This window comes from Flavobacterium aquatile LMG 4008 = ATCC 11947 (genome assembly GCF_000757385.1).
Classification (GTDB): domain Bacteria; phylum Bacteroidota; class Bacteroidia; order Flavobacteriales; family Flavobacteriaceae; genus Flavobacterium; species Flavobacterium aquatile.
In genome coordinates, this window is the sequence record NZ_JRHH01000001.1 from 1 (window position 1) to 57,671 (window position 57,671).

The 57,671-nt window shown below is 32.7% G+C and carries 56 protein-coding genes and 2 tRNA genes (1 of these 58 running past the window's edge); 18 read left to right on the top strand and 40 right to left on the bottom strand.

Annotation, left to right across the window (positions count from 1 at the left end):
• Positions 1-765 (top strand): PorP/SprF family type IX secretion system membrane protein (locus LG45_RS00005; RefSeq protein ID WP_035123199.1); only part of this gene is annotated, 765 nt, incomplete at its 5' end.
• A 42-nt stretch (positions 766-807) separates the two neighbouring features.
• Here LG45_RS00005 and LG45_RS00010 read toward each other — a convergent pair.
• The 10 genes from LG45_RS00010 to LG45_RS00055 form a co-directional block, all read right to left on the bottom strand.
• On the bottom strand, positions 808-1,170 hold the full coding sequence (locus LG45_RS00010; protein ID WP_035123202.1) for a nuclear transport factor 2 family protein: 363 nt from the start codon (positions 1,168-1,170) through the stop codon (positions 808-810).
• A gap of 28 nt (positions 1,171-1,198) precedes the next feature.
• Entirely contained in the window at positions 1,199-2,068 is an 870-nt protein-coding gene (locus LG45_RS00015; RefSeq protein ID WP_035123204.1) for a pseudouridine synthase, read from the bottom strand.
• A gap of 153 nt (positions 2,069-2,221) precedes the next feature.
• Positions 2,222-3,001, bottom strand: coding sequence for a glutamate racemase (gene murI / locus LG45_RS00020; RefSeq protein ID WP_035123207.1), 780 nt, complete (start codon positions 2,999-3,001; stop codon positions 2,222-2,224).
• Between the two features lie 66 nt (positions 3,002-3,067).
• Positions 3,068-3,568: an OmpH/Skp family outer membrane protein gene (locus tag LG45_RS00025; RefSeq protein ID WP_089046897.1), complete on the bottom strand. Its 501-nt coding sequence runs from the start codon at positions 3,566-3,568 to the stop codon at positions 3,068-3,070.
• Positions 3,569-3,595: 27 nt separating this feature from the next.
• Positions 3,596-4,639, bottom strand: a complete 1,044-nt coding sequence (locus tag LG45_RS00030) for an OmpH family outer membrane protein (RefSeq protein ID WP_035123209.1) — start codon at positions 4,637-4,639, stop codon at positions 3,596-3,598.
• Positions 4,640-4,671: 32 nt separating this feature from the next.
• A complete protein-coding gene (bamA, locus tag LG45_RS00035; RefSeq protein WP_035124209.1) occupies positions 4,672-7,422 on the bottom strand; it encodes an outer membrane protein assembly factor BamA in 2,751 nt (916 codons plus the stop codon).
• Complete coding sequence (locus tag LG45_RS00040) at positions 7,355-8,095, bottom strand: isoprenyl transferase (protein WP_035123211.1); 741 nt, start codon at positions 8,093-8,095, stop codon at positions 7,355-7,357. The genes bamA and LG45_RS00040 overlap by 68 nt, the downstream gene beginning before the upstream one ends.
• Before the next feature lie 3 nt (positions 8,096-8,098).
• Positions 8,099-8,779, bottom strand: a complete 681-nt coding sequence (gene porG / locus LG45_RS00045) for a type IX secretion system protein PorG (protein ID WP_035123213.1) — start codon at positions 8,777-8,779, stop codon at positions 8,099-8,101.
• Positions 8,780-8,947: 168 nt separating this feature from the next.
• Positions 8,948-9,832 carry an NAD kinase gene (locus LG45_RS00050; RefSeq protein WP_035123214.1) on the bottom strand — a complete coding sequence of 295 codons (885 nt, stop codon included), beginning with the start codon at positions 9,830-9,832 and terminating at the stop codon, positions 8,948-8,950.
• Positions 9,833-9,897: 65 nt separating this feature from the next.
• The gene (locus tag LG45_RS00055) at positions 9,898-10,557 is read right to left on the bottom strand and encodes a CBS domain-containing protein (protein ID WP_035123216.1); all 660 of its coding nucleotides are present in this window, start codon (positions 10,555-10,557) and stop codon (positions 9,898-9,900) included.
• A gap of 114 nt (positions 10,558-10,671) precedes the next feature.
• Here LG45_RS00055 and LG45_RS00060 point away from each other — a divergent pair, with 114 nt between their 5' ends.
• From LG45_RS00060 to clpX, 6 genes are all read left to right on the top strand, one after another.
• Entirely contained in the window at positions 10,672-11,385 is a 714-nt protein-coding gene (locus LG45_RS00060) for a pyridoxine 5'-phosphate synthase (RefSeq protein WP_035123218.1), read from the top strand.
• Between the two features lies 1 nt (position 11,386).
• Positions 11,387-12,148: an alpha/beta fold hydrolase gene (locus LG45_RS00065; protein ID WP_035123220.1), complete on the top strand. Its 762-nt coding sequence runs from the start codon at positions 11,387-11,389 to the stop codon at positions 12,146-12,148.
• A gap of 33 nt (positions 12,149-12,181) precedes the next feature.
• A complete protein-coding gene (locus tag LG45_RS00070) occupies positions 12,182-12,526 on the top strand; it encodes a phage holin family protein (protein ID WP_035123222.1) in 345 nt (114 codons plus the stop codon).
• An 89-nt stretch (positions 12,527-12,615) separates the two neighbouring features.
• Entirely contained in the window at positions 12,616-13,941 is a 1,326-nt protein-coding gene (locus LG45_RS00075) for a trigger factor (RefSeq protein ID WP_035123224.1), read from the top strand.
• Positions 13,942-14,284: 343 nt separating this feature from the next.
• Positions 14,285-14,941, top strand: a complete 657-nt coding sequence (gene clpP / locus LG45_RS00080; RefSeq protein ID WP_035123226.1) for an ATP-dependent Clp endopeptidase proteolytic subunit ClpP — start codon at positions 14,285-14,287, stop codon at positions 14,939-14,941.
• A 70-nt stretch (positions 14,942-15,011) separates the two neighbouring features.
• Entirely contained in the window at positions 15,012-16,244 is a 1,233-nt protein-coding gene (gene clpX / locus LG45_RS00085; protein WP_035123228.1) for an ATP-dependent Clp protease ATP-binding subunit ClpX, read from the top strand.
• Positions 16,245-16,299: 55 nt separating this feature from the next.
• Here the strand turns inward: clpX and LG45_RS00090 are convergent, their stop codons facing one another.
• From LG45_RS00090 to LG45_RS00100, 3 genes are all read right to left on the bottom strand, one after another.
• Complete coding sequence (locus LG45_RS00090) at positions 16,300-18,492, bottom strand: TonB-dependent receptor domain-containing protein (RefSeq protein WP_035123230.1); 2,193 nt, start codon at positions 18,490-18,492, stop codon at positions 16,300-16,302.
• A gap of 63 nt (positions 18,493-18,555) precedes the next feature.
• Positions 18,556-19,443 carry a DMT family transporter gene (locus LG45_RS00095; RefSeq protein ID WP_035123232.1) on the bottom strand — a complete coding sequence of 296 codons (888 nt, stop codon included), beginning with the start codon at positions 19,441-19,443 and terminating at the stop codon, positions 18,556-18,558.
• A gap of 158 nt (positions 19,444-19,601) precedes the next feature.
• Positions 19,602-21,134 carry a GH3 auxin-responsive promoter family protein gene (locus LG45_RS00100; protein ID WP_035123234.1) on the bottom strand — a complete coding sequence of 511 codons (1,533 nt, stop codon included), beginning with the start codon at positions 21,132-21,134 and terminating at the stop codon, positions 19,602-19,604.
• 100 nt (positions 21,135-21,234) lie between these two features.
• Between LG45_RS00100 and LG45_RS00105 the strand changes: the two genes are divergently transcribed.
• The gene (locus tag LG45_RS00105; RefSeq protein ID WP_035123236.1) at positions 21,235-22,029 is read left to right on the top strand and encodes a DUF2797 domain-containing protein; all 795 of its coding nucleotides are present in this window, start codon (positions 21,235-21,237) and stop codon (positions 22,027-22,029) included.
• A gap of 37 nt (positions 22,030-22,066) precedes the next feature.
• On the opposite strand, the gene LG45_RS00110 is transcribed toward LG45_RS00105, so the two are convergent.
• Positions 22,067-24,670: an AsmA family protein gene (locus LG45_RS00110; protein WP_035123238.1), complete on the bottom strand. Its 2,604-nt coding sequence runs from the start codon at positions 24,668-24,670 to the stop codon at positions 22,067-22,069.
• A gap of 202 nt (positions 24,671-24,872) precedes the next feature.
• Positions 24,873-26,639 carry a signal peptide peptidase SppA gene (sppA, locus tag LG45_RS00115; protein ID WP_035123240.1) on the bottom strand — a complete coding sequence of 589 codons (1,767 nt, stop codon included), beginning with the start codon at positions 26,637-26,639 and terminating at the stop codon, positions 24,873-24,875.
• 135 nt (positions 26,640-26,774) lie between these two features.
• Here sppA and folK point away from each other — a divergent pair, with 135 nt between their 5' ends.
• On the top strand, positions 26,775-27,908 hold the full coding sequence (gene folK, locus LG45_RS00120; protein WP_035123242.1) for a 2-amino-4-hydroxy-6-hydroxymethyldihydropteridine diphosphokinase: 1,134 nt from the start codon (positions 26,775-26,777) through the stop codon (positions 27,906-27,908).
• On the opposite strand, the gene LG45_RS00125 is transcribed toward folK, so the two are convergent.
• From LG45_RS00125 to LG45_RS00135, 3 genes are all read right to left on the bottom strand, one after another.
• Positions 27,905-29,941, bottom strand: a complete 2,037-nt coding sequence (locus LG45_RS00125) for an Ig-like domain-containing protein (RefSeq protein WP_052087423.1) — start codon at positions 29,939-29,941, stop codon at positions 27,905-27,907. The two genes, folK and LG45_RS00125, sit on opposite strands and share 4 nt — an antisense overlap.
• 2 nt (positions 29,942-29,943) lie before the next feature.
• Positions 29,944-30,480, bottom strand: a complete 537-nt coding sequence (locus LG45_RS00130; protein WP_035123244.1) for an RNA methyltransferase — start codon at positions 30,478-30,480, stop codon at positions 29,944-29,946.
• A gap of 75 nt (positions 30,481-30,555) precedes the next feature.
• Entirely contained in the window at positions 30,556-31,023 is a 468-nt protein-coding gene (locus LG45_RS00135) for a DUF1573 domain-containing protein (protein WP_035123246.1), read from the bottom strand.
• A 191-nt stretch (positions 31,024-31,214) separates the two neighbouring features.
• On the opposite strand from LG45_RS00135, the gene mutS reads away from it, so the two are divergent.
• From mutS to LG45_RS00155, 4 genes are all read left to right on the top strand, one after another.
• Entirely contained in the window at positions 31,215-33,782 is a 2,568-nt protein-coding gene (gene mutS, locus LG45_RS00140) for a DNA mismatch repair protein MutS (protein ID WP_089046898.1), read from the top strand.
• A 132-nt stretch (positions 33,783-33,914) separates the two neighbouring features.
• A tRNA-Gly gene (locus LG45_RS00145) sits at positions 33,915-33,987 on the top strand.
• Positions 33,988-34,000: 13 nt separating this feature from the next.
• Positions 34,001-34,085 (top strand) — tRNA-Leu (locus LG45_RS00150).
• A gap of 145 nt (positions 34,086-34,230) precedes the next feature.
• The gene (locus tag LG45_RS00155; protein WP_035123249.1) at positions 34,231-34,602 is read left to right on the top strand and encodes a hypothetical protein; all 372 of its coding nucleotides are present in this window, start codon (positions 34,231-34,233) and stop codon (positions 34,600-34,602) included.
• A 58-nt stretch (positions 34,603-34,660) separates the two neighbouring features.
• Here LG45_RS00155 and LG45_RS00160 read toward each other — a convergent pair whose 3' ends face one another.
• The 4 genes from LG45_RS00160 to LG45_RS00175 form a co-directional block, all read right to left on the bottom strand.
• On the bottom strand, positions 34,661-34,894 hold the full coding sequence (locus tag LG45_RS00160; RefSeq protein WP_035123251.1) for a hypothetical protein: 234 nt from the start codon (positions 34,892-34,894) through the stop codon (positions 34,661-34,663).
• Between the two features lie 156 nt (positions 34,895-35,050).
• The gene (locus LG45_RS00165) at positions 35,051-37,198 is read right to left on the bottom strand and encodes a S46 family peptidase (protein WP_035123255.1); all 2,148 of its coding nucleotides are present in this window, start codon (positions 37,196-37,198) and stop codon (positions 35,051-35,053) included.
• A gap of 34 nt (positions 37,199-37,232) precedes the next feature.
• Complete coding sequence (locus LG45_RS00170; protein WP_035123257.1) at positions 37,233-37,676, bottom strand: GNAT family N-acetyltransferase; 444 nt, start codon at positions 37,674-37,676, stop codon at positions 37,233-37,235.
• 19 nt (positions 37,677-37,695) lie between these two features.
• Positions 37,696-38,949 (bottom strand): 3-deoxy-D-manno-octulosonic acid transferase, encoded by a 1,254-nt coding sequence (locus LG45_RS00175; RefSeq protein ID WP_035123258.1) that lies wholly within the window; start codon positions 38,947-38,949, stop codon positions 37,696-37,698.
• A 333-nt stretch (positions 38,950-39,282) separates the two neighbouring features.
• Between LG45_RS00175 and LG45_RS00180 the strand changes: the two genes are divergently transcribed.
• Together LG45_RS00180 and galE are read left to right on the top strand one after the other, a co-directional pair.
• Entirely contained in the window at positions 39,283-40,413 is a 1,131-nt protein-coding gene (locus LG45_RS00180; RefSeq protein WP_035124214.1) for a DegT/DnrJ/EryC1/StrS family aminotransferase, read from the top strand.
• 77 nt (positions 40,414-40,490) lie between these two features.
• The gene (gene galE, locus LG45_RS00185) at positions 40,491-41,504 is read left to right on the top strand and encodes a UDP-glucose 4-epimerase GalE (protein WP_035123259.1); all 1,014 of its coding nucleotides are present in this window, start codon (positions 40,491-40,493) and stop codon (positions 41,502-41,504) included.
• A 59-nt stretch (positions 41,505-41,563) separates the two neighbouring features.
• Here galE and LG45_RS00190 read toward each other — a convergent pair whose 3' ends face one another.
• The 5 genes from LG45_RS00190 to fabD all read right to left on the bottom strand — a co-directional run bounded on the left by LG45_RS00190 (position 41,564) and on the right by fabD (position 44,950).
• Entirely contained in the window at positions 41,564-41,815 is a 252-nt protein-coding gene (locus tag LG45_RS00190) for a hypothetical protein (RefSeq protein WP_035123260.1), read from the bottom strand.
• A 75-nt stretch (positions 41,816-41,890) separates the two neighbouring features.
• Positions 41,891-42,568: a peptidoglycan DD-metalloendopeptidase family protein gene (locus LG45_RS00195; RefSeq protein WP_035123262.1), complete on the bottom strand. Its 678-nt coding sequence runs from the start codon at positions 42,566-42,568 to the stop codon at positions 41,891-41,893.
• Positions 42,569-42,578: 10 nt separating this feature from the next.
• Entirely contained in the window at positions 42,579-42,962 is a 384-nt protein-coding gene (locus LG45_RS00200) for a DUF3037 domain-containing protein (protein WP_035123264.1), read from the bottom strand.
• Positions 42,940-43,728 carry a HipA family kinase gene (locus LG45_RS00205; RefSeq protein WP_035123266.1) on the bottom strand — a complete coding sequence of 263 codons (789 nt, stop codon included), beginning with the start codon at positions 43,726-43,728 and terminating at the stop codon, positions 42,940-42,942. Before LG45_RS00205 ends, LG45_RS00200 begins: the two co-directional genes overlap by 23 nt.
• 349 nt (positions 43,729-44,077) lie before the next feature.
• Positions 44,078-44,950 carry an ACP S-malonyltransferase gene (fabD, locus tag LG45_RS00210; RefSeq protein WP_035123268.1) on the bottom strand — a complete coding sequence of 291 codons (873 nt, stop codon included), beginning with the start codon at positions 44,948-44,950 and terminating at the stop codon, positions 44,078-44,080.
• Positions 44,951-45,237: 287 nt separating this feature from the next.
• On the opposite strand from fabD, the gene LG45_RS00215 reads away from it, so the two are divergent.
• On the top strand, positions 45,238-46,866 hold the full coding sequence (locus tag LG45_RS00215) for a hypothetical protein (protein WP_035123270.1): 1,629 nt from the start codon (positions 45,238-45,240) through the stop codon (positions 46,864-46,866).
• A gap of 78 nt (positions 46,867-46,944) precedes the next feature.
• Here the strand turns inward: LG45_RS00215 and LG45_RS00220 are convergent, their stop codons facing one another.
• From LG45_RS00220 to LG45_RS00255, 8 genes are all read right to left on the bottom strand, one after another.
• Positions 46,945-47,472 (bottom strand): YceI family protein, encoded by a 528-nt coding sequence (locus LG45_RS00220; RefSeq protein ID WP_035123272.1) that lies wholly within the window; start codon positions 47,470-47,472, stop codon positions 46,945-46,947.
• 324 nt (positions 47,473-47,796) lie between these two features.
• A complete protein-coding gene (locus LG45_RS00225; protein ID WP_035123274.1) occupies positions 47,797-48,327 on the bottom strand; it encodes an NADPH-dependent FMN reductase in 531 nt (176 codons plus the stop codon).
• Position 48,328: 1 nt separating this feature from the next.
• Entirely contained in the window at positions 48,329-48,541 is a 213-nt protein-coding gene (locus LG45_RS00230; RefSeq protein ID WP_052087424.1) for a putative antibiotic biosynthesis monooxygenase, read from the bottom strand.
• Entirely contained in the window at positions 48,525-48,761 is a 237-nt protein-coding gene (locus tag LG45_RS00235; protein WP_035123276.1) for a (4Fe-4S)-binding protein, read from the bottom strand. The genes LG45_RS00230 and LG45_RS00235 overlap by 17 nt, the downstream gene beginning before the upstream one ends.
• Positions 48,762-48,763: 2 nt before the next feature.
• Positions 48,764-49,171, bottom strand: a complete 408-nt coding sequence (locus LG45_RS00240) for an OsmC family protein (protein ID WP_035123278.1) — start codon at positions 49,169-49,171, stop codon at positions 48,764-48,766.
• Positions 49,172-49,173: 2 nt separating this feature from the next.
• Complete coding sequence (locus LG45_RS00245; protein WP_035123280.1) at positions 49,174-49,455, bottom strand: GNAT family N-acetyltransferase; 282 nt, start codon at positions 49,453-49,455, stop codon at positions 49,174-49,176.
• Positions 49,456-49,536: 81 nt separating this feature from the next.
• Positions 49,537-50,253, bottom strand: coding sequence for a pirin family protein (locus LG45_RS00250; protein WP_035123282.1), 717 nt, complete (start codon positions 50,251-50,253; stop codon positions 49,537-49,539).
• 79 nt (positions 50,254-50,332) lie between these two features.
• On the bottom strand, positions 50,333-50,908 hold the full coding sequence (locus LG45_RS00255) for a Crp/Fnr family transcriptional regulator (protein WP_035123283.1): 576 nt from the start codon (positions 50,906-50,908) through the stop codon (positions 50,333-50,335).
• A gap of 64 nt (positions 50,909-50,972) precedes the next feature.
• On the opposite strand from LG45_RS00255, the gene LG45_RS00260 reads away from it, so the two are divergent.
• Positions 50,973-51,530, top strand: a complete 558-nt coding sequence (locus LG45_RS00260) for a sugar O-acetyltransferase (RefSeq protein WP_035123285.1) — start codon at positions 50,973-50,975, stop codon at positions 51,528-51,530.
• Positions 51,531-51,559: 29 nt separating this feature from the next.
• On the opposite strand, the gene LG45_RS00265 is transcribed toward LG45_RS00260, so the two are convergent.
• The 4 genes from LG45_RS00265 to LG45_RS00280 all read right to left on the bottom strand — a co-directional run bounded on the left by LG45_RS00265 (position 51,560) and on the right by LG45_RS00280 (position 55,599).
• On the bottom strand, positions 51,560-51,889 hold the full coding sequence (locus LG45_RS00265; protein ID WP_035123287.1) for a DUF6370 family protein: 330 nt from the start codon (positions 51,887-51,889) through the stop codon (positions 51,560-51,562).
• Positions 51,890-51,900: 11 nt separating this feature from the next.
• Positions 51,901-53,064 (bottom strand): formate-dependent phosphoribosylglycinamide formyltransferase, encoded by a 1,164-nt coding sequence (purT, locus tag LG45_RS00270; RefSeq protein ID WP_035123289.1) that lies wholly within the window; start codon positions 53,062-53,064, stop codon positions 51,901-51,903.
• Between the two features lie 175 nt (positions 53,065-53,239).
• A complete protein-coding gene (locus LG45_RS00275) occupies positions 53,240-54,427 on the bottom strand; it encodes a pyridoxal phosphate-dependent aminotransferase (RefSeq protein WP_035123291.1) in 1,188 nt (395 codons plus the stop codon).
• Between the two features lie 71 nt (positions 54,428-54,498).
• Positions 54,499-55,599 (bottom strand): fatty acid desaturase family protein, encoded by a 1,101-nt coding sequence (locus tag LG45_RS00280; protein ID WP_035123292.1) that lies wholly within the window; start codon positions 55,597-55,599, stop codon positions 54,499-54,501.
• A 108-nt stretch (positions 55,600-55,707) separates the two neighbouring features.
• Here LG45_RS00280 and rsmG point away from each other — a divergent pair, with 108 nt between their 5' ends.
• Positions 55,708-56,337, top strand: a complete 630-nt coding sequence (gene rsmG, locus LG45_RS00285) for a 16S rRNA (guanine(527)-N(7))-methyltransferase RsmG (RefSeq protein ID WP_035123294.1) — start codon at positions 55,708-55,710, stop codon at positions 56,335-56,337.
• A 62-nt stretch (positions 56,338-56,399) separates the two neighbouring features.
• Here the strand turns inward: rsmG and pruA are convergent, their stop codons facing one another.
• Positions 56,400-57,671: the 3' portion of an L-glutamate gamma-semialdehyde dehydrogenase gene (pruA, locus tag LG45_RS00290; protein ID WP_035123296.1), read on the bottom strand. The gene runs 357 nt beyond the window's last position; 1,272 of the gene's 1,629 nt are visible here — the last part of the coding sequence; its start codon lies off the right edge, out of view — the gene reads right to left on this strand; its stop codon occupies positions 56,400-56,402.

Consider the following 57,671-nt stretch of genomic DNA (forward strand, 5'->3'; position numbering starts at 1 on the left):
CGATCAGGAGCAGGAATTATTTTGATAAACGACAAGAACGGATACCATTCACAAAAAGGAGTTCGATTGACATATGCGCATCACTTGATGTTTTCAAGAGATAAAGTAGATTTAAATCAATTATCATTTGGTATAAGTGCTGGGTTTGCTCAGAGTTTGTTGGATGAAACCGATTTTTATTTAGCTAATCCAGAGTATGATCCGATTATTGATGGTACTATTGAACAAAAAGCATCTTATTTTAATGTAGATATTGGAGCTTCGTATAATTATTTAGATTTTTATGTTCATGCTACAGTAAAAAATGCATTGGCTAGCGATAGAAAATTATATACTGATAGAGAACCAGTAGATTTAAAACGTTTAATTTTAAACTCTGGATATACTTTTGGAGATGAAGAAACTATTATGTGGGAACCATCATTTATGTTTCAATACGTTAGTCAGACTAAGGAATCTTTGATTGATTTAAACGTAAAAGCATACAAGACATTAGCAACAGGAACGCTTTGGGGTGGATTATCATACAGAAGAAGTCTTGACGGTGCTCAATATATAGAAGGAAGTTCTGTTGCGGATCAAAAGCTACAATACATCACGCCAATTGTTGGGTTTAACTTTAATAATTTTATGGTTTCCTATACTTATTCTCATTTGTTAGGGAATGTAAAATTTGATACAGGAGGATTTCATCAGATCACACTTGGAATAAACTTATTCTGCAAGCAAGAGAAATATGATTGTAATTGTCCTGCGGTGAATTAAGACAATAATAAAAAAGCCTTCTGTGATAACAGAAGGCTTTTTTTATGAATGATAAACTCTTGAAGCTATAATTTTTTCTTCTTTTATTTCGAGAACTTCTGCAACTAGCATTTCGTCTTCTCCTTCAACTGTTCTTACATATTCCATAAAAACTCTATCTGGACTTGAAGTTATTGAAGTTACTTTGTAATTAAGTGTTGGCAATCTATCGAATGCTTCTTGCCACCATGTGCGTAAAGCATTTTTTCCTATTATTAATCCTTTTGTTTCTGGATGCCTTACTTTTAGCTTTGGACTAAAATGTTGTGCTTCGTCATCATATAATGATAGGAGTTTTTCTAAGTTGTGTGCGTTGAAAGCTTCAAACCAAGAATGTGCAATTGATGTGTTTTTTAAACTATCCATGGATAAAAAAACCTAAAGAGACTTTAGGTTATATATTTTTTAAATTAATTATTTCTTGTTCTGTAAGTGCGCGCCAATTTCCTCGAGGAAGATTCTTTTTGGTTAAACCTCCAAAGGCAACTCTATCTACTTTGATAACTGTATATTTGAAGTTTTCGAAAATTGCTCTAACTACTTTTACGTTTGGAGTTCTTAGTTTTATACCAATTTCATTTTTTGACTCGTTTTCGATATAGCTTACTTCATCAACAAAAAGTCTATGTCCATCTAAAGTTACACCTTTAGATATTTTTTCTAAATCTTCAAATTTTAAGTTTTTATCTAAGGTTACTTGATATATTTTAGGAGATTTTTGATTTGGCAAACTAAACTTACGGATGATATCAGTATCATTTGTGAATAATAATAAACCAGTTGTGTTTTTGTCCATTCTACCAATAGGTTGCATTCTATATGTTGTTGCGCCTTTTATTAGCTCAAGAACATTTCTGTGATCGCCATCGTCTTCATTAGAAGTTGTAAAGTTTTTAGGTTTGTTAAGTACAAAATATTCTTTCTTTTCGGGCATTAAAGTTGCACCGTCAAAGTTAACTACATCACCAGGTTTTACTTTGTAACCCATTTCTGTAACTGGAATTCCATTTACTTTTACATTACCTGATTGGATGTAAATATCGGCATCACGACGTGAACAAGCACCTGAGTTGGAGATGTATTTGTTTAAACGAATTTCATCTGACTTTATTGGTTTTGGTACGTTTGGGGAGTCTTTTTTTACTATTGGTTTTTTATTTTGAGAACGTTTTGCCATAGCAGGTTTAGGTGTTGAGCTAGTTTTTTTTCTATCTCCACTTGGTTTGCTTGTGCTTGTTCGTTTTTTATTGTTTGAATTTTCCATTACCTTAACATTTTTGCAAAGGTACTCTTTTTAACTGAATTTCAGCGCTATGGTTTGCCAAATAGCCCAGATTGAGTGGAAAGCTCCCGATTTTTATCGGGACTTGGAAGGAAAGCTGGAAAAAGGTATAGCAATTGCTCTATCGATTCGCTCCTAAAAATCTTTCTTTATAACTGTGTAATTGTCTCCTACAATTTCTGTTAAGACCTTAGGATTGGCGTTTGTGTAGAATATTTGAGAGCTTTTTTCTAATGAATTTCTAAATCCAACTTTGTTTTCAAGAATTGATTTTGTTTGGCGAGCAACGGCGTCTCCAGAGTCGATTATTTTTATATTTTGTGGGATAAGTTTTTTTATTTGTGGAATCAAATAAGGATAATGGGTGCAACCAAGTACTAGATAATCGATGTTTTGATTGATCATTGGTGTAAGATATTCTTTAAGTAATTTGGTCATTTCTGGTGAATTCATTTCGCCATTTTCAATGAGTGTTACTAGGTTGTATCCTATTTGTTCTATGATGGTTATGTCTTGAAATTTTTCTACATTTTTGTGAAAAAGTTCGCTGTTTAGTGTGCCTTTGGTGGCTAGAATTCCGATTTTTTGGGTTTGCGAATTGGTTGCTGCTGGTTTTATTGCAGGCTCAATGCCAATGAAAGGAACGTCGTATTTATCGCGTAGTTCTTTTATGGCGTTGGTTGTTGCTGTATTGCAAGCTACGACTATTAGTTTGCAGTTTTGGTTGAGTAGAAATTCGGTGTTTTTGAAGCTTAATTCTATAATTTCGTCTTTTGACTTTTGTCCGTAAGGTGCATTCTTACTATCGGCAAGATAAATGGTGTTTTCGATTGGAAGCAGTTGATGTATCTCTTTCCAGATTGATGTTCCGCCGATGCCGGAGTCGAAAAGGCCTATTGGATTATTATTTGTCATAAAGCAAATGTAAAAAAAAACTGCTCAAATTAATTGAGCAGTTTTGATATTTTGTGTTAAAAGATATTAGAAACCTAAATCTTTCTTTACGTCAGCAGTTAAGTCTGGACCATCAGCTAATAATAAATTTTCAGCATTCATGATATATTGATATCCTTTTGCTTTACCTACTTTTTGGATAGAAGTTTTGATTTTTTCCTGTAAAGGTTTCATTAATTCTGTTTCTTTCTTTTGAAGGTCGTTTTGAGCAGTTTCTTTATATTCGTTGATTCTTTTAATCATATCTTGTACTTCTGTAGTACGCGTTTGATTAACAGCTTCAGAAACGGTTGTTGATTCTGTATCGTATTTTTTAATTTTTGCTTGATACTCGTCTACTAATGTTTTGTATTCTTTATCGTAAGTTTCACTCAATTTTTTTAATTGATTTTGAGCGTCTATCATAGCAGGCATTTTAGTTAGGATTTCATAAGTATCTACGTGAGCTACTTTTGCCTGAGCATTAATAGTTTGAGCACCAAGAAATGCTATTGCAGCTATTAATAAAGTTTTAAATTGTTTCATCATTCTTAATTATTATAGTTATTAATTTTATTAGGGTTTTGGCGTTTCTGCCTCTTTATTTTTCTTTTCTTCTTCTTTAGCTAATTTAGCAGCGGCTCTATCGGCTAATGTTTTTTCTCTTTTTTCTTGAGCTGCTTTTTTTCTATCTTCAATTACTTTTTTTCTTTCTTCTAATGTTTTAGCTTTAGCCTCTGCTGCTTTAACTTTGGTTTCTTCAACTGCTGTTTTTTTATCTTCGGCAGAGGTTTCTTTATTAGAAGTTTCTTCTTTTGTTGCTTCAGTTTTTGGGTCTGTTACTGCTTTATCAGAAACTATGCCATTTTTTTTATCTTCTCTTTCTTGAAGGATTTGTTTTCTTCTAGCTTCGGCTGCATCTTTCTTTTCTTGAGCTGCTATTTTTCTATCGTCTATTATTTTTTGACGTGCAGCTTTACTTTCGTCTAATTTTTTTTGACGATCAGAAAGATTTGGATTTTCGTTGATAAAGTCTTGTTTTCTTTCGGCTTCTTCTTCTTTTGCTAGTTGTTTAGCAGTCATTTGCTCTCTTTTCTCTGCTCTAGTTATTCTTGTTACAACTTGATCACTAATGTTGTGTCTTTTGTCTGCAAATAACATTGTTAAATCGGAAGATCTATCAAAAACAAAATCGTATTTTTTTAATTCAGATATATCTTGAACTATGTTAAAAACTTGGTCTTGAATTGGTTTTACTAGTACTGCTTTTTGAGCCATCAAATCGCCATTTGGACCAAATCTTTTTTGCTGGTATTCTAATAATTCTGTTTCTAGAAACGCAATTTCGGCTTCGCGTTCTTCAAGAAGTTCTTTCGTTAAAAGTACTCTTTCAGATTTTAGAGTTTCTTTTTGGTTGGCAATATCTACCTTTTTTTCTTCTATTTCTTGCTTCCACTTTTGAGCTTTTTGCTCCAATTGGTTTTTAGCTTCGGCATAATCGGGTACTTTTTCTAGAATATACTCCATGTCTATATATCCAATTTTCACACCTCTAGTTTGTGCCACTACATTAATTGTGAAAAATGATGTAGTTAATAGTATTAAAATATATTTTCTCATAACTTGTTGTTTTAGAAATCTAAACAAATATACTAAAATTGTTGTCCAATAATAAAATGTGTTTCCCAGCCATTTTTAACTGTTGAACCTGGAATAGCATCAAATCCATGACCAAAATCTATACCAAGTAATCCAAATGCTGGCATGAATACACGTAATCCAAAACCTGCAGAACGTTGTAATTGAAAAGGATTGTAATTTTTAAAGCTGTTGAAAGATGATCCTGCTTCAAGAAAACCTAACACATAAATTGATGCTTGAGATTTCATTGTTATTGGATATCTTAACTCTAATGAGAATTTATTATAGATAATATCTCCGTCGGTACTTGATAATGATTGATTAGGATAACCTCTTAATTGAACTACTTCACGACCGTCTAATGCGAAGTTGGCAAGACCATCACCACCAACGAAGAAACGTTCAAATGGTACTAAACCTCTATCGCTATTGTAGGCACCCAAGAAACCAAATTCCCCTAATGTTCTTAATGTTAATTTCTCATATATTTGAGAAAACGATTCGGCTTTGAATTTTACTTTATAATATTCTAACCAGTTGAATTTCTTTTGGTCAACTTTTCCTCTATCTGTTGAAGCCGATTCGTAATCATCGCCTACAGTTTCGTAGATAAGATTGTTAGGTGTAGAATTCTCAGTTTCTACTAAATAATCGCCTGGTCCAGGAATTTCCCCATCAGCATTAACAACCGTTTCATACGGGAAGTTATCGCCAGTATATTGTACTTTGTATTCTTTTTTGTTTTCTAATTCGGCATAATCTACTTTGTTGAACAAAGAGTAAGGAGGTGTGAATTTGGCAGTTAAACTAAATTCTGATCCTTTTGTTGGGAAAATTGGACTATTACCTTTGTTGTTTCTTGTTATTCCAAATGTGTAAGCTAAATTTCTTGATGAACCATTCCCAAATGTAAATAATCCAGTATTATAATTATTTAAATCATAGTATTGAAAACTAATTGCATTTGATAAATAGAAATAGTTATCTGGCACTGTTAGCCTTTTTCCTAAACCAACAGAAAGTGAGGTGATGTTAAAACTTTTATCTCTATTTACACTACTTGAACTTCCAGTATACAAAAATTGTTTACTATGTGATAATGATGTTGAAAAACTTACCGGTTTTTTACCGCCAAACCATGGTTCTGAAAAAGATAAACTGTAGGTTTGAAAGAATGAACTTGCTTGTGCTCTTAAAGATACTTTTTGTCCGTCACCCATTGGGACTGGTCTGTAAGCTTCTTTTTTAAACATATTTCTAACAGAGAAATTGTTAAAAGATAGACCTAAAGTTCCGATGAAACCTCCACCACCATAACCTCCTTGAAGTTCTATTTGACTAGATCCTTTTTCTACAACTTTCCAGTCTAAATCAACTGTTCCTGCAACAGGATCGGCATTTTTTACATCTGGAGAAATTGCTTCAGGATCGAAGAAACCTAATTGTCCTAATTCTCTAATGGTAGAGATTACTTCTTCTTTGTTCCACTTTTCGCCCGGTTTTGTTCTAAGTTCTCTATAGATTACTCTATCATTTGTCTTATCATTTCCAGAAACAGTTACTCTGTTAAAGTAAGCAAGCGGACCTTCAACAACTCTAATTTCGAAGTTAATCGAATCATTTTCTGTTTTTACTTCTACCGCATTAACATTTGAAAATAAATAACCATTGTTTTGGTATAAATTGGTTATATCATCTCCATCTGGTTTAGACTTGTCTGCGATTCTTTTTTCTAATAATACTCCATTATAGGTATCACCTTTATTAATGGCTAATACACGTTTTAAGAATTGATCTGAGTATACTGTGTTTCCTAAGAATTTGATATCGCCAAAGTAGTATTTATTTCCTTCTTCAACTTTTACATTAATAGCAATCTTGTTTTTAGATTTATCTAACCATACAGAATCAGAAACAATTCTTGCATCTCTGTAACCTTGTTCTTTGTATTTATCGGCAATGGATGTTAAATCTTCTTTGTATTTTTCTTTAATAAACTTAGATGATTTAAAAATTCTAATAGGATTAACTGTCTTGGTATTTTTCATTGCTTTTCTAAGCTTTTTATCTGAAAACTTTGTATTACCTGTAAAGTCAATTTTACTGATTTTTAATTTATCACCTTTATCAATGTTTACAATCATTTTTACTTGATTGATTACTGTAGTATCATTAACGGTGTTTATAGCTACTTTAGTATTAAAATAACCATCTTTTTTGTATTTATTTTCGAAATAATTTTTTGTAGTTGTGATAAGGTTTTCGTTAACAATTTTACCCTTTGTTAAATCGCCTTCTTTAATTAAATCTTCAACTTTGTTTTTTTTAACTCCAGTAATTTTTACATCACTAAGTTTTGGTAGCTCATTGATGTTTAGCTCTAAATAGATGCTATCGCCTTTTATTTGATTTACGTAAAAATCTATTTTATTGAATAAGCCTAATTTGCCTAATTTTTTAATTGCATTACTTATTTCTTCTCCAGGAATCGTTATTTCTTGACCTTTTTCAAGACCAGCAAAGGTAACTACTGTTTGTTTATTGAAGGTGATTTTACCTGTTACATCAACATCGGCTAAAATGTATTTAGTTCCTTGATCAAAAGGCAGTCTTTCTTGTGCTTGTAGTAAAGTAACATTTCCTATAAAAAATAAGAAAAGAAATGTTTTTAAAAAATTATTTGACACTAATATATTATTTAATTTGTTCACTTGTTTTTCCGAATCTGCGTTCTCGTTTTTGATAGCTGATGATGGCTTCATATAAATCATTTTCTTTAAAATCGGGCCAAAGAACATCTGTAAAATAAAGTTCTGCATAGGCTATTTGCCATAGCAAAAAATTACTAATTCGGTGTTCGCCACTTGTTCTAATTAGTAAATCTACATCGGGTAGATTGTGCGTGTAAAGATGCTGATTTATAATTGATTCATCAATAGTATCTATCGAAATTATATTATTTTTAACTTTATCGCTAATGTTTTTAACAACATTTATTAACTCATCTCTTGAGCCATAGCTAAGTGCGAGCGTAAGCGTCATTCTATCATTACTTTTTGTTTTCTCAATTACTTCGTTTAATTCTTTTAAAATTGAACTTGGTAATTTGTCTATAGAACCGATAGAATTGAGTTGGATGTTGTTTTTTTGTAATGTTTTCAATTCACTTTTTAGGGAGTGAACAAGAAGTTTCATTAAGGTTTCTACTTCTAGTTTTGGTCGGTTCCAGTTTTCGGTAGAAAAGGCATATAATGTTAAATGGGTTATTCCTAGTTTTGCACAAGTTTCAACTGTTTCTCTAACCGATTTTGTACCGTTTTCATGACCAATAACTCTCAAGAAACCTTTTTGTTTTGCCCAACGACCATTGCCGTCCATAATAATGGCTACATGTTTAGGTAAGTTGTCTTTGTCTATTGAGTCAAGTAAGTTCATAATTTAATCTGCGCAATAACATGGTTTTTCACCAAATGTATAAGTTAATGTAAATCCGGTAAATACATACCAGTCATTACTATTTGTATTTCCAAATTTTAATGTTTGTAATCCTTCATTTTTAGGATTACTTCCATCTAAATTATCTGTAAACGTATATCTAACTCCAACTTCGGCTCCTAAAATTAAATTAGGTGTGATATTGGATTTTATGCCTACAATCATTGGTATGGCAAATGACGTTTCAGAATAATCTTCTTTTGTTTCTCCACCAACTACAAATAATTCGTTATAATTAAAAAAACTTAGTCCAGAAAAAACAAAAGGTGTAATTTTTCTGTCCATTTGGTGTAAATTGAAATCAAAAAAATTAAATTCTAGTCCAGCTGAAATTTCTGTAACTGTATTTTCAAAGTCATAATCTCTTTGTTCTCTTCCTGAAACTCCAGAATTTGTATCATCGTTAGTGATTTTTCCGCGCGTTATAGAAAATCTATAAGAATGTCTTGGACTTTTATTCCATTTATACAAGGCGCCAAAAGCAAACTCATTAGGATTGATGTAAGTAGTTTTTCCAACATCACCAACATAGTTGCTTCCGCCAAGGAAAACACCTATCTCATGAATTTGAGCGTTCAGGTTTGATAAATTTACCAATAAAACAAATAAAAATAATCTTTTCATTAATTGAAAAATAGCGTGCAAATATAACAATTATAGCTACTAATAAAACATGTTATCAGTATTTATAAAAATTAAATTTAACATAATTAAACTTTAGAATACAAATTTCATTCGGGAATGAATAGCTATCAAACGGAAAACTAAACAATGTAGTATGTAAAATGGATATTAATTTCTTTTGTCTTCACCCCAAAGTAGTTTGTTTCGTAGGGTTTTTAGGAAGGTTTCATTTGGAATTTCAACCATATTTATTTGAAAAGGAGTTTTCTTGATTGTCAATTCTGAATTATTATCTAATGTAGCAATTCTAGAATCTAAAGAAACAAGATATTGTTCTTCACGTCCAGAAACTTTTAGTTTAATTTCAGTGTCATCAGTAATAACCAAAGGTCTTGCATTTAAATTATGCGGCGCAATTGGTGTAATTACTAATGCTTTTACATCTGGAGTTAAAATTGGTCCGCCACAACTTAATGAATACCCAGTTGATCCGGTTGGTGTAGATATAATTAATCCATCTGCCCAATACGAATTTAGATATTCGCCATTTAAAGAAGTTTCAATTGTAATCATCGAAGTAGTATCTTTTCTGCTAACTGTGATTTCGTTCATCGCAAAATTGATGTCCAATAACTCTTCATTTTCTGGGGAACAAGTTAAACTTAATAAAGTTCTTTTGGACAGGAAGTATTTCTTATCAAGAACAATTTGCAAAAATGCTTCAATATCTTCTTTCTGTACTTTGGCTAAAAAACCTAATCTTCCAGCATTTATTCCTATTATTGGAATACCAGAATCTCTTACAAATGTTGCTGCTCTCAAAATGGTTCCATCACCACCAATACTTACTAAAATATCAAAACTCGAATCTAAACATTTATAACTGCTAAAAGTTTTGTATTCCTTTTTTACAATTTCATTTTCATATAATATTTTCAAGAATTTTTCTTCAATGACTAATTCAACATTATTTGCATTAAAAAAAACAAAGATGTCGCGAATAATTGGTCGTGTATCGTTTTGATAATATTGTCCGAAGATGGCTACTTTCATAAAATTTTAGATTTTAGATTTTAGATTTTGGATAAAAATTAATTTCTCAAAACCTAAATCATCATTTACATATTTAAATACTTGTCTAAATATTCAGATCGTTCTTTTAAACTGTTCAAATAATTATCTTCTTGATGTTCTGATATTATTTCGTAGTTATATCTTCTAAAGGTTTGAATAATTTCGTTCATTCCGCCAAGTGCAATTTTTAACGTGATTTGTATTTTATCAACATTGGCTTCTGAGACAAATAACCCTAATAATTTGCCATTATTGCTTTCTACAATTTGTGTAATTTGACTCATTGAATAATCAAGAATACTTTTTTCTATGATAATTATTCCGCCTTGTTCCTTTAAAAATGGTGTTTCATGAAAGAATTTTACAATATCTTCAAGTTCATAGTATCCAGTATAATTATTTTCATCGTCTAAAACCGGAACCACATTGGTATGATTTTTTGCAAAAACCTCCAAGACATCAAGCCAAATCATATTTTTTCTGGCAAAAAAACCTTCTAAAGTATATTTGTAATCAGACACTTTTTTGTCTCCGTCAAATGTTTCAATGTCATCGGCAGCAATGCATCCAATATAAATACCTTCATCAATTACAGAAAAATGGGAATAAGAAACCTCTGCAAAAAAGTCTTGAACTTCTGCAATAGTTTCTTGGCTATTTATGGCTTTGTAGTCGTTGGTTATGTAATCGTTTATATCTGTCATAATCAAAAATCTGTTATCTGTTGCAAAATAATCAAATTTTAGAACATAAATCCTTATTTTAACTTTGTATTTTTGTAATCTAAAATTTAATAATAGATTTTAAATCTAAATTCGATGACAAAATTAAGCGTAAATATTAATAAAATAGCCACATTACGAAATGCTCGTGGTGGAAATGTACCCAATTTATTGCAGGTTGCAACCGATATTCAAAAATTTGGCGGACAAGGAATCACCATTCATCCAAGACCAGACGAAAGACATATTCGCTATCAAGATGCGCGAGATTTAAAATCAATTGTTTATACCGAATTTAATATTGAAGGAAATCCGCAACATAATTTTATTGATTTGGTTCTTGAATGTAAGCCAACGCAAGTGACTTTGGTTCCCGATGCTATTGGGGCTATTACTTCTTCTGCAGGTTGGGATACAATAAAACATCAATCGTATTTGACCGAAGTAATTCAGGAATTTCAACGAAACGGAATTAGAACTTCCATATTTGTTGACCCAATTTTAGAAATGATTGAAGGTGCAAAATCCACTGGAACAGAGCGAATAGAATTGTATACCGAAGAATTTGCTCATCAATATTCATTAGGAAATGAAAACGGAATTGATTCGTACACTAAATCGGCAATTTTAGCAAACGAATTAGGATTAGGAATTAACGCTGGGCATGATTTGAGTTTGGAAAACATCAAATTTTTTAAAGAAAATATTCCAAATTTATTAGAAGTTTCAATCGGTCACGCATTAATATCAGAGGCTATTTATTTAGGATTGGATAACGTGGTTAATATGTATTTGCAAAAATTAAAATAATATGATGTTTTCAAGAATTGAAGGAACAGGAAAACCATTATTAATCATTCACGGATTTTTAGGAATGTCTGATAATTGGAAATCATACAGTTCATTATATGTTGCCGAAGGTTTTCAAGTTCACATTTTAGATTTACGAAATCACGGTAAAAGTTTTCATTCAGACGAATTTAATTATGATGTCATGTCGAATGATGTTTTCGAATATTGTAATTTTCATAATCTTGATCAAGTTTCCATTATTGGACATTCAATGGGCGGAAAAGTAGCCATGTTATTTGCAACAACGTATCCAGAAAGAGTAGCTAAATTGGTTGTTGCAGATATTGGACCGAAATATTATGCGCCTCATCATCAAGATATTTTTGCCGGATTAAATGCAATAGATTTTTCTACAAAGCCAGATAGAGCTTCGGTTGAAGAAACATTGTATCCGTTTATTCCTGATCTTGGAACGCGACAATTTATAATGAAAAACTTATATTGGATAGAACCAGGACAACTTGCTTTTCGATTTAATCTAAAAGTTTTCAATGAAAATATAGAGGTTATTGGAACGAAATTATCAGACGATGCACTTTTTGAAAATCCAACTTTGTTTATTAGAGGCGGAAATTCAAAGTATATTTTAGATTCCGATTTGCCCCAAATAGAAAATCATTTTCCTAATTATCAATTAGCAACAATACCTAATGTTGGTCATTGGCTTCATGCCGAAAATCCCAAATTATTTTTTGAAGAAACAGCACGTTTTTTGAAATAAATGGTTTAATTTTATAAATCTAAAAATAAATAAATGAAATTACTGCTGAGAATTCTTATAACTGCTGCTTTAGTAATGGTTATTTCCTATTTCATGAAAGGAGTTATTGTTGAGCAATTTACGACAGCAATAATAGTAGCCATTGTACTTGGGTTGCTGAATCTTTTTGTTAAACCTGTTTTGATATTGTTTACTTTACCGGTGACTTTCTTTACTTTAGGACTATTTCTTTTGGTTATAAATGCTATTATCATCTTGCTGTGTGATCACTTTGTTGACGGTTTTGATGTGAGTTCGTTCTGGACAGCATTGTTCTTTAGCATCATTTTATCACTTTCACAATCATTGGTTTATCAGCTTACAGGCGAAGCAAAATAATACTTTAAAAATCAACAAAATAAAATTGGTAGGGTTGCAGAAATGTTATAATTTTGCAACCCAATTTTATTATGTAAATTATTATCAAAATGGATATTAAAAGAGTTGCAATTGATGCAGTAAATGAAGTAATTGTACTTACCGTTCCTCACATGGATTACAAAGGTCAAGTAGCTAAAAGAATAAACGAAAAAATGCCATTGGCAACTGTAAAAGGTTTCCGTAAAGGTGCAGTGCCAAAAGCATTGGTCGAAAAACAATATGGTGCAGCTATAAAAGTTGAAGAAGTAAAAAAAGTAGTAGATTTAGCGCTTGAGCGTTTCCTACAATCAGAAAGAATCAACCTTCTTGGAACTCCACTTCCTAAAGTAAATCCAGATTTTTCTTGGGATGCAGAAGAATTAACATTTGAATTCGAAATTGGTTTAGTTCCTAATTTTGAAATCGATCTTGACGCAAAAAGTGATGTTGTAAAGTATCAAATCATTGCAGATGACACTATGTTAAACGCGCAAATTGCAAGAATCCAAAAACAATATGGCGCAGTAGTTTCTCAAGATGTTGTTGCAGAAGGAAATGATGTTTCTGGAATATTTGCTAACGAAGCTGCAGGAATCAATAACCGCGCAACGTTAGATTTAGAAGAACTTGCAGATCCAAAAGTAGCAAAATCATTCATCGGAAAAAAAGTTGGAGATGTAATTACATTAAAAACAGCTGGTTTATTCCATGACGTACATAAATTAATGGATTACTTAGCAGTTTCTCACGATGTTGTTCACGATTTAGACGTAGAAGTTACTTTTACAATCGACGAAGTTATCGCTCACGATCCAGCAGAGTTAAACCAAGAATTATTCGACAAACTTTTCGGACCAGGAAATGTAAATTCTGTTGAAGAGTTAAAAGCAAAAATCAAAGAAGACGCCGAAAAACATTTTGCAACTCAGTCAGAACAAAAGTTAATGGCAGACGTTCAAGATTTCTTAATCGAAAACAATAAATTCGATTTACCTAAAGAATTTTTAGTTAAATGGTTACAAACTGTAGGTGACAAAAAATTATCTCCAGAAGAAGCAGAAGTAGAGTACAATCGTTCAGAAAAAGGTTTACGTTTTCAATTAATCGAAGGTAAAGCTTTGGCTCAAAGCAATATCCAAGTAAATTTCGAAGATTTAAAAACTTTCACTTCAGCTACAATTCGTCAACAAATGGCGCAATTCGGGCAAGCGAATCCAACAGATGAAGAAGTAGAATCAATCGTAGCAAGAGTTCTTTCTAATCAAGACGAAGTAAAAAGATTGTCAGAACAAGTGGTTGCCGACAAAATGTTGAAATTATTTGTAGAAAAAGCAAATCCTTCAACTAAAGAAGTTACTTATGAGCAATTCGTTGCAGCAATGTACAACGAATAAATTTATAAAATAATTAGTATATTTGAGCGTCAGAAATGTTTATTTTTGACGCTCAATTTTTTATTAGAAGCCAATCCAGCTATACGTTGCAAGTTTTCTTGTTTCAACCCATTTTTGTAAGTCACAAAAAGAGCTTCCTTTGGTCGCTTTTTTGCAAAAACAAAAATAGCTTTTTCACAAAAAAAGATTTCCACTACTATCTGGGCTAGGACAGCAGTGATAAATCAACAGACAGTTTGTCACCTAAAATAAAAGGTACGACCTTTGCAATAAAGAAATAAAGCAAGTTTAGTTCAACAACTTTAAACTGAAAACATATAAACCTTTTAAACTACAATTTAAAATGAACTACGGAAAAGAATTTAAAAAATTCGCTACCAAAAAACATGGAGTGAATAGCATGTACTACGATAAAATTGTTGGTAGTATGACACCTTATATTATAGAAGAACGCCAATTAAATATTTCACAATTAGACGTTTTCTCTCGTTTAATGATGGATAGAATTATCTTTCTTGGAACAGGAGTAGACGATCATGTGGCTAATATCATACAAGCACAATTATTGTTTTTAGAATCTGTTGACGCTTCTAAAGATATTCAAATTTACATCAACTCTCCAGGCGGAAGCGTTTACGCAGGTTTAGGAATTTACGACACCATGCAATACATAAAACCAGACGTAGCAACAATTTGTACAGGAATGGCAGCATCAATGGGTGCCGTTTTACTTTGTGCTGGAGCTGCAGGAAAACGTTCGGCTTTACCACATTCTAGAGTAATGATTCACCAACCATCAGGCGGAGCACAAGGTGTTGCAACCGATATGGAAATCAACTTAAAAGAAATGTTGAAATTAAAAGACGAATTGTACGAAATCATCTCTAAACATTCTGGTCAAACTTTCGAGAAAGTACACAGAGATTCAGAACGTGATTATTGGATGATTGCTGACGAAGCAAAAGAATACGGAATGATTGATGAAGTTTTAAGAAGATAAATTTAAGTAATTAGTGATTAGTAAATAGTGAAGAGCTAATTACTAATCACTTTTCACTAATCACTAAAAAATGGCAAAAGAAAAATTAGAATGTTCCTTCTGCGGAAGAAAAAAACCAGAAACCAATTTATTAATTGCTGGTATTGACGCACACATTTGCGACCGCTGTATTGAACAAGCACACGGAATTATTTTAGAAGAACTAAAAACCAATTCTAATGTGAAAATTGCTACCGATTTAATTTTGCGCAAGCCAAAAGAAATCAGAGCATTTCTTGACGAATATGTTATTGGTCAAGATCAAACCAAAAAAGTAATGTCGGTTGCAGTGTACAATCACTACAAAAGATTAATGCAACAACAACACCATGAAGATGTAGAAATTGAAAAATCAAACATCATTATGGTTGGACAAACCGGAACCGGAAAAACATTAGTAGCTAAAACTATTGCACGAATGTTAGACGTTCCATTGGCTATTGTTGACGCAACAGTTTTAACAGAAGCTGGTTATGTAGGTGAAGATGTAGAAAGTATTTTAACACGATTACTTCAAGCTGCCGATTACGATGTAACCAAAGCAGAACGCGGAATAGTTTTCATAGACGAAATTGATAAAATTGCTCGTAAAAGCGATAATCCATCAATAACTCGTGATGTTTCTGGTGAAGGTGTACAACAAGCTTTACTAAAATTATTAGAAGGAACGGTTGTAAATGTTCCACCAAAAGGCGGAAGAAAACATCCAGACCAAAAATTTGTAGAAGTAAATACACAAAATATTTTATTCATCGCTGGTGGCGCTTTTGACGGAATCGAAAGAATTATTTCGAAACGTTTAAATAGAACTGCCGTTGGATATTCTACTTCTAGGAATACCGATAACATTGACAAAGACAATTTGTTGCAATACATCATCCCAAAAGACATCAAAGATTTTGGATTAATTCCAGAAATTATTGGTCGACTTCCTGTTTTGACACACATGGATCCATTAGATAAAGAAACGTTGCGTTCTATTCTAACCGAGCCTAAAAATGCTTTAATCAAACAATACGAAAAGTTGTTTTTAATGGATGATGTAAAATTCACTATTACAAATGATGCTCTAGATTACATTGTAGAAAAAGCATTAGAATACAAACTTGGAGCACGTGGATTGCGTTCTTTATGCGAAGCCATTTTAACCGATGCCATGTATGAATTACCAAGTTCTAGCGAAACAGTTTTAGAAATTGATAAAGATTATGCCGAGCATACTTTAAATAAAAATTTATTGAAACGACTAGAAATTGCTTCCTAAGTAAAACAAAAAAATCCCGAGATGATCGGGATTTTTTTATATGTAATAGTTTCGTTTATTTTCCTAAACCGCCACCGCCACTTTGAATTTTTTCAGTTTCAATAGTTGTGTTTTCGTTTTGAAGTTTTAAATTTCCAAAGTTGTACGTTAAGGATAATCTAAACGTTCTTGTGTCGTTTTTCTCAAAGAATTTAGTTTCTAAGTTAGTTGAAGAAACCAAAGCATTAATCTCATTCTGATTGAAAACATCGAATAAATGAACGCCCAACTTCAATTTTTTATCCATAAAATCTCGGTTTAATGAAATGTCAAACTGCTGAATTGGCTTTGTAATTTTATAAATTTCCCATGTTCCGCTTGGTAAAATAAAATAAGTCAAACCACTTTTAATATCCCAAGGTAACATAATTTGTGCTTGTGCAGCATAATTCCAAACCGGTTTCGGGTCGAATGAAAAATCGTAACCTTCCGTCAAATTCTTGATATAATTGATATTTAAAAAGATGTAATTCATCTTGTCAATGTTATTCATTCGCTTTTTAAATTCCTCTTTTCCTTTAAAAATATAATCCAACGGAATCGGGAAATTAGCATAAATACTCATCGTTTTAAATCGGTCAAACTGTTGGAATGTTTGCGTACTAACTAATTCTCCTGGTTCGGCATTTAAAATGAATAAATTTTGATCTTTTGCTACGGTGTAATTCGCTCCAAGCTGAATGAATTGCATAGCAGTAACTTTGAATTCATAATTATCAAAAAACGATGGATTCAATAATAAATTTCCAGTTGATGAATTATATTGGTCAAAATTAGAGCCATTCGGATCTAAAACTCCATAGTTAGGTTGTGATATTTTTCTAGAATAGGAAGCACTAATATTTACATTATCGTTCACTTCATACAAAGCACTAAAATTTGGAAATAAATTGGTGTTTTTAAAATCAATTTTAGTTGCCGTTCCTTCTACAACTCCAGTTCTGTCAACATTAAAATCTTCAAATCGCAATCCAGCCGTGAAATTAAACTTCTTTATTTTCTTTCTCAATTCAGTATAAAAAGCCAGGTTAGTTTCTTTATAATCAAAGTCAATAATATCGGTTGTAGCCGAATTCAAATTGTACATTCCAGTATTATTTACTTTAATTGTATTGAATTTTCCACCTGTACTCAACGACATCTTTAGTTTTTCAAATGGAATATTAAAGTCGTATTTCAAATAGTAATTTAAAAGTCCGAAGTCGTTTTTGAAATTGTTAAAACTAGAAACATCTTCTTCAAGAGCATTCGATTTTACATCAGGATTTCTATTGAAAACATTTGTAAAAGCAACAACATCTAACGTTCTTCCGACAGTGTCTAACTTAGTTTTGAATTGCAAACTAATTTCATGATTATTCGCTTTAGTCTTTGTAATTCCATCAGAAAAATAATCTGCAATTTCTGATCCGCTAGTTTTTGCATCAAAAACATCTCTGTCGTTTGCATAACTAGTGTTATAATTGAACAAGATATTCGACTTTTCAGATAGTTTATAATTCGTTCCTAATCGTGCATAGAAATTTCTATTGGTAGTAACTGTTAATCGTTGTTGGTCAAGGTATTTGTCTGGGTCAAATGAGGTAAAAGTTTGTCCGTTTTTCGAATTATTTTCTCTGTCAATGTAATTATAACCAATCATCGTTTGCCAACTCAGATTTTTCTCTTTTCCGTTTAATAAAATCTGCGGACTTGGCTTTTGATATTTATTGAAATTATAATTCATGTTGAAACTCGCATTGATACCTTTCATTCGCTTAGAACTTGTAACCAAATTAATTACAGAACCACTTGCATTGGCATCAAATGCTGCTCCAGGATTGTAAATTAATTCTACTTTTTCAATTGCATTGGCTGGAAGCGACGATAAATAATTTTCTAGATCACTTCCGCTTAAAGTGCTCGGCGAACCGTCGATGTAAATAGCAACACCTTTTCCGTTTAGTGATAATCCACCAGTTGGTGAAGCGATAACTCCTGGCAACTTTTTTACAGCATCGTAAGCATTTCCAGTACTTAACATTGCGTTGTCTTTAATAGAAACGGTAGTTTTGTCTGATTCTACTTTAATAAGTTGTTTCTTGGTTGTGATTTTTACTTCATCAAGAATTTCTGCTTTTTTCTTGATAGTGTCGTTTTCGGGTTTAGTTTCTTGTGCAAACATGGTATTTGCTACTAATAACGACAATGTGAAAAATAATGATTTCATTGTAATTGATTTGATTGATGATTACAAGTAAGACTTGAAACTCCAAAAAATGTTACAATGAATTTAAGATTTATTTTGCTTTTTGTAGTTTACAATAAAAACACCTCCAATAATTAAAGATGCGGCAATAATTATTCGGCTAGTAATTACTTCGTCGAGAACTAGCCATCCTAAAAATAAAGCAACTACAACATTGACATAAGCTAAAACTGAAACTTTGGTAGATGACATTTGTGTGATCAAATAACTATAAGCAACATAGCCAACAACAGAACCAAAAATAGCCAAATATATCATGGCTAAAACACTGCGTAAACTCCAGTTTGCAGTTGAAATTGTTGGTGTTAAATACAATTGGAAAAGCGTTAAAATAATTCCGGCAACAATCATTTGCAAACTTACATTCATTAACATCGTAAGCGAATTTGTGCTTCCTTTTTTGGTGATTATTGTTCCGATTGACCACATTAAAACGGCGGTTAATATTGCAAAAACACCTTGTCTGTATTCTGGATTTAATAAATCGGAAAGACTGTTTTGATAGATTAAGAAAATTCCAAACATGCCCAAAAATATTCCGATTGTAGTTTTAACGGATAGTTTTTCGTTACCTAAAATTAGATTCAAAATCAAAACAAAAAATGGCGATAATGTTGAAATTAAAGATGCTAAACCACTTGTGATGTATTTTTCGGAATACGTTGTTAATCCGTTTGCCAAAACAATCATCATGACAGCAAGAATAAATACGCGTAAAAACTGTCGAGGATTTACCGCTTCTAACTTTCGTTGAAACAATAAATAAAAGAAAATAATAAGCCCAGAAATTAGATTACGAATTCCAGCAAGTAAAAAAGGAGGAATAGTTTCAATTCCGATTCGAATGCCTAAAAATGTAGTTCCCCAAAAGAAGGCAACACAAAATAAAGCCAAGTAAAGTTTAGTTTTCAAAAAAGAGTTGAGGTATTACGAATTTCGGTGCAAAGGTAAACAACTTTCTTTTTTAATCGAAGTTTCCACACAGCGTTTTCCGTAACATTTCATTCTTTTTGGTCCACAGGAAATTATGGATAGTGAAAGAAGGAATAGGATGTCAGTTTTTCTCATTCTTAACCTTTAGAATTTACAATAATTTGCATACTTTTCAACTGTTCCAAATAATCTCGTTCATTAGACAATCTCGGAATTTTATGTTGTCCGCCCAATTTGTCTTGCTCTTTTAACCAATCATAAAATAAATTTTCACGAGCCACATTTACTTTTAATTGGTTTAATGTCATGTTGTTATAACGTTTGGCTTCATAATCAGAATTTACTGTTTGCAAAGTTTCGTCCAATACTTTCTGAAATTGAGCCATATCTTCGGGATGTTTTTTAAATTCTATCATCCATTCATGTGCACCTTTTTCTTTTCCTTTCATAAAAATAGGAGCAACGGTGTAATCTTTAACTTCGCAATTTAAAGCCGAACTAGTTTTGGCAATAGCTTGATCGGTATTTTCTACCATTAATTCTTCTCCAAATACATTGATATGATGCTTTGTTCTACCAGAAACTCTAATTCGGTGTGGTTTTAAAGAAGTGAATCGAACCGTATCACCAATCATATAACGCCATAATCCTGAGTTAGTTGTGATAACAATGGCATAATTTTTATATAATTCAACATCGGCCAATCGAATGATTTTTTGATTTGGAGTTCCAAAAGTGTCCATCGGAATGAATTCATAGAAAATTCCGTAATCCAACATCAATAATAAATCGTTAGAATAATTTAAATCTTGAATGGCAAAAAATCCTTCGGAAGCATTGTAAATTTCATAATATTTGAAATTATTATTTGGGATAATCTTTTGATATTGTTCACGATAAGGTTCGAAATTTACGCCACCATGAAAATATACTTCCAAATTGGGCCACAATTCCATCAAATTAGAATTATTGGTTTCAGTCAAAATTCGATTTAATAATACTAACATCCATGAAGGAACGCCAGCAAAACTCGTTACGTTTTCTTTCTTTGTTTCGTTGATAATCGCGGTCAATTTAGCTTCCCATTCGCTCATTAACGATACTTTGTTGCTTGGCGTACTACTGAATTCTGCCCACATTGGCATATTTTCAATCAATATTGCCGACAAATCTCCGAATGAGGTATTGTTGTTTTCATAAATTTGAGAACTTCCGCCTAGACGCAAACTTTTACCAAGAAATAGCTCCGAATTTTCGTTGTTGTTCAAATACATACACAACAAATCTTTGCTTCCTTTATAGTGACAATCTTCCAAAGCTTCGTTGCTTACTGGGATAAATTTGCTTTTAGCATTTGTAGTTCCGCTTGATTTTGCAAACCATTTTATAGGTGTATTCCAAAAAACATTTTGTGCGCCTTTTCGTGTGAGTTCAATCATTGGTTCTAGTTCTTCATACGTAGAAACAGGAACTCTTTCTGTAAATGTTTTGTAATTTTTTACTGATTCAAAATCGTATTTTTTTCCAATAACGGTTTCTTCGCAATTGCGAATTAAATTCATAAGTAACTCATCCTGAACTTCATTAGGGTATTTTAAAAAGAACTCAATCTGATGAATGCGTTGCTTTAAAACCCAGGATGCGATAGAATTTATTATTGGAAAAGGCATGATTTTGAATTGAGAATTATGAATTACGAATTACGAATTATAACTTTACGCTAAAATAGTAAAATATTTAAAATTTAATATCATAAATCTAATATTTAATATGACATACGAAGGCGTTCTCACTAAAATGCAAACCGAATATTCTAATCCAATTCAATATTACTTGGTTTTTGAAAATAGTTTTCTTCACTTAAATCAACTTTTAAATAAGTCGATGGAGATTACTTTTTTAGGTTACCAATGTTTGAATTGTGGTAAAAAAAAGAAAATATTTCGTCAAGGATTTTGTTACGATTGCTTTATGAGTAGTGCTGCAGCTGGAGATTGGATTATGAAGCCTGAGTTGTCTACTGCACATTTAGATATTGAAGACCGCGATTTAGAATACGAAAAAAGAGTACAATTGCAACCGCATATTGTGTATTTAGCCTTATCGAGCGAAGTAAAAGTTGGTGTAACCAGATTGACGCAAGTGCCAACACGTTGGATTGATCAAGGTGCCGTTCAAGCAATTCCAATTATTGAAGTTCCAAATAGGTATTTAGCAGGAATTACCGAAGTTGCCTTAAAAAACCATTTTGCTGATAAAACCAATTGGCAGAAAATGCTTAAAAACGAATATCTTCCAGTTGATTTAATAAAAGAACGAGCGAGTTTAAAATATTTAATTCCGAAGGAAGTGCAAGAATATTATCATCCTGAGAAAGACGATTTGTATGATTTGCATTTTCCAGTTTTGGAATACCCAAAGAAAGTATCCAGCTTAAATCTTGATAAATTACCTAATTTTTCGGGAAAACTTACAGGAATAAAAGGACAATATTTAATTTTTGAAGATGGAACCGTTTTTAACGTTCGAACCTTTGAAGGTTATGTAGTGAAGATAAATTTATAAAAAGAAACCCTTTCAATTGGTGAAAGGGTTTTGTTTTTTATGGAGTTGTTGTTGCAGGTTTTTCTTTTTTCTTTAGAATACCATTAAGAAAATCTTTTGCTTTTGTTTTTACTTCTTCTTTTTTTACAGGTGTTTTCGTTGTAGAAGTATCGGCTGGCTTTTTATTTTTATTAAGTAAATCGGTAAGTGCCGATGTGCCTTTTCCTATCAATTGTTCTTTTTGTTGCTTAGCCAAATTACTTACTAAAGTTGTTGTTGCGGCTTTAATATCGGTTGAAATTTTTGGTTGCGAAAAAGATCCGCCAAGGATAGCATTTATCGGAATGTTTTCCATTTTTGCTGCATTGGCTGGCGTTAATTTTGAAATCAAATTATTAATATCGCTTCCAAGATATTTCGCTGGAACATCAAATTTTAAATTGTAATTCATCAATTGATCAAATCCATGAGTTCCAGCAACGGTAACTTTCATGTCTTGGTATTTGATGTCGAATGGTTTCACATTTACTTTTCCGTCTTTAAATGAAACTGCTGCTTTCAAATCGTTCAAGTTCACTTTACTCATGTCAATAAATTTGATATTCGAACTTAAAGCACTCAATAAAGTAGAATTTTTAGCATTTACTGTAGTCGATAATAATTGGCCCAATAAATCACCAGAAATAGTTTTTAAATCGGGTGTCATTTCATTGGCATCAAGATTTCCAGATAATTTAATGGTCGAATTTAATTTTCCGTTGATGATTCCAGCTATTGGAGCAATTTTTTTCAACATGTCTAATTGCGTGAAAGTTTCAGCAATATTCACCTGGTTTAAATTCAGATTCATATTGAACTTTGGAGTTTTCTCTTTCGTAGAAACCATTCCATTAACGCCAATTTGTCCGCCAAAAATATTGGTTTTTACATTTTCTAAAGTTACTGCTTGATCTTTTACGATAAGTTTTCCAGAAACATCTTTCAACGTTAAATTGTCATATAAAACCGTATTGGCTTTTGCTGTAAGCGAACAATTTAAGAACGCCGGAATTTTCATCGCTTCCGATTTTCCTTTTGCCTCTGCTTTTGTTGGCTCTGATGTAGTCATGAAATCATCAACCGCAATTTGATTGGAATTCATATTGAAATTTCCTTTCAACTCGTGATTTCTAAAAATAAATCCGTAGAAATTTTCTAAAACTCCAGTGACACTTAAATCACTTTTTCCTGTTGTAGCTTTAAATTCTTGAAGATTTACACGACTTGGATTGAACGCAACCATTGCCGAACTAATGTTCATCGCCTTGCCGTTTTCATCAACATATTTAAAGCCAGACAAACTCATGGTTCCAGCATTATTGATTTTTTCATACTGACTTTTTTCTACCGATTCCATGTCGAATTTGGTAGTGACATCAGCTTTTAAAATTCCAGAAAGTGGTTTGTCTAATTTAATTGGATAGGCTTGCGAAAGACTTCCTAAATTGATTGTTCCTTTTAAAGCGGCGTCAACCAAAGCGTTTGTAGCCACGTTTTTGATATTTGCTTTAGCGTTAAAAACATCTTGATCGATTGAAAAAGAAAGCTTATCTAAATTAACATAAGTGTCATTCATTAAGCCAGTTTCATTGATAATTTTGGTATCAATAACAATATTTTTAACCGATTTTGGTAAATCTGGATATTGAAAAGAAGCGTTATTAGATGCAATAGCAACGTTAAATTTTGGAACTGTTGTATCGGTTAACATTCCTTTTGCAAAACCTACAACGGTAAAATCACCCGAAGTTTTCACTTTATCCAAACTACTTGAATAGGCAGAAGGAATCAATCCTAAGAAGTTTTTAAACGATGAAGTTGGGGTTTTAAATTTCAAATCATAATTCTGTCCAGCATCAACCATCTGAATAAATCCATCAAATTCTAATGGCAAATCGTTGATTTTAGCTTTGTTTTGTTTGAAAGTATATTTGCTATTTTTTAAATCAATTCCTAATATGGCGTCCAATGAAATTGCGATGTTATTCATATAATTCACCTTGTCCATCGTTAAAGATGCCTTGGTTGTAGTTTTTGTATCTAAATCTAAAACATCATTAGTAAAATCACCACTTCCTGTGTGATTGATGCTGTCTAAAACCATGTTTATTTTCGATCTCTCATCAAAATATTTGAACTTAAAATTTTCAACATCATATTCTTTAATTTTCAATGCTAATGGTTTGCTTTTTCCAGTATCAGCTTTTTTCTCTGCATTTTTCAAAGCAATGTCAAAGTTGCCAATTCCGTCTTTATTGAAAATAATATTTATTAATCCGTTTTTAGTGGAAATGGCGTCGATGTTCATCGGTTCGTCATCACTATTAAAAAGTTCCATTACCGACATTTTCAAATTTAATTCTTCTAATGCAACTAAAGTGTCACCTTCAAATGGTGCTTTATTTATGATAGATAATTTTTCTATGGAAACATTAGCGCTTGGAAAACTTTTAAACAAACTTAAATCTGCTTCAGCAAATGCGACTTTGGCGTCAACACTTTCATTTATTGATTTAGCAATTTTGGCTTTTATCTGATCTTCAAATAAATATGGAATTGCAAATGCCGAAACAATTAACAACAACAAAACGATTCCAACGATTTTTAAAATTTTTTTTACCATGATGATTTAAATTTTATTCAATTGTATGATGCAAATATCTTGCCTTGCGCATGCACATGCAACAAATTTAGTGTATTAGGATTGTTTTAATTTGTAAAATTATCATAAAATGTTTCATAATTTACCTGTTGTAGAACAACTTCTACAAAAAAAATCCGCTCAAATTGATTGAACGGATTTCTGTAACTATATTTCAAAAATTTTAATTAATTTTTAATTCATAAGCCATTCTTGCTTGAACACCTTTTTGATTGGTCATTTGTTTTATTTGTTGAAGCACTTTGTAGTTTTGCTCACCAATTTCTTCTTTAATAATAGCTTGACGTGTTTGTGATAAACCAAAATTAGCTAAAATATCTTCAAAACTTTTTTCAAATTCTGGATAATTTTGAGTTCTAAATTTAGATGTTTTTCCAAGTTTTGCAGCTTCTTTTATCGCTTCGTCCATGCCACCAATTTTATCGACTAAACCAATTTTTAAAGCATCACTTCCGCTCCAAACTCTTCCTTGACCGATTGCATCAACTTGTTCGAAAGTTAATTTTCGTCCAGCCGAAACTCGTTTTACAAATGTTGAGTAAATATGTTCAACACCTTCTTGAGCAAACGCTCTATAATTATCATCCAAAGGTAAAAACGGACTGTAACCAGAAGCGTTTTTATTAGTTCGAACTTGCTCAACATCTAGCCCAATGCGTTCTGCGGCAACTGTAAAGTTTGGTAAAATCCCGAAAACACCAATTGAACCTGTTATAGTATTTGCTTCAGCGAAAATTTTATTGGCGTTACAAGCAATGTAATATCCGCCAGATGCTGCGTAATTCCCCATGGAAACCACAACTGGTTTTGCTTTCTTAGTCAATTCAATTTCTCTCCAAATTAATTCTGATGTTAATGCGCTTCCGCCAGGAGAATCAATACGAAGAACAATCGCTTTTACATTTTTATCTTTTCGAGCTTCTTGTAAAGAACGACGCATTGCACCTTCACCAATTAAGTTTACATCGCCTTCGCCACTTCCAATTTCGCCTTGAGCATAAATAATAGCGATTTTATCTTTGGTACTATAATCTTTAGATGTTGAAGCCACTTTTTCGGCATAATCTACAATAGAAACCGATTCGTAATCGTCGTCTTTATCCACTTTTAATGCTTTTCTAATGTCATCATGATACACATCTTCGTAAGCAATTTTATCAATTAATTTTTCAGATTTTGCCATTTCTGGAGTTCGAGCCAAAAGTCCATCGGCAACTTGATTCAGTCGTTCAACCGAAACTTTTCTGCTTGAAGCAACATCGGTTATAACCGAATTCCAAACTGAAGTTAAAAGTTGCGTTGTTTGTTCTCTATTAGCATCACTCATTTTATTTTCTAAGAAAGGTTCAACGGCACTTTTGTATTTTCCGTGACGAATAACTTCCATTTTTATACCTGATTTTTCTTGCAAATCTTTGAAAAACATTAATTCGGCAGATAATCCTTTAAATTCTAATTCGCCAATTGGATTTAAGTAAATAGTATTGGCAACCGAATTTAAATAATAGTCTTTTTGCGAATAAACATCGGCATACGAATAAATAAATTTACCCGATTTTTTAAAGTCTTCTAGAGCATCGCGCAAAGCTTTCGTTTGGGCAATTCCAAGATTTGAAAAATTATTTAAAATAGAGATTCCTTTAATATCTGAATCTGACTTGGCATATTCAATGGCGTTTATAATGTCAAATAAACCATCGTGTTGGTCTTTATCATTGAAAAAAGGCATGTCTTCAAAATTAGTTTTCCCGGCATAATCGTAATTTACTTTTGATAAATCTAATTCGATGACAGAATTGCTTTTTACGGTTACTGTTTCAGAATCACCGCTTCCGGCAATGGCTCCAATTAAAATGATTCCAAAGAAAAAAATCATGCAAAAAATAAATAAACCAACGATTGTGGCTAATACATTTCCTAAAAATCTCATAATAGTATTTTTATATATAAGTAGTAAAAAGGCTTAATTTGTTACAAACCATTTGATTATTGCAAAATAAAATAGTTATCAACAGAAGTTGCAAATATACTTCAATTTTGAAATTCTTTTAGTTATTTTGCGGATATGAATAAGCAACATCAAGTCGTACTTTCTTTAGGCAGTAATCAGGGCAATCGTCTTGAAAATATTACTAATTGTATTAATCTACTACACCAAGAAGTTGCTACAATTGTCAAAGTTTCATCCTTGTACGAATCCGATTCATGGGGTTTTGATAGCGATTCGTTTTATAATTGTGCGGTTTTAATTCATACTCATAAAAACCCTCAGAAATTATTAAAGAATATTCTGAAGCTTGAGAAAAAATTAGGACGAGTTCGACATGAAAGTACTAATTATGAACCAAGAATTATTGATATCGATATTATAACATTTGATGAAGAAATAATTGATAGTGAATCGCTTATGATTCCGCACAAGCAATTACACAACCGACTTTTTGTGTTGTTGCCAATGCAAGAGATTGCATCTGAATGGGTTCATCCAATAATTCAAAAATCGGTCAGTCAATTAGTTAATCAATGTTCTGATACTGGAAAGTGTACTAAAATTTCGAACCTAGAATCTCCATTAGAAAAGATAAAATTAGATGGTTTTAATTACATCGCTATTGAAGGAAATATTGGTGCAGGAAAAACTACTTTAGTTGGTAAAATTGCTGAAGATTTTAATGCCAAAACGGTTTTAGAACGATTTGCAGATAATCCGTTTTTACCTAAATTTTATAAAGACCAAAATCGGTATGCTTTTCCTTTAGAGATGTCGTTTTTAGCGGATAGATACCAACAAATTTCAGATGATTTAGCACAATTTGACTTGTTTAAAGATTTTATAGTTGCTGATTATCATATCTTTAAGTCGTTGATATTTGCAAAAGTAACGCTTGCCGAAGACGAATATAGATTATATAAAACACTTTTTGACATTATATATAAAGAAATGCCAAAACCCGATTTGTATATTTATTTGTATCAAAATACCGAGCGATTACTTCAAAATATAAAACGTCGTGGTAGAAGTTACGAGCAAGAAATTCCTGCAGAATATTTAGATAAAATCAATAATGGGTATCTCGATTACATCAAAACTCAAAAAGATTTGAATATTTTAGTTGTAGATGTTTCTGAGAAAGATTTTCTGAAAAATCAAGAAGATTATATTCAAATTCTGGAAGAAATCAAAAATAAACTTCCTTAACGAATCATCGAAAAATGTCCTTTAATTTCGGGTTTAGTATCATCAATTTTTAAGGTAAACCAATAATCATCGGATATTAATTGTTGACCATTATGAGTTCCATCCCAAAAGAATTTAGTTGCGGTTAATTGAATAATTAATTTACCATATCGGTCAAAAACTCCAACTTTAGCATTTGGGTAATGAGTCAATCCTTTAATAATCCAATTGTCGTTAACGCCATCGCCATTTGGTGTAAAAAATAAAGGAATGGATATGATTATAAAAGATTGAGTGTCCAATCCGCAATCGTGTTTTTCTTTTACATAAGCTATGTAAAGTCCGCCTTGCTGAATGGTAAAAATATTGGAATCTTGATAGTTAATTCCGTCAACAGAATATTCAAAATCTCCAGCTTGACTCATGATTATTGTTGCCGTACTTCCTTGAACAAGAACTTCTTGGATTATTGGTTCGGCATATTCGATAATGGTAAAATTCTTTGTTTTCGAACAATTACTAGAATTAGTTACTATAACGGAATAATTATTTGAACCATTATAAACAACACTTTGAGTAGTTTCTCCAGTTGACCATAGATAAGTCATTCCGCTAATTCCCGCATTTAAAACTAAAGTATCATTTTCGCAAATTTCAATTGTTTCATCAGTTACATTTGGAATTGGATTTACAGAAACTGATACAGAAACTCTAGATGAAATACAACCATTATTATTTGCTTCAGCGTAATAAGTGGTATTTGTTGTTAAGTTTGGAGTTACAAAAGTTGATCCAGTTGCTATTGGAGTTGTTGAAGTCATTGAGTCAAACCAAGAAATTGTTCCTATTGTTGTTGATGCTGTAATTGATGCCGTGTTGCCTTCGCAAATTGGAGTAGTGGGATTAATTGTAATTGTGGGAACTTGATTTACAGTAGCAGTTACTGCTGTTCTAGTTCCTGATGTGCATCCTGCTGGAAAAGAATCTACATAATAAGTTGTTGTTGTAGTAAGTATTGGAGTTGTAAAACTTGTTCCAGTGTGAATTGGTGTTCCTCCTGATGGATTTGTGTACCAATTAATAGTTCCAATATTTGTTGTTGCCTGTAACGTCATACTTGATGAGTCACAATTTGATGCTTGCACAGTTGATGTAATAGAAGGAATTGTTATTGTTGAACTTGTGGAAATTTGTAAAACTGGATCGCCAGGTGTTCCTCCATATTCAACAATATATCCTTTTGGTTGATAGCTACCACTTGCTTCTCCAGTATTTGACAAGTCATTCCATGAGCCAAGAATTCCAACTCCAGGTGCGGTTATGTGCGCATAATCTTCATTACCTTGATTGTTGGGTTCGCTAGTATTCCAAAAAGTGTAGGAGAAATTTGTTCCAGCTTCTGGACCGCTCATCCATTTCCAAACGCCTTCTGTTTCTTCATCACTTCCACCAATCCAACCTGCGCCTGCTGCTTGTTCGCCAGATAATTGTTTTTCTTCAACGGATGTTATTGTGGCTAAGTAACCTTGCAAACCATAATACTGACTCAATTCTGCCAAAGTTTTAGCCGAAGTCCAGGTTACTCCTATATTGGAAATATATTGATAATAATGTCCATTGGATGGAAGATAATTAGCCTCACCAACAGTAATTGAAAAAGTTCGAGAACCCGATGGATTTGTTGAACTATTTGAAAATTCTACGTCCTTGATTGCTGCAATTAAAGCGGTGTAAGTTGGTTGACCAGACAATCCAAAAAGTGTTAGTTTCCCCAAAGTCGGATTCCATGAAGATGAAATTGTAGGATGAATTCCAGTTAATGCTAAAATATCTGTTCCAATACTATAACCCGATGAGATTTGAATATAAATAGCATCAATACCATTATTATCTGGATCTACAATGGTCATATCTGTAACTATTTTCATTGAAGTTTGCGGACAATATATTTGATTTCCTGTTGCGGTTAAAACTGGAGCTACATTAAAAGTTTGTGCATAAAAATGACCTTGCACTAATAATAAAACCAATAAAAGGTAATTTTTCAGTTTCATTTTTAGTTTGATTTATTCATTTTTTGAAATAAATCCCACACAACAATTCCTGCACTTACAGAAATGTTTAAGGAATGTTTTGTTCCTAATTGCGGAATTTCAATGGTTCCGTCGCATAATTTTATTGCTTCTTGCGATACGCCGTAAACTTCATTTCCAAAAACTAACGCATGCTTTTTAGAATTATTAGGTTGAAAATTATCAAGAAAAATGGCGTTTTCAACTTGTTCAATTGCATACACTAAAATATCTTCAGATTTCAAATTTTCAATAACTTCCAAGACATTTTTTTGATGCTCCCAAGTTACGGTTTCTGTGGCGCCAAGTGCAGTTTTATGAATTTCTTTGTTTGGAGGAGTTGCTGTTATTCCGCACAAGTATATTTTTTCAATTAGAAAAGCATCGGCAGTTCTAAAGACAGATCCAATGTTGTGTAAACTCCTAATATCATCCAAAATAATAATAATTGGTGTTTTATCAGATTGTTTAAAATCTTCAACAGATTTTCTCTCGAGTTCACTATTTTCTAACTTTCGCATTTTTTTTATTTTGACAAATATATTCAAAAAAAAAGCTCCCTAAAAAGAGAGCTTGTTTTTTAACGTTTGTTTTAATTAGCTTTTCACAGTTTGCGTAGCAGGAGTTTCAGCTGGTAAAACAGTACCTTTTATAGTTAAAATTTTAGAATCGCCTTGAACAGCGTTAGATTTTACAGTAACCGTTTTGTTAAATGGTTGTCCACCTCTATTAGTATCATATTTTACACCAATAACACCTTTTGCTCCTGGCATAATTGGTTCTTTAGGATAAGTTGGAACTGTACATCCACATGAACCTGAAGCACCAGTAATAATTAATGGTTTGTTTCCGTTGTTTACAAACACAAATTCTCTTTCTCCGTTAGCTTTGTGAGGAATTGTACCGTAATCGATAGTTTCACTTTCAAAAAGCATTCCTGCACCTTCTACTTTTGGAGTTGCAACTTTAGTAGTTTTAGCATTTTTCGCTTTAGATTTTGTTTGTGCGTTCATGGTTGTTGCACCAAAAACAACTAGCATAGCTAATAGTAATATTTTTTTCATTTTTATTTAATTGATTAATTATTAAACAAATTTAAACAAAAATTAAATCAAGTGTGGTAATGAAACTTAAATTTTTATTAAATGAAATGTTAATGGTAAATTTTAATATTAAATAATTAAATTCGTAAGCTAATTTTTAAATCAGAATTTCATTGTCATCAAAAGATAAAAGCCCAAAAGAAACACCGTTAATGAAGCAATACAACGAGATAAAAAGGAAATATCCCGATGCTTGTTTATTGTTTAGAGTAGGAGATTTTTATGAAACTTTTGGCGAAGATGCTGTTCGAGCGTCAAAAATTCTTGGAATTACGTTAACGAAACGTGGTGCTGGCTCTGAAACCGAAACCGCTTTGGCTGGTTTTCCGCATCATTCCATAAATACTTATTTACCTAAATTAGTGAAAGCTGGACTTCGAGTTGCAATTTGTGATCAACTTGAAGATCCTAAAATGACAAAGACAATTGTAAAACGCGGTGTGACCGAGTTGGTGACGCCTGGAGTCTCAATGAATGATGAGGTTTTGCAATCGAAATCGAATAATTTTTTAGCTTCTATTTATTTTGGAAAAAAGCAATTGGGGGTTTCTTTTCTAGACGTTTCCACTGGAGAATTTCTCACATCGCAAGGAAATGAAGAGTATATTGATAAATTACTTCAAAATTTTAGTCCGAGTGAAATTCTAATTCAAAAGAATAATCGAAATCAATTTAAGGAAAGTTTTGGAGAAGATTTTAATACTTTTTATCTTGAGGATTGGGTTTATCAGCAAGATTATGCTTTTGAAACATTGACCAATCATTTTCAAACCAATTCATTAAAAGGTTTTGGAATAGAAGAATTGCACGAAGGAATTATTTCATCGGGTGCAATTTTATATTATTTATCCGAAACACAACATAATAAAGTACAGCATATAACCAATATTCAGCGAATTGCAGAAGATGCATATGTTTGGATGGATCGATTTACAATTCGTAATTTAGAATTGTATCATAGTTATAATCCGAATGCAGTTACTTTATTGGATGTAATCGATAAAACGCTTTCGCCAATGGGTGGACGATTGTTAAAACGTTGGTTGGCGTTGCCTTTGAAGGAGGTTACAAAAATTAAAAGTCGTCACGAAGTAGTTTCTTATTTGAAAGAAAATCAAGAAATTCTGCATAAAATACAATATCAAATTAAGCAAATTTCCGATTTGGAGCGTTTGATTTCTAAAATTGCGGCAGGAAAAGTATCTCCAAGAGAAGTAATTTATTTGAAAGAATCATTAGATGCAATCATTCCGATAAAATCATTGGCTTTAGATAGTAAGCAAGAAGCGGTTCGTGTAATTGGCGATAGTTTGCATGCTTGCGATTTGCTGCGCGATAAAATTAGAACTACTTTAAATCAAGATGCGCCAGTAGCAATATCTAAAGGAAATGCTATTGCAAAAGGTGTACATGCTGAATTGGATGAATTGAGAAGCATTGCTTTTTCTGGCAAGGAATTTTTAGAAGGAATTGAAAAAAGAGAATCAGAATTAACGGGAATTTCGTCATTGAAAATTTCGTTCAATAATGTTTTTGGATATTACATAGAGGTTAGAAATACACATAAAGATAAAGTTCCAGCCGAATGGATTCGCAAGCAAACATTGGTAAATGCCGAGAGATACATTACCGAAGAGTTAAAGGAATACGAGACAAAAATTCTTGGAGCAGAAGAAAAAATTCATCAAATAGAAGGACAATTATTTGAACAATTAATAAATTGGATTGCAACTTACATTAAGCCAGTTCAGTTGAATGCCAATTTGATAGCGCAATTGGATTGTTTAACTTCTTTCGCGCAGTTGGCTATTGAAAACAATTACGTTTGTCCACTAATTGATGATACTTTCGAATTAGAAATTACCAATGGACGCCATCCTGTTATCGAAAAGCAATTGCCTGTTGGAGTTCCTTATATTGCCAATGATGTTTATTTGGATAGAGAAACGCAGCAATTAATTATGATTACTGGTCCGAATATGTCGGGTAAATCGGCTATTTTACGTCAAACAGCTTTAATAGTGCTCTTGGCTCAAATGGGAAGTTTTGTTCCAGCAGAAGCAGTGCGAATGGGCGTGATTGATAAAATTTTTACAAGAGTAGGAGCGAGTGATAATATTTCGATGGGTGAATCAACTTTCATGGTGGAAATGAATGAAACAGCTTCCATCTTGAATAATATTTCTGATAGAAGTTTGGTTTTATTGGATGAAATAGGTCGCGGTACAAGTACCTATGACGGAATTTCGATAGCTTGGGCAATTGCCGATTTCTTACATGAAAACCCAGCCCGACCGAAAACGCTTTTTGCAACGCATTATCATGAATTGAATGAAATGAGTGAAATGCTGCCGCGAATTCAGAATTATAATGTTTCTGTTAAAGAGCTAAAAGATACCGTTCTTTTTATTAGAAAATTGGTAAAAGGAGGAAGCGCCCATAGTTTTGGTATTCATGTTGCTAAAATGGCTGGAATGCCACAAACGGTAATTCAAAAAGCGCAAAAACTATTGAAGAAGTTAGAGAAAGATCATTCGGGCGATGCGTTGAACGGAATAAAATCTGTAAAAGATGATATGCAATTGAGTATTTTTAATTTGGATGATCCATTATTAGAAGAAATCAAAGAGGAGATTTTGGGTTTAGATATCAATACACTTACTCCAGTTGAGGCTTTAATGAAGTTAAATGAAATAAAAAGAATGTTGCTTAAAAAGTAATGTTTAGGTTATCAGTTGGTTATGATTTTGTGCTAAATTTTTTCAAAAAAACGTTTGCATAATTGAATTTAAGTGTTACATTTGCATCCGCATTACAGAACAAGTAATGTCGCTCTAAAGAAATCTGATAATGCGAAAATAGCTCAGTTGGTAGAGCGCGACCTTGCCAAGGTCGAGGTCGCGGGTTCGAGCCCCGTTTTTCGCTCAACTACTATAATGCTCGAGTGGTGGAATTGGTAGACACGCTGGACTTAAAATCCAGTGAACGTTTAGTTCGTGCGGGTTCAAGTCCCGCCTTGAGTACAAAAGCTTCAAATTTATTTGGAGCTTTTTTTATTTTATGAAATTCCTAAAAAGTAAATTTCCAAATTGTTTTTTTAAGATAAATATTTCAATTTAATTTCAAAATCTGGCCCAACTATTAAATTTTACAGCTTTTTTATAACTTATGGGAACTTTTGTAATAACTAAACGACTTAACGGATTTTATAAATACGAATTTACTTCTCGTAAGGGTAAGACTATTTTTATCAGTAATGACTTCGAACTACGCTTTGAATGTGAAGAGGATATTGATCATTTAAAAAGCGGTATAAACGAAGTTTTCTTCATGAAGTTTAAATCGAAAAACGGAAAGTTATACTTTAAAATCATTTTAAAAGAACGTGAAGTGGCTGTTAGTAGAAAATATACCACTCAATTATTACTTCAAAAAGGGATTGATGAAATTATAAGAACAATTTCGAAATCGGAAATTCTTGATTTTTCTTCGTCAGATGATATTTTTCCGCCAGCAGAAGATGTTTTTGGTGTTTTGTAAAAAAGAAAGCATAAAAAAAGCTCCGCGAACGGAGCTTAAAATTAAAACTAGGTTTTAATTATTTTTTTACTTCTTCTTTAACAGCTTCAGTAGCTTCAGCAGCAGTAGCTTCAACTGAATCAGTTGCAGCAGCAGCAGTTGAGTCGATAGTTTCTACAGCTTCAGTAGCAACAGAATCAACAACAGTAGCTGTTGAATCAGCAGCAGCAGCAGCAGCATCACCTTCTGCTTGTTTACAAGATACTACAGTTAATGCAGCAACGATAGCTAAACTTAAAAATACTTTTTTCATCTTACTTAATTATAAAAGGTTAATTATTAATTCGGAGCAAAGATATAAATTTTTTCAATCGGAAAAACTTTTATTTAACTTTTTTTCAAATTTTTCACTTTGTATTCCGTCAAACTTATTTACAAATTTCGTGCCAAACTTAAAATTATCATAAAATTATTTTTTCTTAGCTGGTTGTATGATTTTCAATTCATTAATGATGTTTTTTGCTCCAGCAAATTTATCAATAATGAATAAAACATATCTAGCATCAACCATAATGTTACGGCAAATCTCTGGTGAGTAATAAATATCACTCATAGTTCCTTCCCAAACTCTATCAAAATTTAACCCTATTAAATTGCCTTTTGCATCTAAAGCTGGACTACCTGAATTTCCTCCTGTAGTGTGATTCGTTGCGATAAAACAAACTGGCATTTTACCATTTACACCATAATTTCCATAATCTTTTGTGTTGTACAAATCGATTAATTTTTTTGGAACATCAAATTCATAGTCGCCTGGAATGTACTTTTCCATAATTCCGTCTAAATAGGTGAAAGGCTCATAAACAACACCATCATTTGGCTTGTATCCTTTTACTTTTCCATAAGTTACACGTAAAGTACTATTGGCATCTGGGAAAATTCGATCTGATTTTTGACTTAACTCCAAAATAGCTTTCATGTAGGTTCTTTGCAAAGCAATGTTTTTCAAATTCAATTCATCATATTTCGGAGCTACATTTTTAGAAAAAGCCTCAGTCATTGATTTAATTAATTGATAACCTTTATCATTATTCAATTTTTCAAGTACTGTTTTCGAATCGCCTTCTAATAATGATCTGAATTTTTCTAATGAAGTTAATTTTGAATTTGTGAAAATATCAGTAGTTAATTTAGATGCATCAATATTCTTTAATGATTCTGGTAAAAATTGCTTTGGATAATTCGCAGCGTACAATCCGATTAATTGTTCAAATACGTTACGGTCAACATCAGCATTATAATCTTTATAAAATTCATCTATTCCAGTTGATAAATTGTTTTTTCTATCGGTAAAAGATTGTTCACCTTTAGAATTTAAAATTTGTTCTAATTGATATAATTTATAACCAACGGTCAATATTTCTGAATTTCTCAAAGCTACTTCAGTGAAATAATCTCTAGCCAATGCATAGTCTTTTATTTCAGTATAATTCTTTTCAAAATCTGTTAATAGATTTCCATACTCAGCTTGTTTTCCTGCTTTAATAACTTTCTGTTGAAATTCTTTTTCAAATTTTTGTTTGGCAGCCACAGCATTTGATTTCCTCAAACCTTTAGTTTCACCAATCCATTTTTTCCAATAATTTGCAACACTTGCATATTTTGAAGCATATTGAATTTTGATAGCTTGACTTTTTCTCATGAATCGGTCTTGCACTTTTAATGCAGCGTCGCGGATTTCAATTTTAGCCGGATTTAAAGTCTCAATAATTTGATTTACAGCAACCGATGGTAAATATTCGGTAGTTCTTCCTGGATAACCCATTACCATTGTAAAATCATTTTCTTTTAAACCAGCAATCGAAATTGGGAAAAAGTGTTTTGGTTTGAATGGAACGTTATCTGCAGAATATGCTGCTGGGCGATTATTTTTATCAGCATAAATTCTGAATAAAGAGAAATCTCCAGTGTGACGTGGCCAAACCCAGTTATCGGTGTCCGATCCAAATTTTCCAATTGAACTTGGTGGCGCACCTACGAAACGAACGTCTTTGTAAGTTTCTGTTACAAACAATAAATACTGATTTCCATCATAAAAAGTTCTAATTTTGTTTTCTTGCCAAGATTCTTTTGCAGAAGAATTGGTTACCGAAGCAATATTTTCTTGAATTTTCTTTTGCTTTTCGGCTTCTGATGAAAGCGCGGCAACGCCTTCTAGAATTTTAGTTGTTACGTCATCAATTCGAACTACAAACATTACCACTAGATCCTTATTTGGTAATTCCTCTTCCATTTTGTATGCCCAAAAACCGTCTTGTAAGTAATCGTGTTCTACGGTTGAATGATTTTGAATTACATCAAATCCGCAGTGGTGATTGGTTAAAATCAATCCTTTGTCAGAAATCACTTCGGCTGTACAACCTCCATTAAATTGAGGAACAGCATCTTTCATGCTAGAATTGTTAACCGAATAAATTTCTTCAGCAGAGATTTTCATCCCAAGATTTTTCATTTCGGTTTCGTTCATTCCTTTCAATAATGATGGAATCCAAATACCGCCTTGTTGTGCTTGGGTTTGAATGACGAATAATAAAAGTAATAGTTTAATAAATCTCATAATTAGATATTTAGATTGTTGGATTTTTAGAAAGTTAGACTTTGTATTTTAGTAGTTTTCGATTGTGAATCACGAAATCGTTTGCAATATACAATCTTTGAGCGTTTTCATTGTGATGTTCTACTTCAAGATAGAGCAATTTTAACGATAATTTAGTAATTTGCTCTTTTATGAACTCGAGTGTTTTGGCTCCGATTCCTTTTCCACGTGCGACATCTTTCAGGTAAAGTTCGTCGATAAAGGCGATTCTTCCTTTGTATTCAAAGCTAAAAATGAAGGTTAGAATTACGTAACCAATTACTTGTGAATCGTCATAAATTAACCAAGTTTTCCCGAGCTTTTCGTCAGATATAAATTCTTGAAATAATTTTTTAGAAATTTCAACGTCAATTGGATAATTGTCGATTGCATAGAAATCTCTCATCATTTGGGTGATGGTTTCGATTTGATAAGTTTCTAAAGGTTTGAATTGAACCATATAAGAAATGTAATTTCATTTAAGAATTAATGTGATTCAGAATAATCTGTGTCGCACCTTTATTCATTTGAACAAAAGTGGAACAAATATGACCTTTTTCATTACGAATGTCTTCGTTAAAAATTAAATTATCAAATGCTTCGTTTAGTTCGTTTTGGTTCGAAATAGAAACACATCCTTCTTGATGAACTAAAGCTGTAGCTTCTGCAAAATGCGAATAATTTGGTCCAATTATAATCGGAACACCAAATGTTGCTGGTTCCAAAATGTTATGAACACCTGGATTTCCAAATCCGCCACCAACGTAGGCAATGTCGGCGTAAGAATATATTTTGGTTAAAATTCCGATGGTGTCGATGATGAAAACTTGAAATTCTTCCAATTTGTCATGCTGAACTTGTTTCAGCATCTCGTCTTTTTCAGAAAATAAAACCGAAGATTTTGTAATTTGAGATTTGAGATTTGAAATTTGCTCTGCTTTTATATTATGTGGCGCAATAATGAATTTTATAGTATCGGATGCTTTATTAATATAATTCACCAATAAACTTTCGTCTTTTGGCCACGAACTTCCTATTACAATTGTGGTTTTGTTGTCTTTGAATTGTTCGATGAAATCTAATGAATTATCTCGTTCTAAAATTGAAACAACGCGGTCAAAACGCGTATCGCCCGAAATTTTTATGTTATTAAAACCAATACTTTGTATCAGATTTTTGGAACTTTCGTTTTGTACAAAAAAGTAATCGAATGTTTTTAATGCGTTTCTGTAAAATCCACCATACCATTTAAAAAAGGCTTGTTTTTCTCTGAAGATTCCTGAGATTAAATAGGTTTTGATGTTTTGTTTCTTCAATTCATTTAGATAATTTGGCCAATATTCATACTTGATAAAGAAAACTAGTTCTGGATTTATGGTTTTGATGAATTTCTGTGCGTTGAACTTTGTGTCGAGTGGAAGATAAACAGTAACATCGGCAACAGTATTGTTTTTTCGAACTTCGTAACCTGATGGTGAGAAGAAAGTTACTACTATTTTATGATTTGGATAGTGAACTTTTATTTTTTCTATAACTGGTAAACCTTGCTCGTATTCGCCTAAAGATGCGGCGTGAAACCAGATTGTTTTGTCGTTTGAACTGAGTTTACTTTGTAAAATAGGAAAAACTTCTTTTCTTCCATCAACGAAAAGTTTCACTTTCGGACTGAAAAGCGCTATTAATTTTACGACTTGCGAAGCCAGAATTATAATTAGATTGTATAGAAAAAGCATTGTTGAATTTTAGTTGGGTAAAAATAAGATTTTTTGCTACAGATTGAACGGATATTTACAGATTTTACTATTGTGTTGTTTTGAAAATCTGATTTTACAAAAGACAAATACTAATTAGCCCTGATTGTAGCGGCACCGAAGTAGAGCGAAAAGCAGGAAAATGGAAACCAAAAAAAGCCCGAACCATTCGCTCCATATAATAAGAAATGTTATACTTTTGTATTTCAAATTTTTTTTAGGATGAAATCGCCACTAACAAAAAGTTTGTTGCAAACAAACACCAAAAAATAGGCGATACCATATATGACCTATAAAAAAACAAATTTCACATATATGAAAAAACTACAAATGGTTGACTTGAAAGGTCAATACGAAAAAATAAAAGAGGAAGTGAATGCTTCGATTCAGGAAGTTTTAGAGACAAATACTTACATAAACGGACCTTTGGTTCATCAATTTCAGAAAGATTTAGAAGATTATTTAGGCGTAAAACATGTGATTCCTTGTGCGAACGGAACCGATGCGTTGCAAATTGCCATGATGGGATTGGATTTGAAACCTGGCGATGAAGTAATTACTGCCGATTTTACGTTTGCTGCAACTGTTGAAGTGATTGCGTTATTGCAATTGACTCCGGTTTTGGTGGATGTTGATATGAATAATATGAATATCTCACTTGATGGAATTCGTAAAGCGATTACACCAAGAACTAAGGCAATTGTTCCTGTGCATTTGTTTGGTCGTGCTGCCAATATGGATGCTATTATGGAAATTGCCAACGAACATAATCTATATGTAATTGAAGATAATGCACAAGCAATTGGAGCTGATTATACTTCGAAAGATGGCTCTAAAGTGAAAGTTGGAACGATTGGTCACGTTGGAGCAACATCGTTTTTCCCATCTAAAAATTTAGGTTGTTATGGCGATGGTGGAGCGATTTTTACTAACGATGATAAATTGGCTCACACGTTACGAGGTATTGTAAATCACGGAATGTATGAAAGATATCATCATGATGTAGTTGGAGTGAACTCTCGTTTGGACAGCATTCAAGCTGGAGTTTTGAAAGCTAAATTGCCACATTTAGATACTTACAATAAAGCACGTCAAGATGCGGCTAGAAAATATAGTTTAGCATTAAGCGTGAATTCAAATATTTGGGCACCAACGATTTGTGAAAGTTGCGATTGCCATGTTTTTCATCAATATGTAATCAGAATTACAAATGGAAAACGCGACGGATTGTTAGCTCATTTGCAAGAAAAAGGAATTCCATGTGCGATTTATTATCCAATTCCGTTGCACAGTCAAAAAGCATATGCTGATTCGAGATATAAAGAAGAAGATTTTCCAGTAACCAATCAGTTGTGTAAAGAAGTAATTGCTTTGCCAATGCACACCGAATTGGATGATGAGCAGATTAAATTTATAACGGATACGATTTTAGAATATTTAAAATAAGAAAAAGAAACAAGAGAAAAGAAGCAAGAGTTATTATTGTCTTTTCTCTTGCTTCTTTTTTCTATTATCTCAAAAAAATGAAAATAGTAGTTACTGGAGGTTTAGGTTTTATAGGTTCTCACACAGTTGTTGAATTGCAAAATGAAGGTTTTGAAGTTATAGCAATTGACAATCTTTCGAACTCATCGGAAAGTGTTTTGGATGGGATTTTCAATATTACTGGGAAAAAACCAATTTTTGAAAAAATGGATTTACGTGATAAAGCGTCGGTTCAAAATTTCTTTAAAAAACACAATGATGTGGTTGGTGTGATTCATTTTGCTGCTTCAAAGGCAGTTGGTGAAAGTGTTGAAAATCCGTTGTTGTACTATGAAAATAATATAAACACATTGGTTTATCTTTTACAAGAATTAAAAGAATTGCCAAGTGCAAATTTCATTTTTAGTTCTTCGTGCACAGTTTACGGTCAAGCCGAAAAAATGCCGATTACCGAAAATGCATCTATTCAACCTGCGATTTCGCCATATGGAAATACAAAGCAAATAGGAGAAGAAATTATAACAGATGTTGCTAAAGTAACGAATATTAATTCGATTTTATTACGTTATTTTAATCCAATTGGAGCGCATGAAAGTGCCGAAATTGGTGAATTGCCAATTGGAGTTCCTCAAAACTTGGTTCCGTTTATTACACAAACTGGTTTAGGATTACGTCAAGAATTATCGGTTTATGGAAATGATTATCCAACGCCTGATGGAACTTGCATTCGCGATTATATTCATGTTGTAGATTTGGCGAAAGCCCACGTTATAGCATTGAAACGATTATTGGATAAAAAAAATCTTGAGAAAGTTGAGACTTTTAATCTTGGCACAGGAACCGGAAGTTCGGTTCTTGAGGTAATTACAGCATTTGAAAAAGTGTCTGGTCAAAAATTACCTTATAAAATTGTAGGAAGAAGAGAAGGTGATGTTATTGAAGCTTATGCAAATACTGATAAAGCAAGTGCCGTTTTAGGATGGAAAACACAATACAATCTAGAAGAAGCCGTTGATAGTGCTTGGAAATGGGAGAAGAAAGTAAGAATGTAATAGGCAGATTTTAAATATAAATCCTCACAAAACTAAAATTGTGAGGATTTCTTTTTTAATTACTTCTTCGCAGCTTCTTTCATATTTTCTGCGCCTTGTTCTAATTTCTCGGCGCCTTTTTCAAGAGCTTTGCCTGTTTTTGATTGAGCAGAATCAATTACAGTTTCAACTTTCTCTGAAATGGTATCCAGTTTTGCTTCTACTTCTGTTCCAACTGCTTCTGTTGCATCTTCTACTTTTTCTTTTGTTTTGTCTTGGCAAGATACCATTGCAACTGCCATAAATGCTAGTGCTAAAATTGATTTTTTCATTTTTTTTAATCTTTATAAATTAATAATTGTTTAAGAACATTTTTTGCAATACAAATTAAATGCCAAATTTTTAAGTCAAATAATTTTTAGTAAAAGATTTGGATCTGGACAATTTTCAGAGTAAAACTCTAAATCTTTTATGTTGCAAACTCCAGGATAATCGCCAACTTTATTTTCAATATCAATGATAATCTGAAAATGTAAATGCGGTGCATAGTCGCCGTTTATTGGTGGCGAACCAAGTGCTGCAATGACTTCACCTTTTTTGATTTTACTTCCAATTTGTTTATCTTTTAAACTATCCAAACTCAAATGTCCGTACAAAGTATAAAATTTTAGTTCTTCTAATTCGTGTTCCAAAATAATGGTCGGACCATAATCGCCAAGCGCTGTATTGTTTTGAAAACTATGAATGGTTCCATCCAACGCAGCTAAAACAGAAGTTCCAGCTTTTATCCATAAATCCAAACCAATGTGAATGTTGCGTTCGTCTGAATTTTCAGCGTTGAAAACCGTACTTCTTTTGTACAAATTTCTAATTTCTTGATAACCACCAAAAGCAACTTTTGCATTGTTTTTAGTGAGATATTCTTCAATATAATTTTCAAATGCTAGTGCATCTGTGATATTTAATTTGGATAATTCTACGTTGGATGCCGATAAATCTACAGCAACATAATCGGAATAATCGATGGAATAATCAATGACTTTTACGTCTTTTAAATTTTCTAAAAGTGCTTTTACTTTGTTCATTCTTATACTTTTATAATACCAACTCCGAATATAATTTTTCAAATGTTTCATCCAAATCGGAGCTGAAACCAGAATGTGGTCGAGACGTTTGAATGCTAGAACTTTTAACTGCCGTTAACCATCTGAAGCGTTCGGATATTTCAAATGTTGCAATTGGTCCAGAATTTTTATCACCTTTTCCAATTTTCACAAAAGATTCTAGATTTTCTGTTAGTTGTTCAATGTCAAATTCCTTACAAATGGATTTTATTTTATCAGAAAAAATATGATATTCAATACGTAAATATTTCTGACGTTTACAAAATAGTAATAATCCAATATTTATAAATTCTTCGCGCTCCACTTTTGGAACTACACGAAGAACAGCATACTCATATAAGTGTTTTTCGTGCATCTTGAGCTTGTTTTAAAAATAATTGTGAATTGGCTAATCGAATGGATAAAAACTGAAAATAAACCTCTTTAATTTCGTCTGGAGAAATGGCACCATCTTCCCATTGCAACCAATCATCCGGAATTTGATTTACAATTTCTTTTAGAATGGAATCATTTAATTTTGATGAGAATTCAGTATTTACTTCTTCCAATTTACTTGCTTTTGGTAACAAAACATGATCTTTTATTAAAGCAAAAGGCGAAACAGCATTAGCTTTCCAATTGTCCCAAGAATGATGAAAATAAAAAGCCGCACCGTGATCAATTAACCACAGTTCTTTCTTCCAAATTAGTAAGTTGGTGTTTCTGAAAGTTCTATCTACATTAGTAATAAAGGCATCGAGCCAAACAATTTTTGAAGCCAAAACTTCGTCGCAATCATTAGTTGCTGCATCATATGTTATGGCACCCGAAAGATAATGCAAACCCAAATTCAAACCCTGACTGAATTTCAATAAATCCTGAATTTCCTCATCGGCTTCGGTTCGTCCAAAAGCTTCATCTAGATTGGCGAAAACCAATTCTGGAACTGGCAAACCAAGAAATTTGGCAATTTGACCACCAAGAAATTCGGCAATCAAAGCTTTCACACCATGACCAGCACCACGAAATTTTAAAACATATTTAAAATCGTCATCGGCTTCTGCTAAAGCTGGAAGTGATCCGCCTTCGCGAAGTGGCGTTATGTATCGGGTTACGTTTACAGTTCGTAAATTTAAATTCATAAAACGGAAATTGTTGTAACAAAGATAGTATAAATTGATTTCTGTTAAGTTGTGGAAAAAAATATTAATGATAGCAATAAGTATTTAAAACATTGATGATTTTCATGTATAGATTAATAATTTTCATTAAAATATTGATAAATAGTATTAAAAAATTAATGGTATTTATTAATAAATAATTAAATACTATTTAAAAATTAATAAAACGTATATAAAAATTAATGATTTTTATCAATTTTTAAATGAAATTTATCAATTTTTGAACAAGTTTAAATTTAATGAAACAAAAAAACATCAGTACTAAAATAATAGTACTGATGTTTTACTGTAAAATAGTAAAGTAGAAATCCTATGCCGAATGCGTAGCTACTTCTTTATCAATTTTATTTACCAATCCAACCAATACTTTTCCTGGTCCAACTTCTGTAAATAATGTTGCTCCGTCTTTTATCATTTGTTGCACCGATTGCGTCCATTTTACTGGTGCTGTCAATTGGATTATTAAGTTTTTCTTAATCTCATCAGCATCAGAAACCGCGCTTGCAGTTACATTTTGATACACTGGGCAAATTGGAGTTGAAAAAGTGGTTGCTTCAATTGCTGCTGCCAATTCCTCTCTTGCTGGTTCCATCATAGGTGAGTGAAATGCGCCACCAACTGGTAACAACAACGCTCTTTTTGCGCCAGCTTCTTTCATAGCTTCGCAAGCTTTTTCTACTGCTTTAAATTCTCCAGAAATTACTAATTGTCCCGGACAGTTATAATTTGCAGCAACAACAATTCCGTCGATAGAAGCGCAAACTTCTTCAACTTTTTCATCGGCTAAGCCCAAAACTGCTGCCATTGTTGATGGTGTAATCTCGCAGGCTTTTTGCATTGCGATGGCTCTTTGTGAAACCAATTTTAATCCGTCTTCAAATGATAATGCACCATTTGCTACAAGTGCAGAAAATTCGCCTAAGGAATGTCCGGCAACCATTTCGGGTTTAAAATTTTCCAATGTTTTAGCCAAAATAACCGAGTGTAAAAAAACCGCTGGTTGTGTAACTTTGGTTTCTTTTAATTCTTCGGCTGTGCCTTCAAACATGATGTCGGTGATTCTAAAACCCAAAATTTCATTGGCTTTTTCGAATAATTCTTTTGCTACTGCTGAAGTTTCGTATAAGTCTTTTCCCATGCCCGAGAATTGTGCGCCTTGTCCAGGAAATATGTATGCTTTCATTTTTTCTATTTTAAAAGTTGATGGATTAAAACTGATGCAAAAATAGTATTTTTTTTAGGAGCGCAATCGTTTAGGCATTTTTTGGTTTCCATTTTCCCGCTTTCCATTCCAATCTTTTCTTTTTTTTTCTTAAAAAAAGAAAAGGATTTCCATTGCAATCGAGGCTATTTGGCACTCTTTATTGATGCTATTTCAAAGTTTCAAAACATAAACTGTTTAAAAAAAATTCATATTGTAACTTTATTTTAACATTTACGTCTAATAAGAGAACAAAAATCAACCCAGTCATGAAAAAAATTAAAGCTATTCTACTACTAGTTATTGTTGCTTTTTTACTGTTTTATCTTAATCTTCCTGTATTGAATTACGGATTTATTGCTTTGCCAATTATTCTTTTAGTAATTACAGTAATTGGAGTTTTTATTTTCACACGATTTAAAGTGGTGAATGAAAAGAAAATTCAATTGGTTGAAAAACCAAGCAAAATCTTTTTTGTACTAATTGGTTTGCTTTTGTTTTATATGATTGTGTTTCCGTTATTCACTAGTCTTCCAATGTTTCGAAGTCAAGCTTATAAAAATTTGATAGGAAAAGTAGCTGATGGAACAAAGATTTCCAATCATATTGCTCCGATTTCTATTGATGAAATTCGTGTGGTTGATGAAAATTTAGCGTATTTGCTTGGTGAAAAAATATTGGGTTCGCAACCAGCTTTGGGAAGTCAGGTGGAGTTAGGCCATTTTTGTATTCAAAAAGTAGGTGAAGATTTATATTGGGTTGCACCACTTTTGCATTCAGGTTTTTTCAAATGGATCAATAATCAAGAAGGAACTGCTGGTTATGTTATGGTTTCTGCAACCAACGAGCGCGATGTGAAATTGGTTCAGAATATTGCTGGAAAAAACATCAAAATTAAATACCAACCCGAAGCTTTTTTTGGAAGTCAAATAGAACGTCATTTATATTTTAATGGTTATGCCACTGTCGGATTGGCCGACTACACGTTTGAAATTGACGATAAAGGAAATCCGTTTTGGGTTGCAACAAAATATAACAAAAAAATTGGTTTTGCCGGAAATGATGCCATCGGAATTGTAGTTGTTGATGCTCAAACTGGAACTATGACCGATTACAAAATAGCAGAAGCTCCAAAATGGGTTGACAGAGTGCAACCTATTGATTTTATTGAAGATCAATTGAACGATTGGGGAAAATACGTTCATGGTTATTGGAATTTTTCGAATGCTGATAAATTACAAACTACAGAAGGATTGACCTTGATTTATGGTGAAAACAACAAATCGTATTGGTACACCGGATTGACTTCTGTAGGAAAAGAGGAATCAGCTGTTGGATTTGTTTTGGTGGATACTCGAACTAAAGAAACAACATTTTACAAACAAAGTGGCGCCACAGAATTTGCAGCGCAAGGTTCGGCAGAAGGAAAAGTTCAGGAAAAAGGATACAAATCGTCATTGCCAATTCCATATAACATTAACAATATTCCAACCTATGTAATGACATTAAAAGACGATGGAGGTTTGGTAAAAATGTATGCCATGGTTGCCATAAGTGATTATACCATAGTTGGCGTTGGAAACTCGATGCGTGAAGCGTTAACTTCGTTTAAAAGTGCGTACAACATGACTGGAAGCAAATTGAATTCGTCTAGCTTAACCAATAAAAAACAATTAAAAACGGTAGTAACTAGAATTACAAACGATGTGAAAAACGGAAATAGTTTTTACTATTTTACAACAAAAGATTATCCAAATATTTTTGTAGGTTCATCGCAAATATCCAATCAATTGCCGGTGACTATTGTTGGTGATAGTATTAAAGTTTCGTTTGATGTTGATAATGAAGAAGTAATTGATGTTTCTACATTTGAAAATACTACGATGAAGAAAAAGTAGTATTAAAAATAATAGTAAAACAAAAACCCTGAACTTCATTACGAAATTCAGGGCTTTTTCATCTAATCAAAAAAGTATTTATTGTTGTAAAAATTGTAATTCGATGTTTAATTTCACTTCTTCGCTTACTAAAACACCACCTGTTTCAAGAGCAGAATTCCAGGTTAAACCAAAATCAGTACGGTTTATTTTTCCAGTAGCATTCAATCCTACTTTGGTGTTTCCCCATGGATCTTTTAATAATCCGCTTACTTCTGTATCTAGTTTTACGGTTTTTGTAATTCCGTTAAGTGATAATTCTCCTGCTAATTCGTAATCGTCACCTTTTTTTACTAATGATGATGAAACGAAAGTTAGTTTTGGATTTTTTTCGGCATCAAAAAAGTCAGCACTTTTTAAGTGATTATCTCTATCTGAATTACCAGTGTTTATTGAATCGATATTGGCTGAAAATTCAATTGAAGCAGTTGAAAAATCGAAGTCTTCGGTTGTAATTGTTGCATCATAAGTATCAAATTGACCTGATACATTGGTAAACATCATGTGTTTTACTTTGAAACCTACTTCTGAGTGTGTTGGATCGATTGTCCATTTAGTTGTTGCCATAATTTTATTTTTTTAATTTTATTTTTTTAATTTGATGGTACAAAGTTACAACCGTTGTAAAGATGCATTACTTAACCTAGATTAAGAAATGGTTGTTGTTATGCTAAAGTTTAGCCCAGATAGTAGCGAAAAGCTTTTTACAAAGAAGTGCCAATTTTTCTTGACATAAAAGAGCGCCCATAGAAGCTCCTTTTATGGCTTAGAAAAATGGTGCTTCTTTGTAAAAACTTGCAGCGTATAGCTGGATTAGCTTCTAATGATAATTGTACAAATAAAAAAAGTGATACTTTTTACAATATCACTTTTAAGTATGTTTGGATGAATTTAGTATTCGATGGAATCTACAATTTTAAGTAAATCCTTTTTCAAATCTTCGTTGGTTATTCCTTTTTCGGCATCGAAATTGTCGTTGAAGCTTGGCAAAGAAAAGCTACCTTTTACTATTGCACCTTGAAACGGAAAGCGTTTGTTGGCGATTTCTAAAACCGAACTTCCGCCGCGAGCGCCAGGAGAAGTTGCTAGTAAAAGCACTGGTTTTTCTTGAAAAGTTTTTCTGTTGATGCGCGACATCCAGTCGAAAATGTTCTTAAAAGCTGATGAATAGGCGCCATTATGTTCGGCAAAGGAGATGACAATTAAATCGGATTCACCAATTTTTTCATAGAAATCGTGTGCCAATTGCGGAATTCCATCTTCTTTTTCTTTGTCCATAGAATAGATTGGCATTTCGAAATCGTTGAGGTCTAAAAGTTCAACTTTAGCATTTTTAAATAAATTGGCCGCGTATGTTGCAAGTTGTTTGTTGATGGATTTTTTGCTTGATGAAGCTCCGAAAGTGAGTATTTTTTTTGTCATATTATTTGTGTAACCAGTTTTTCATAATTTTTCCCAGTAAAGGTAATAATATAAATACCATTAACGGAACTAAAATTCCTGTCATGATTAATGTTCGAATTGCTAATGGTAGGTTTTGAATGCTATCTCCAAGTAGGAACGAAGCCAAGGTGATTGCAGGATATATTGCGATCCAAACCATTATGGCAAATTTCCATTTAGGCGGTTGTTTCATTGTTTAAATAGTAAGTAAGTGCGCCCGAAGGACATTTTTTTACGGTTTCAATTATTTTATCAGTCGTAGAATTTTCGGGCGTAATCCAGGGTTTTTCTTTTGGTTTAAAAACATCGGGATTGTTTTTCACGCATTGTGCGGCATGAATACACAAGTTATTTTTCCAGACAATTGTTACTTCGCCATTGCTGTATTCTTTGGTTAAATCGTTAGCGTCCATAGTTATAGTTGGGTATTTATGGTTATTTTATTTTTTAAAATTTTAGAAACCGGACATTTTTCGGCAATTAAGAGCAATCGTTCTTTTTGTTCGTCAGAGATTTCTGTTGAAAAAGAAAGGCTTCTTGAAATGGTTGTTTCTAGTTCTGGCGAATTTTCCTGAGACATATTTAGTACAATATTTATTTCAGGAATATCCCAACCCTTTCTGTCAATATACATTCGTAAAGTGGATAAAGTACAGCCAGCTAATGAAGCCAAAAGTGTTGTGTATGGATCTGGACCAAGGTCTTTTCCTTCGATACTTTCGGGTTCGTCCATCAGGAATTCACCATTGCGCCATGAAATTTTGCACAAATATTTTTGTGTTCCAATGCTTCCTGTGATGTCGTTTTCTAATAAGTTTGCCATAATTATAATACGTCTCTAAATTCTGGAGTTTTATCGAAAACACTTTTGGCAAATGGACAAAGCGGAATTATTTTGATGCCTTTATCGCGAGCATATTCAACCGCTTTTACTACCATTTTTTTACCAAAACCTTTTCCTTCGTTTCCCGGATTTACTTCGGTATGATCAATAATGATTTTGTCTTCGCCAGCAAAAACAAAGGTCATCATTGCTTCGTGTTTTCCATCAACATCAATGTAAAAAACACCGTTTTTATCATTGATTTTTAATTGTACATCGTTCATGGTTTTATTTTTTTACTGCAAATTCGCAAAATAGGTAATTCGAAAATTTGCGGTTATTATTATTTTATATCTAATATCTAGTTATTGTTCCATTGGAATTTCCATCAATAAAAACTTAGCGTCTGTTGAAGCTTTTATTTCTAATGTTTCAAAGTCTGTAATTCCCAATCCATCGCGAGTTTCTAGTTCTTGTCCGTCAACAGTTATTGTTCCTGAGATTACAAAAACGTACATTCCGTTTCCAGCTTTTTTAATTTGATACGTTTTAGAGAAATCTTTGTCAAAATCAGCTAAATGAAACCAAGCATCTTGATGAATCCAAACTCCTTCATCGTCGGCATTTGGAGAAAGAATTTGAGCAAAATTATTTTTTTGTTTGGTTACATCTAAAGTAATTTGTTGGTATCTCGGTTCTACATTTCGAACTTTAGGAAACAACCAAATTTGAAATAATTTTGTTCGTTGATCAGCATTTGGATTGAACTCGCTGTGTTGCACTCCAGTTCCTGCACTCATTACTTGAACATCACCAGTTTTTATGGTTTCAGTATTCCCCATACTGTCTTTATGTGCCAAATCGCCTTCTAACGGAATGGTAATAATTTCCATATTATCGTGTGGATGCGTTCCAAAGCCCATTCCAGCAGCAACTGTATCGTCGTTTAAAACACGTAAGGTTCCAAATTGAACTCTTTCTGGATTGTACCAACTTGCGAAACTAAAACTATGGTATGCGTTTAACCAACCATGATCGGCGTGTCCTCTTGTATTTGCTTTGTGTAAAACTGTATTTTTCATCGTGATATAAATTTAGTAATTATTATGATACAAATTTACATTCGATAGCCTCAAAAGTCACTTAATGTAGGTTAAGAAATTATTTTCGAAGCATTTTGCTTTTCATTTTACTAAAAAACTCAGGCGTAACACCAATGAATGAGGCGATTTGTTTTTGAGGAACTTTCTGCACCAAAGTTGGGTGTTTTTTGCAAAATTTTTCAAATCGTTCTTCTGCAGTCAAACTTAAATTATCCATTAATCGTTCTTGATTGGCAATTAAGGAATTTTCGATTAATATCCTGAAAAAGCGCTCCAACTTTGGAATTTCTAGATACAATTGCTCTTGGTTTTCTTTACTTAAAACTTCAACTTCAGAGTCTTCTAAAACTTCAATAAAAAGATTACCACGTTTTTGCGAAAGCAAACTATACATGTCTCCAATCCACCAACCTTCGCATGCAAAACTCAAAACGTGTTCTACAATGTTGTCATTAATATTGAAACTTCTTAGTAGTCCCGAATTTACAAAATAGCCTTCTTTACAAATCTCGCCCGAACTTAAAAGTATTGTTTTGGCTTTAAAATATTTGGTTTCTATTTTAGACAAAAATAAAGTTTCTTCTTCTGGAGTTAAAGAAATGATTTTGGAGATGTTTTGGATAATTGGTTTCATTACATCAAAAATACAATTTTAATTTTACAGAAATACTATCTTTGGTTTATTGATTAAATCGATTATGAAAACCGAAAAAGAAAAAATGTTAGACGGAGAAATATACTTCGCCAACGATAAAGTTTTAGTTTCCGAAAGAACTTTTGCAAAGAAATTATTACATAAATTAAATGTAACCGAATATTTAATGAATGGAAATGCAAGAAACATTTTACGTCAGCTGATGCCAAATGCACACAAAAGACTTTACATTGAGCCACCATTTCATTGTGATTATGGTTACAATATTCATTCTGGTGAAAATGTCTATTTTAATGTAAATTGTGTGGTTTTAGATACTATGAAAGTTGAAATTGGAGATAATGTTTTCTTTGGCCCAGGTGTTCAAATTTATACAGCAACACATCCGATTGATGCGATTGAAAGACGAACAGTTGAATTTTCTAAACCAGTTTCTATAGGAAATGATTGTTGGATAGGAGGAAACTCAGTAATTCTTCCTGGTGTAAAAATTGGAAATGGAGTAACAATTGGAGCAGGTTCTATTGTTACAAAAGATATTCCAGATAATTCACTTGCAGTTGGAAATCCTGCTAAAGTGATTCGGAAGTTGAATCAATAAAAAAGCGGAAAATTAATTCCGCTTTACTATTATTTTTTTTGTTCTTGTGGTAATAACTTAAATGAAGTTGCCACATATTTATCATTGACAATTTCTCCCGAAACTTCTGCTTTTCTTATAGCAGAACAAAATCCGTCCGCAGCATGTGCATCGCCATGATCGTCTAGTTTTGTTCCTTCAACGAAATAGCTTTTTCCGTCCATTCTAACGGCTAAATCACAGCCACTTTTAGATTTCATTCCAAACTGGCATTGTCCGCATGAAGCTTCTACAATTTTTGTTTTTGGAGTTTCTTTTTTGTCTTGTGCAAATCCTAAACTAAAAGTTAGGATGAATAATAAGGTTACAATTGATTTCATATATATCTATTTTAATAGTTTATAGTTATTAATTTCGCCGCGCTTTTTGCTTTCTCAACCACTTCTTCAATTGGTGTTTCCAATGTGTCATTTACTAAAGAAACGCCCATTCTTCGGTAAGGTCTTGAAGTTGGTTTTCCAAAGATACGAAAATCTGTTTTTGGTAAAGCCGTAATTTTTTCTAATCCAGAAAAAGTAGGATTTGTAGAATTCTTTGAAGCTAAAATTACTGCACTAGCTCCATTTTTTTCTAAGGTAATTTCGAAAATTGGAAGACTTAAAATCGCACGAAGATGCAATTCAAACTCGTTGAAGTTCTGTGTTCCAGCAAGTGTAACCATTCCAGTATCGTGTGGTCTTGGTGACAATTCTGAAAAATAAACACCATCATCAGCTAAGAAAAATTCTACACCAAAAAGTCCTGCGCCACCAAGAGCTTCAGTAACTTTTTCTGCCATATCTTGAGCTTCAAACAAATCTTTGTCAGAAATTCTCGCTGGTTGCCAGCTTTCTTGATAATCACCACGTTCTTGTCGGTGACCAATTGGTGCACAGAAAAGTGTAGGATTGTTGTTTTGAGTTACTGTTAATAAAGTAATTTCTGAATTGAATTTGACAAAGGCTTCTACAATAACTTCTACCACATCACCACGCGAACCTTCGACTGCGTAATTCCAAGCTTTTTCGATATCTTCTTGAGATTTTATAGTAGATTGTCCTTTTCCAGACGAACTCATTAATGGTTTTACTACACACGGAATTCCAACTTCTTCAACCGCTTTTTGTAATTCTGATGCTGAGGTTGCATATCTGTAATTGGCCGTTTTTAGTCCGAGTTCTTTGGCAGCCAAATCGCGGATTGCTTTTCTGTTCATGGTAAAATTTGCCGCTTTCGCTGATGGAACAACGGTAATTCCTTGTTTTTCGTAGTCATAAAAACGTTCGGTTCTTATGGCTTCAATTTCTGGAACAATGAAATCGGGTTGGTGTTTTGCTATAATTCTATCTAATTCTGAACCATCAAGCATGTTGATTACTTCAAAATCATGTGCGACTTGCATTGCTGGAGCATTTTCGTAATTGTCAACTGCGATTATCGTTTGACCGATTCGTTGGGCTGCGATTACAAATTCTTTACCTAATTCTCCTGATCCTAATAATAGTATTTTTGCCATTTTTAAATCTGATGTTGTATTTTATTCTATGGTTGCGTTAGGGATTGCAGTGGAAATCCTTTATTTTTTTCCTTTAAAAAAATAAAGATTGCAACGGAAAGCCCGACCTGAAAGGTAACGCCCAAATAAAAATTGTAATTAAAAAAGCCCCAATTTTACTTGAGGCAATTGTGATTTATGCTAAAACTTCTTTGATTCTTTTCATTGCTTCGGTCAATAATTCTTCGCTGGTTGCGTAAGAAAAACGGATGCAATTTGGGTTTCCAAAAGCGTCACCAGTTACTGTTGCAACGTTGGCTTCTGAAAGTAAATACATAGAGAAATCGTCGGCATTGTTGATTAAAGTGCCGCGTAATGTTTTTCGGAAGAATGATGAAACGTCTGGAAAAACATAAAATGCACCTTCTGGAACATTGATTTTTAATCCCGGAATTTCTTTGATTAATCCAACGACTAAATCGCGACGACTTTTGAATGCTGCAACCATTTCGTTAAGTACGCTTGGATCGGCATCAACTGCTGTAATTGTTGCTCTTTGTGCGATAGAATTTGCTCCAGATGTTACTTGACCTTGCATTTTTGTACAGGCTTTGGCGATGAATTCTGGTGCGCCAATGTAACCAATTCTCCAACCAGTCATGGCGAAAGCTTTGGCAACTCCGTTAACGGTAATCGTTCTTTCAAACATTCCTGGAATGGAAGCAATGCTACAAAATGTACCTGAGAAATTGATATGTTCGTAGATTTCGTCGGCTACGATATAGATGTTTGGATATTTTTTTAATACTTCGGCAATGGCTGTAAATTCTTCACGAGAATAAACAGAACCACTCGGATTACAAGGCGAACTGTACCAAATCATTTTAGTTTTTGGCGTGATTGCAGCCTCTAATTGTTGTGGTGTGATTTTGAAATCATTTTCGATTGATGTTGGAACTTCTACTGGAATTCCGCCCGACATTTTTACGATTTCTGAGTAAGAAACCCAGTATGGCGCTGGAAGAATTACTTCGTCTCCATCATTTAACATTACTTGAGCAACGTTGTATAAGGATTGTTTCGCACCAGTAGAAACTACTACGTTTGCTGGTTTATAATCTAAATTGTTGTCTCTTTTGAATTTTCTGCAAATGGCTTCTTTCAAATCCATGTATCCATCAACTGGAGAATAAGTTGAGTAGTTTTCGTCGATGGCTTTTTTTGCTGCTTCTTTGATAAAATCGGGTGTGTTAAAATCGGGTTCACCCAAACTTAAACTGATAATATCTTTTCCTTGTGCTTTTAATTCTCTTGCCAAAGCAGCCATAGCAAGTGTTTGAGAAGTTGATAAATTGTTAATTCTATCCGATAATGAATTTTCCATAGTTGTGTTGTGTGCTGTAAATTGTTGTAAATAAAAAAGACGTACAAAAATACGTCTTTAGAATTAATTTTTTATGCTGAAAGCAAAGGTTTTTGTCCTAAATCTTTCAGATGTTTGAAATGTGCAATAACGGCACTTCTCATAGTTTTGAATTCGTGGTAAGGTAAGTTACATTCTTTGGCAGTTTCTTTTACAATTTCTGCAATCTTACCGTAGTGAACGTGACTGATATTTGGAAACAAATGGTGTTCTACTTGATGATTTAATCCGCCAGTGAACCAGTTTACAATTTTATTTTTTGGAGCAAAATTCGCCGTTGTGTACAATTGGTGAATTGCCCACGTGTTTTCCATTTCGCCATCTGCATTTGGAACAGGATTGGTAGTTTCATCAACGACATGTGCTAATTGGAATACGATACTTAAAATCAAACCAGCAGTATAATGCATCACAAAAAATCCGATTAAAACTTGCCACCATACAATTCCTAAAATCATTGGGATTGCTAACCAAATGGAGAAATAAATTACTTTAGTGATGATTAAAGTTGTCCATAAAATTTTAGGACTTTTCGCTTCACCGTAAGATAATTTTCTTCCTAAATATGCTTTCATCTGTTTGAAATCGGTAGTAATTGCCCAATTGAAGGTTAGTAATCCGTATAAGAAAACTGAATAATAATGTTGGAATTTGTGGAATCTGTGCCATTCTGCTTCTTGTGTAAAACGAATTACACGACCTGCATCTAAATCTTCGTCATGTCCGTGGATATTGGTATATGTATGATGTAAAACGTTGTGTTGCACTTGCCAGTTATAAACGTTTCCTGCTAAAATATAGATGCTACCACCCATAAATTTGTTAATCCAGGATTTGTTAGAGTACGAACCGTGATTTCCGTCGTGCATAACGTTCATTCCGATTCCTGCCATTCCGATTCCGGTTACAATTGACAGCAATAAAAATACCCAAAAAGGCATATTGGTAAGCGTGATTATTAAAAAGTAAGGCGCAAGAAAAACGGTGAATAGGATGACAGTTTTTAAGTGTAGTTTCCAGTTTCCAGTTTTTTCAATTTTATTCTCTTTGAAGTAAGCATTAACTCGAGAATTTAATGTTCTAAAGAACTTCAAACTGTCTTGTTTAGAGAATGTTGGCATTGTTGTATTCATAAAAAGATATAATTTTTACAAATATAAAAATTAATAGGATTGCACAAGTGTTAATTATTTAAAAAATAACATTTTCAAATTGTTTACTTTTGTAAAAAAAATAAAATCATGGAAGAAATTCTAAAGCAATTTCCAAATCTAACCGATATACAGAAGCAGCAATTTGAAAAACTAAACGAATTGTACCACGATTGGAATGCCAAAATCAATGTAATTTCTAGAAAAGATATTGATGAATTGTACACTAAACACGTTTTACATTCATTAGCGATTGCGAAGATTCAGCCGTTTGAACCTGGAACTTATGTTTTGGATGTTGGAACAGGTGGAGGTTTTCCTGGAATTCCATTGGCAATTTTATTTCCAGAAACTCGATTTTATTTGATTGATGTAATCTTGAAAAAGATAAACGTAGTTAAAGCTGTTGCGGAAGGTTTAGAATTGAAAAATGTAAAAGCAGAACAAATTAGAGCCGAAAATGTAAAAGGCGATTACGATTTTATTGTAAGTCGTGCGGTTACCAATATGCCCGATTTTGTATCTTGGATAAAAGATAAAATTAAGAAAACCAATAAACACGAACTTAAAAACGGAATTTTATACTTAAAAGGTGGTGATTTAACCGAAGAATTAAAAGATTTTCCAAAAGCAACCGAATATAATATTTCAGAGTTTTTTAAAGATGAATTCTTTGAAACTAAAAAAGTAGTGCATTTGCCTTTGAAGTTTAAAGCTTAAAATATAAAAACAAAAAAGTCCAAACTATTAATTTGGACTTTTTTTTGCTTCTTACTTAAAATTTATTCTCCTAAAAACGGATATCTATAATCTTCCGGAGTTACAAAAGTTTCTTTGATGGTTCTTGGTGAAACCCAACGCAATAAATTTTGCATTGAACCAGCTTTGTCGTTAGTTCCAGAAGCTCTTGCACCTCCAAATGGTTGCATTCCTACAACAGCACCAGTTGGTTTGTCGTTGATGTAGAAATTTCCTGCCGCATTTTGTAAAGCTTCAGTAGCTTCAACTGTTGCATAGCGATCTTGACTGAAAATGGCTCCAGTTAAAGCATATTCAGAAGTTCCGTCAATTAATGCTAAAGTTTCATGCCATTTTGCGTCTTCATATACATAAATCGTCATTACTGGACCAAAAAGTTCAGTTTCCATTGTCGAGTATTTCGGATTTGTTGTTACGATAATAGTCGGTTCAATAAAATATCCTTTCGATTTATCATAATTTCCTCCAACGATGATTTCTGCATCAGCATCATTTTTCGCCTGATCGATATATTTTGCTAATTTGTCAAATGAACCTTCGTGAATTACTGCTGTAATGAAATTACCAAAATCTTCTGGCGATCCCATTTTCATAGATTTTACATCAGTAATTAATTGTTCTTTCACGGCTGGCCATAAACTTTGCGGAATGTATCCACGAGATGCTGCCGAACATTTTTGTCCTTGAAATTCGAATGCACCACGAGTAATTCCAGTAACTACTTGTTTTACATTAGCTGATGGATGAGCTAAAACGAAATCTTTTCCGCCTGTTTCTCCAACAATTTTTGGGTAAGTTTTGTATGTGTGAATGTTGTTTCCGATTTTTTTCCAAATTTCTTTGAAAACAAAAGTAGAACCTGTGTAGTGAACTCCAGCAAAATCTGGATGAGCCAAAATCGTATCGGTAATCATTACTGGATCACCAAAAACAACGTTGATAACGCCATCTGGAACTCCGGCTTCTTTAAAAATATCAATAATAATTTTTGCAGAAAAAACTTGACTATCACTTGGTTTCCAAACTACAGTATTTCCCATTAAAGCCGCACTCGCAGGAAGATTAGCAGCAATGGCAGTAAAGTTAAATGGTGTAATTGCGTATATAAATCCTTCTAATGGACGGTATTCTACTTTATTCCAAACATCTGAATTCGATGCTGGTTGATCTTGGTAAATTTGCGTCATGAATTCTACGTTGTAACGTAAAAAGTCAATTAACTCACAAGAAGCATCAATTTCGGCTTGGAAAATAGTTTTAGATTGTGCAATCATGGTTGCAGCGTTGATTCTTGC

What these genes read in the sequence shown, in the direction of transcription:
- LG45_RS00255 (WP_035123283.1), bottom strand. Translation starts at nt 50,908, where the DNA reads ATGAAACCAATTATCCAAAACATCTCCAAAATCATTTCTTTAACTCCA.
- LG45_RS00100 (WP_035123234.1), bottom strand. Translation starts at nt 21,134, where the DNA reads ATGCCTTTTCCAATAATAAATTCTATCGCATCCTGGGTTTTAAAGCAA.
- LG45_RS00225 (WP_035123274.1), bottom strand. Translation starts at nt 48,327, where the DNA reads ATGACAAAAAAAATACTCACTTTCGGAGCTTCATCAAGCAAAAAATCC.
- LG45_RS00235 (WP_035123276.1), bottom strand. Translation starts at nt 48,761, where the DNA reads ATGGACGCTAACGATTTAACCAAAGAATACAGCAATGGCGAAGTAACA.
- LG45_RS00175 (WP_035123258.1), bottom strand. Translation starts at nt 38,949, where the DNA reads ATGCTTTTTCTATACAATCTAATTATAATTCTGGCTTCGCAAGTCGTA.
- LG45_RS00065 (WP_035123220.1), top strand. Translation starts at nt 11,387, where the DNA reads ATGATGTTTTCAAGAATTGAAGGAACAGGAAAACCATTATTAATCATT.
- LG45_RS00125 (WP_052087423.1), bottom strand. Translation starts at nt 29,941, where the DNA reads ATGAAACTGAAAAATTACCTTTTATTGGTTTTATTATTAGTGCAAGGT.
- LG45_RS00245 (WP_035123280.1), bottom strand. Translation starts at nt 49,455, where the DNA reads ATGAACGATGTACAATTAAAAATCAATGATAAAAACGGTGTTTTTTAC.
- clpP (WP_035123226.1), top strand. Translation starts at nt 14,285, where the DNA reads ATGAACTACGGAAAAGAATTTAAAAAATTCGCTACCAAAAAACATGGA.
- LG45_RS00260 (WP_035123285.1), top strand. Translation starts at nt 50,973, where the DNA reads ATGAAAACCGAAAAAGAAAAAATGTTAGACGGAGAAATATACTTCGCC.
- folK (WP_035123242.1), top strand. Translation starts at nt 26,775, where the DNA reads ATGAATAAGCAACATCAAGTCGTACTTTCTTTAGGCAGTAATCAGGGC.
- LG45_RS00275 (WP_035123291.1), bottom strand. Translation starts at nt 54,427, where the DNA reads ATGGAAAATTCATTATCGGATAGAATTAACAATTTATCAACTTCTCAA.
- LG45_RS00205 (WP_035123266.1), bottom strand. Translation starts at nt 43,728, where the DNA reads ATGAATTTAAATTTACGAACTGTAAACGTAACCCGATACATAACGCCA.
- LG45_RS00160 (WP_035123251.1), bottom strand. Translation starts at nt 34,894, where the DNA reads ATGAAAAAAGTATTTTTAAGTTTAGCTATCGTTGCTGCATTAACTGTA.
- LG45_RS00155 (WP_035123249.1), top strand. Translation starts at nt 34,231, where the DNA reads ATGGGAACTTTTGTAATAACTAAACGACTTAACGGATTTTATAAATAC.
- LG45_RS00015 (WP_035123204.1), bottom strand. Translation starts at nt 2,068, where the DNA reads ATGGAAAATTCAAACAATAAAAAACGAACAAGCACAAGCAAACCAAGT.
- LG45_RS00250 (WP_035123282.1), bottom strand. Translation starts at nt 50,253, where the DNA reads ATGAAAAATACAGTTTTACACAAAGCAAATACAAGAGGACACGCCGAT.
- fabD (WP_035123268.1), bottom strand. Translation starts at nt 44,950, where the DNA reads ATGAAAGCATACATATTTCCTGGACAAGGCGCACAATTCTCGGGCATG.
- LG45_RS00010 (WP_035123202.1), bottom strand. Translation starts at nt 1,170, where the DNA reads ATGGATAGTTTAAAAAACACATCAATTGCACATTCTTGGTTTGAAGCT.
- LG45_RS00230 (WP_052087424.1), bottom strand. Translation starts at nt 48,541, where the DNA reads ATGAAACAACCGCCTAAATGGAAATTTGCCATAATGGTTTGGATCGCA.
- clpX (WP_035123228.1), top strand. Translation starts at nt 15,012, where the DNA reads ATGGCAAAAGAAAAATTAGAATGTTCCTTCTGCGGAAGAAAAAAACCA.
- LG45_RS00055 (WP_035123216.1), bottom strand. Translation starts at nt 10,557, where the DNA reads ATGACAGATATAAACGATTACATAACCAACGACTACAAAGCCATAAAT.
- galE (WP_035123259.1), top strand. Translation starts at nt 40,491, where the DNA reads ATGAAAATAGTAGTTACTGGAGGTTTAGGTTTTATAGGTTCTCACACA.
- LG45_RS00190 (WP_035123260.1), bottom strand. Translation starts at nt 41,815, where the DNA reads ATGAAAAAATCAATTTTAGCACTAGCATTTATGGCAGTTGCAATGGTA.
- LG45_RS00165 (WP_035123255.1), bottom strand. Translation starts at nt 37,198, where the DNA reads ATGAGATTTATTAAACTATTACTTTTATTATTCGTCATTCAAACCCAA.
- LG45_RS00170 (WP_035123257.1), bottom strand. Translation starts at nt 37,676, where the DNA reads ATGGTTCAATTCAAACCTTTAGAAACTTATCAAATCGAAACCATCACC.
- LG45_RS00090 (WP_035123230.1), bottom strand. Translation starts at nt 18,492, where the DNA reads ATGAAATCATTATTTTTCACATTGTCGTTATTAGTAGCAAATACCATG.
- LG45_RS00110 (WP_035123238.1), bottom strand. Translation starts at nt 24,670, where the DNA reads ATGGTAAAAAAAATTTTAAAAATCGTTGGAATCGTTTTGTTGTTGTTA.
- purT (WP_035123289.1), bottom strand. Translation starts at nt 53,064, where the DNA reads ATGGCAAAAATACTATTATTAGGATCAGGAGAATTAGGTAAAGAATTT.
- LG45_RS00180 (WP_035124214.1), top strand. Translation starts at nt 39,283, where the DNA reads ATGAAAAAACTACAAATGGTTGACTTGAAAGGTCAATACGAAAAAATA.
- mutS (WP_089046898.1), top strand. Translation starts at nt 31,215, where the DNA reads ATGAAGCAATACAACGAGATAAAAAGGAAATATCCCGATGCTTGTTTA.
- porG (WP_035123213.1), bottom strand. Translation starts at nt 8,779, where the DNA reads ATGAAAAGATTATTTTTATTTGTTTTATTGGTAAATTTATCAAACCTG.
- murI (WP_035123207.1), bottom strand. Translation starts at nt 3,001, where the DNA reads ATGACAAATAATAATCCAATAGGCCTTTTCGACTCCGGCATCGGCGGA.
- LG45_RS00280 (WP_035123292.1), bottom strand. Translation starts at nt 55,599, where the DNA reads ATGAATACAACAATGCCAACATTCTCTAAACAAGACAGTTTGAAGTTC.
- LG45_RS00200 (WP_035123264.1), bottom strand. Translation starts at nt 42,962, where the DNA reads ATGCACGAAAAACACTTATATGAGTATGCTGTTCTTCGTGTAGTTCCA.
- LG45_RS00215 (WP_035123270.1), top strand. Translation starts at nt 45,238, where the DNA reads ATGAAAAAAATTAAAGCTATTCTACTACTAGTTATTGTTGCTTTTTTA.
- LG45_RS00105 (WP_035123236.1), top strand. Translation starts at nt 21,235, where the DNA reads ATGACATACGAAGGCGTTCTCACTAAAATGCAAACCGAATATTCTAAT.
- LG45_RS00135 (WP_035123246.1), bottom strand. Translation starts at nt 31,023, where the DNA reads ATGAAAAAAATATTACTATTAGCTATGCTAGTTGTTTTTGGTGCAACA.
- LG45_RS00130 (WP_035123244.1), bottom strand. Translation starts at nt 30,480, where the DNA reads ATGCGAAAGTTAGAAAATAGTGAACTCGAGAGAAAATCTGTTGAAGAT.
- LG45_RS00050 (WP_035123214.1), bottom strand. Translation starts at nt 9,832, where the DNA reads ATGAAAGTAGCCATCTTCGGACAATATTATCAAAACGATACACGACCA.
- rsmG (WP_035123294.1), top strand. Translation starts at nt 55,708, where the DNA reads ATGGAAGAAATTCTAAAGCAATTTCCAAATCTAACCGATATACAGAAG.
- LG45_RS00195 (WP_035123262.1), bottom strand. Translation starts at nt 42,568, where the DNA reads ATGAACAAAGTAAAAGCACTTTTAGAAAATTTAAAAGACGTAAAAGTC.
- bamA (WP_035124209.1), bottom strand. Translation starts at nt 7,422, where the DNA reads ATGAAGCCATCATCAGCTATCAAAAACGAGAACGCAGATTCGGAAAAA.
- LG45_RS00025 (WP_089046897.1), bottom strand. Translation starts at nt 3,568, where the DNA reads ATGATGAAACAATTTAAAACTTTATTAATAGCTGCAATAGCATTTCTT.
- LG45_RS00030 (WP_035123209.1), bottom strand. Translation starts at nt 4,639, where the DNA reads ATGAGAAAATATATTTTAATACTATTAACTACATCATTTTTCACAATT.
- sppA (WP_035123240.1), bottom strand. Translation starts at nt 26,639, where the DNA reads ATGAGATTTTTAGGAAATGTATTAGCCACAATCGTTGGTTTATTTATT.
- LG45_RS00240 (WP_035123278.1), bottom strand. Translation starts at nt 49,171, where the DNA reads ATGGCAAACTTATTAGAAAACGACATCACAGGAAGCATTGGAACACAA.
- LG45_RS00060 (WP_035123218.1), top strand. Translation starts at nt 10,672, where the DNA reads ATGACAAAATTAAGCGTAAATATTAATAAAATAGCCACATTACGAAAT.
- LG45_RS00265 (WP_035123287.1), bottom strand. Translation starts at nt 51,889, where the DNA reads ATGAAATCAATTGTAACCTTATTATTCATCCTAACTTTTAGTTTAGGA.
- LG45_RS00075 (WP_035123224.1), top strand. Translation starts at nt 12,616, where the DNA reads ATGGATATTAAAAGAGTTGCAATTGATGCAGTAAATGAAGTAATTGTA.
- LG45_RS00220 (WP_035123272.1), bottom strand. Translation starts at nt 47,472, where the DNA reads ATGGCAACAACTAAATGGACAATCGATCCAACACACTCAGAAGTAGGT.
- LG45_RS00040 (WP_035123211.1), bottom strand. Translation starts at nt 8,095, where the DNA reads ATGAACTTACTTGACTCAATAGACAAAGACAACTTACCTAAACATGTA.
- LG45_RS00070 (WP_035123222.1), top strand. Translation starts at nt 12,182, where the DNA reads ATGAAATTACTGCTGAGAATTCTTATAACTGCTGCTTTAGTAATGGTT.